The following is a 52,315-nucleotide window of genomic DNA, read 5'->3' on the forward strand; positions in this document are numbered from 1 at the left end:
CCGCAACGCCTGTGGACACCGGCGCGATCTTCGCCCTGACGTACGAGCTGGCCGAATTCGAGGGCCTCACGCACGTATTTGTCGCGACGGAAGACGGTCTGCGCGATGCGATGCGATGCGCTATTCGCGGTGCGCGGCCGGGCGCGACGGTGATGCCGGATTGGCGCGTCGTGCGTCTGACGGGCGATGCGCTCGAACAATTGGCCGCGGCCTCTGCAGCAGGCAACGGCGCCGCCTCGAACTAAGCGACTGAACCAGGCTACAGAACCAGGCCACACTACTGCTCGTCGGAATCCGCGCTCGAGAGCGCATCGCCGAGCACCCCGCTCGCCTCTTCACCCGGCAACGCCTCGACGTCGCGCAGCTTGCGGTTCAGCACACGGGTGCGCGTTTCCGCGGCTTCGATCGAACGCGTGACGGTTTCCAGCTGCGCCTTGGTCCTGGCCAGCACGTCGCCGAATTTGCCGAACTCCGTCTTCACCGCGCCGAGCACTTGCCACACCTCGCTCGAACGCCTCTCGATCGCCAGCGTGCGGAAACCCATCTGCAAACTGTTCAGTAACGCGGTGAGCGTGGTCGGGCCGGCGATCGTCACGCGATAGTCGCGTTGCAGCAGATCCGTCAGCCCCGGTCGCCGCAGGATTTCGGCGTACAGGCCCTCGGTTGGCAGAAACAACAGCGCGAAATCGGTGGTATGCGGCGGCGACACATACTTCTCCGCGATCGTGCGCGCCTCGGCGCGAATCCGCGCTTCGAGCGCGCGCGACGCCTCTTCCACCGCGGCCGGATCGGCGCGCTCCTGCGCTTCGATCAAACGCTCGTAGTCTTCGCGCGGAAACTTGGCGTCGATCGGCAACCAGACCGGCGTGGCGGCACCGCCCGGCTCCATACGGCCAGGCAGCTTGATCGCGAATTCGACGCGGTCGGCGCTCTTCGGCACGGTCGCGACATTCTTCGCGTATTGGTCCGCGGTGAGCAGCTGTTCGAGCAACGCTTCGAGCTGCACCTCGCCCCATGTGCCGCGCGTCTTGACGTTGGTCAGCACCTTCTTCAGATCGCCGACGCCGGCGGCCAGCGTCTGCATTTCACCGAGGCCGCGATGCACCTGCTCAAGCCGGTCGGACACCAGCTTGAACGATTCGCCAAGGCGCTGTTCGAGCGTTGCATGCAGCTTTTCGTCGACGGTGCGGCGCATCTCTTCGAGCTTGGTCGAATTGTTTGCCTCGATGTCTTTCAGACGCTGCTCGATGGTCGCGCGCACTTCGGCGAAGCGGCGATCGTTCGCCTCGGTGAGCTGTCCGAGTTGCAAGCTCAGTGTTTCGCCGAACTGCTTGAGCGTTCGTCCTTGCTCGTCGCGCGCCTGTTGTGCCTGCTGTTGCAGGCTGTGCCGCACCGCGTCGAGCTGCTGCGCGAAGCCGTCGATCTTGCCGCCTTGCACCGTCGTCATACTGCTGAACTGCGAGGCCAGCGTTTGTTGAAAATGCGCAAAGCCGCTGCTCAACTCGGTACGCGACACGCGCGCCGTCTCGGTAATGTCATTGCGCAGTTGCCGTTCGAGCCGCTCGTAGGCAAGCGACTGCGCCGCCGCAGCGGCGTCGATGCGCTCGCCGAGCATCTCGAACTGCTCGCTTTCATCGGCGCGGCTATTGCCGCGCATCAGCAACGCCAACGCGATGACCAATGCGACCGCCAGCACTGCCACGGCCGCCACCAGAATCATTGTCATGAACGCGCCTTGCCGATCACCTCGGGGTTGAGCGGATTCGGCGGACGTCCCGCGCGCGGCCCCTCGCCCAGCGCCGCGATCAGGTTGTCGGCGGCGAGGTTCGCCATGGCGCGGCGCGTCGCTTCGGTTGCACTGGCAATATGCGGCGTCAGCACGACATTCGGCACCGTCAGCAAAGCGGGATTCAGATTCGGCTCGCCTTCAAAGACATCGAGACCGGCGGCAGCGATCTTCCCCGTGCGCAGCGCCTCGACGAGCGCCGCGTCGTCGACGATGCCGCCGCGCGCGATGTTGGTAAGCGTTGCGGTCGGCTTCATCTGCGCGAGTTCGGCCGCGCCGATCGTGTGATGGTTTTCCTTCGTGTACGGCAAGACGAGCACCACGTGATCGGCGCGCCGCAACAGGTCCTGTTTGGACACGTATTGCGCGTTCAACTTCGCTTCGATCTCCGGCGCGACCCGCGAACGGTTGTGATAGATCACCTGCATGTTGAAGCCTTTCGCCCGCCGGGCCAGCGCCTGGCCGATTCGGCCCATGCCGACCACGCCGAGCGTCGAGCCGTACAGATCCGTGCCGAGAAAGCCGTCGTACGCCCACTTCTGCCATTTGCCCGCGCGCAGCCAATGCTCCGATTCGGCGATGCGGCGTGCTGCCGCCATCATCAGCGCCCAGCCGAAGTCGGCGGTCGATTCGTTCAGCACATCGGGAGTATTGGTGCCGAGCACGTTCGCCGCGTTGAACGCGGCCATGTCGAAGTTGTTGTAGCCCACCGCCATGTTCGACACCACCCGCAGACGCGGCGCCGCAGCGAGCACGGCCGGGCCGACCGGATCGCCCGCTGTCAGCGCGCCGTCTTTATCCGCGAGACGGCGCGTCAACTCTTCTGCGGACAGCACCTCGCCCTGGTTCCAGTCGACGTCGAAATACTGCTTGAGCCGCTCGATCACATCGGGAAAGATCGGACGAGCGACGAGAATCTTCTGCATTGCCATTCTCCGTATAGCGTGTCGAGTTCGATTGCCTCGGCGTCAAAGTCAGCCTCAAAAAAACAGCCAGCCGGTGACGAGAAAGAGCGGTATCAACACCGCACCAGACCAGCCAAGATACGCAAAAAAGCTCGGCATGCGAACGCCGCGCGATTCCGCAATCGCTTTCACCATAAAGTTCGGCGCATTGCCGATATAGCTGTTCGCGCCCATGAACACCGCGCCGGCCGAAATCGCCGCGAGCGTCGTGGTGCCGGCGGTCATCAGGGTTTGCGCGTCGCCGCCGGCCAGGTTGAAGAACACCAGGTAGGTCGGCGCATTGTCGAGAAACGACGATAGCAGGCCGGTCGCCCAGAAGTACATCGCGTCGTGCGGCTGGCCGGCGGCGTCGTTGACCAGATGGACGATGCCGGCGAACGCGCCCGCCTCGCCGGCGCGCAAAATCGTGATGACCGGCGCGATCGTCACGAAGATGCCCGCGAACAGTTTGGCGACTTCGTCGATCGGCGCCCAGTTGAAATCATTGCCCGCGCGCGCCGCACGCGGTGTCAACGCCAGCGAGAGCAACGTGACGGCGATCAGCGCGAGATCGCGCACGGCATTCTGCAAGGCGACGTGCGTGCCGAACACGTCGAATACAAGGCCCGGTTTCCAGAGCCCGCTCATCAACACCAGCGCGATCACCGCGGCGAGAAGCAGGAAATTGATCTTGCCGTCGATGCCGAGAGGCGGCGAATCCGGCGTCGGATCGAGAAAGCGCGAGCGTTCTTCCTCGCGATGGTGAAAGTAATACGAGTCGAGCGCGTAGAACGCCGCGAGCAGCACGCAGCAGACGAACAGCATGGGCAGCGCCAGATGCGTGGTGGTCCAGAAGAAGCTGACGCCTTGCAGGAAGCCGAGAAAGAGCGGCGGGTCGCCGAGCGGCGAGAGCGAGCCGCCCGCGTTCGCCACCAGAAAGATGAAGAACACCACCACATGCACGACGTGCTTGCGGTTGTCGTTGGCGCGCAGCAACGGGCGGATCAGCAGCATCGCCGCACCGGTCGTGCCCATGATGCTCGCGAGCACCGTGCCGAGCGCGAGAATCGTCGTGTTCAAACGTGGCGTGCCATGCAGATTGCCGCGCACGCAGATACCTCCCGCCACCGTATAGAGCGCGGTCAGCATCACGATGAACGGCAGATATTCCTCGAGGAGCGCGTGCACCAGCGTGCTGAACGCGGCGCCCGCGCCGAACGTCAGCGCAAACGGCACCAGAAACACCAGCGCCCACGCCGCCGCGATCTTGCCGAAATGGTGATGCCAGAAGGCCGGCGCGATCAGCGGAAACACCGCGATCGACAGCAGCACGCCGGCAAACGGCACACCCCACAGCGCCGATAGCGTCGCGCCGTCGAGCGTAGCCGCCGACGCCAGTTGAGGCCACCCCGCCAGCGCCAGTGCAGCGGCGAGCACCATGCTCGCCCACACGGCATGTCGTTTCATATCTGCAAGTCCTTGTTATTGATGCCGGCCGTGCACATGCAACGCCAGTGAGGCGTGAGACGCCGCCGCTCGCCCCGCTCAGGCGCCACGTACGACGATCGCATGCACCCGGTAAGGCCCGTGCGCGCCAAGCACGATAGTCTGTTCGATATCGCCGGTGCGCGACGGCCCGGAGACGAAATTGACCGCACGCGGGAGTTCGCCGCACTCGCTGCGAATCAGGTTGAACGCCTCTTCATGCCCTGCGACGATCCGCGAAGCCGGCACGATCGCAATGTGCGTTTCGGGCAGCAAACCGGCCGAGGCATAGGTGTGCGGGCCGGACAACAGCACCAGCGTGCCGGTCTCGGCTGTGGCGCAGAAGCAGCCGGTGAGACCGACCACGTCGCCGTCTTCAGGCTTGCGAAATTCGACGGTGAGACCGGCTTCGGCCCAATGCAGGTCTTGCAGCGTTTGCCATGCAATCGCCTGGATGGGCAACGCGTGTTGCGTGAGATAGCGATGTGCGGCGGCAGGCACGTCGCTCAGTGTTTCGACCGTATCGACCGTGGTCGCCATCTTCTGCGCTTCTTCGACGAAGCGCCCTGTCAGATCGGCCGGCATCTCCGGACGCGGGCCGGCAGGATGGCGCGCCAGGTAGTCCGCAACAGCCTCGCGCTCGGAACCGGCCGGTTCGGGTTCGCGCCCTTGCGCCGCGCGGATGCGCGCCAGGATGTTGCGGCGGGCAATCGATGTATCCATATGCGAAATCCTCGTGTCGACAGCCGTGCGAATGGCGAGAATTATACCGGCCGCCCCGCATGCGAACACCCTGGCCGAACGGCCGATTGCCGAGCGCGGCGCACATGTTCTACGCTATTTGCCGGCTTCTTCTTCGGGTTGCGCGATGCCGAACACCTGGCGCAGATACGCGAGATACGCCTTGTCGTCGCACATGTTCTTGCCCGGCGAATCCGAGAGTTTCGCCACCGGCTGACCATTGCAGCGAACCATCTTGATGACGATCTGCAACGGGTTATAACCGAGGTCGTTGGTCAGATTGGTGCCCACGCCGAATGCCAGCTTGCAGCGGCCGCGAAAACGCTCGTACAGTTGCAGCACCTTCGGAATGTCGAGCGCGTCGGAGAACACGAGAATCTTGGTGCGCGGGTCGCAGCGGTTCGCTTCGTAGTGCTTGAGCAGACGCTCGCCCCAGTCGAACGGATCGCCGGAATCGTGGCGCGCGCCGTCGAACAGCTTGCAGAAGTACATGTCGAAGTCGCGCAGAAAAGCCTGCATGCCGTACACGTCGGACAGCGCAATACCAAGGTCGCCGCGATATTCCTTCGCCCACATTTCGAAGCCGAAGATCTGCGAATCGCGCAACCGCGGACCGAGCGCCTGGCACGCCTGCAGGTATTCATGCGCCATGGTGCCGAGCGGCGTGAGGCTGTGCTTCATCGCGTAGAAGACATTGCTGGTGCCGGCGAACTGTTCGCCCAGGCCGTCTTTCAGCGTGAGGATCACTTCTTCGTGCCACTGCTTCGAGAAGCGGCGGCGCGTGCCGTAGTCCGCGATCTTGCAGTCGGCGAATTCCGGACGCGCGCCGAGCAGCTTCATCTTGTCGACGAGGCGCCCGCGCCCTTCGCTGTAGTCCGGCGTCTGCTGGGTGTTGCGGAAATAGACCTCGTTGACGATCGCGAGCATCGGGATCTCGAACAGGATCGTGTGCAGCCACGGCCCTTTGATCTCGATGTCGATCTCGCCATTGCCCTTCGGCGAAGGCTCGATCGAAATGTATTTCTCGTTCAGATGAAACAGCGCGAGAAACTCGATGAAGTCGCCCTTGATAAAGCGCATCCGCCGCAGATAGTCGAGCTCGCCGTCGGTAAAGCGCAGCTCGCAGAGCTTGCGCACCTCATCGCGAATCTCGCCGATATACGGCACGAGATCGACGTTCGGCGTGCGGCAGCGGAACCGATACTCCACATTCGCCGCGGGAAAGTGATGCAACACCACTTGCATCATCGTGAACTTGTACAGATCGGTGTCGAGCAGCGAAGTAATAATCATGATGGTGCGAACTGGACTGCAGGAAAACGAAAAGGCCTGACTCAACCCACGCGCGTGCGGCGCGCCCCGTGCGCACCGAACTGACGCATGTTACCCGAATGCGCCCGGATTCAGCGCGCCGGCAGGCTGTCGCGCCGGACGCCATAAACTAATCACGAAAACATATAAAAGCGTTTGCCCGATGCCGCATCCGCCTCTTGACGTTACGATACAATATCGCTTTTGGCGTTTCCGCCTTCCCTGATTCCGCATGCAGGAGCTGCCTGAATGACTCACGTTGTGACCGAAAGCTGCATCAAGTGCCGCTATACCGACTGCGTCGATGTGTGCCCGGTGGACTGCTTTCGCGAAGGTCCCAACTTCCTCGCGATCGACCCCGATGAATGCATCGACTGCGCTGTGTGCGTCGCCGAATGCCCGGTAAACGCCATTTATGCCGAAGAAGACGTGCCGGGCGACCAGCAGAACTTCATCGAACTGAATGCCGATCTGGCGAAGACCTGGCCGAGCATCACCAAGACCAAGGCGCCGTTGCCGGAAGCCGAGGAATTCAAGGACGTGAAGGAAAAGCTGGCTCTGCTCGCACGCTGAGCATGCGCGGCCGTCACCCGCCGTTGCATTCGAATCAAATCGAGATGAACACAGGGTATTGACAGGCGCTTAAGCTGCTCCTACAATTTCGCTTCTCTGCTGTTGTTGTTCTGTTCCTCGATAGCTCAGTCGGTAGAGCGCCGGACTGTTAATCCGTAGGTCCCTGGTTCGAGCCCAGGTCGAGGAGCCAAAATTTCGAAGGCCCGCATCCGTGCGGGCCTTTTTGTTTTGGTTCGGCGGATCGAGCGTCTCCGGAGGACTGCCACTCGAATCGCGCGGTCGCAAGGCCGGCGAACGGCCTATATCGTTTGCCCTCGCCCCCTGACCGGCACGCCGTTATACGATGCTGTTTCTCCGCGCGCTTCCTGTGTTTAACTCTCGCGCCTAACCCTTGCGTTCATTCCCGGCAATCCGATGAAATCCACCTTGTTGCGTGTCTCGCTCGCGGTCACCGCCTGCGCCCTGTTGCTGCCGCTCGCACACAGTGAAGAGGTCGGCAGCGTCAATACCAACTTCCGCATAACGGGCTCCGACCGCGTGGTCGTCGACGCCTATGACGATCCGCTGGTGCAAGGCGTGACCTGCTATGTGTCGCGGGCGCGTACCGGCGGCATCAAGGGCACGCTCGGCATCGCCGAAGATCCGACCGAGGCGTCGATCGCCTGCCGACAAGTGGGCGCGATTCACTTCACGGGTCCGGTGAAACAGCAATCCGATGTGTTCTCCGTGAGCATGTCGCTGATTTTCAAGTCGCTGCATGTGGTGCGCGTGGTCGATGCGAAGCGCAATACGCTGGTCTACCTGACCTATAGCGATCGCATCGCCACCGGCAGCGCGAAAAACAGCGTAACCGCCGTGCCGATGCCGGCCGGCACCGCGATTCCGGTCAAGTGACGACCGTCCTACGGCAAAACGCACCCGGCGAACCCATTGGCAAAGCGCGCTGCAACTGCCACGGCGCGCTAAACTGACCGGTCCAGCCGGACTTCGACCATGACTGCCCATCGTTTCCAGGATTCCGCCCGCTACTGGCGAACGCCGCTCCTGCCCGGCGCGGACCTGCTCACGGCCGAATATCACGATCACGAGTTCACGCCGCATTGGCACGACGCGTACACGATTCCGGTGATCGTCGCGGGTGCTGAAGGCTATCGGTATCGCGGCGCGGATTATGTCGCCGAAGCGGGCAGCGTGCCGATCATCAATCCCGGCGAGCTGCACACCGGCTCGAAGGCTGTGGAAGCGGGCTGGCGGTATCGCGTGATGTATGCGCCGGTCGACTTCATCCACGCGCTCGCCCATGAAGTTGCCGGCCGGCCGCAAGCGTTGCCATGGTTCGCGCCGGGCGTGATCCGCGATCCCGATCTGGCGCAGCGGCTTGCGCGCGCACATCGTCTGCTGGAGGCCGGCGACGATCCGCTCGCCGCCGAAGCCGCAATGCTCGATGCTTTGTCCACGCTGCTGGTCCGCTACTCGCAGACGCAGCCGGAGCCGTCGCGCGCCGCCGACGACGCCCGCGTAGCAACCATGAAAGAGCGCTTGACGGGCGATCTGGCGGCGCCGGTCACACTGGCCGAAGTCGCGCACGCAGCGGGACTATCGCCATTTCACGCCGCGCGCCTTTTCACCCAAACCACCGGCCTGCCGCCGCATGCGTGGCGCAACCAGGTGCGCCTGCAACGCGCGCTGGCGCCGTTGCGCGCCGGCGTTTCCGTGACGGATGTCGCCGCGGCCAGCGGCTTCACGGACCAGAGCCATTTCACGCGGCATTTCCGGCGCATGTTCGGTGTGCCGCCGGGACGCTGGCAAGGCACCTGAGGCAACACCGTCCCGCGCGACGAGACCTGTCGCCACCGCAAGAACGTACAAGCCCCGCCTCCGGCCTGCCCGCTATGCTTCCCGAATCCAGGAGGCAAGATTGACTCATCCCATCTCAGGCCAGCCCTCGAGCTCAGGCCACTTAAAAGAATTCACCGCCGGCGCGCGCGACATCATTCCGATGATGGTCGGCGCGGCGCCATTCGGCGTGATCTTCGGCACACTGGTCGCGTCCGGCCCGCTGCATCTATGGCATGGCGAGTTGATGTCGCTGGTCGTGTTCGCCGGCTCCGCGCAGTTCATCGCACTCGGCCTGATCGCCGGTCACGCCAGTTTTGCGGTGATCTGGGCGACCACTCTGGTCGTCAATCTGCGCCACGTGCTGTATAGCGCGACACTCGCGCCACACGTTGCGCATCTGCCCGCACGCTGGCGCTGGGCGCTCGGCGCGCTGCTCACCGACGAAGTCTTCGCGGTCGCGTGGGAACACTACCGGCATCGCACGCCCGGCACGGTCGGCCCGCACTATTTCTTCGGCGCGGGTCTGGCCATGTATCTGAACTGGCAGCTCTGGACCGTCGCCGGCCTGCTGTTCGGCGCGGCCTTTCCGGGCCTGCAATCGCTCGGGCTCGATTTCGCGATGGTCGCTACCTTCATCGCGATCGTCGTGCCGCAACTCGTCGCGCTGCGCCATCTCGCCGCCGCCGTCACGGCAGGCGCACTGGCGTTCTTCTGGCAGGCGTGGCCGTACAAGCTCGGGCTGCTCGGCGCGGTGTTCGTGGGCGTCGCGGCCGGGGTCCTGCTGTCGATGTCGGATTCCCGCCAACGGCATCAGCAGAAAACCGCGGAGGCGTCGCGATGAGCTATGTCGTTCTGATCCTCGGCATGGCGGTCATCACGTGGGTGATCCGGGCCGCCGTCTTCGTGCTCGGCGACCGGCTGGTGTTTCCGCCGTTCGTGCGCACCGCGCTCGGCTTCGTGCCCGTCACCGTGTTGACCGCGATCATCGTGCCGATGGCGGTCTCGCCGCACGGCAACGGTGCCGAGCTGACCTGGCGCAATCCGCAACTCGTCGGCGCGCTGGCCGCCGTCGTGGTCAGCGTGCTGACGCGGCGGCCGCTGCTGACCATCGCGGCCGGCCTGACAGTCTTTTTTGTCTGGCAGTGCGTCGTGCTTAAATAAGCGCCAACGGCGGCGTCGAAGGCGGCACAGGCGCCACCCGCCGCAAACAGCGTGCAGCGGGTGGCGCATCCCTCTAAAGCCGCCGCCGATCGTCCGCGCACCCTTAAGTTTTCCCTGAATCCGCCGTTATGGAGTCGAGGTCCGCTCGTCGGGATGCGTCCCGCTGGTTACGCGGCAACAGGCAGGAGTCAACCGCGCCGGCATTGGCGTCGCGTCTCACAGGGTCCGTGTGCGAACGGACGGCATGACGATGCAGCGCGGCAGGACCAAACGGGATAACACATGGGTCAAATCACCCTCACGCTCAAAGACGAAACCATTGCGACGCTGCGCAAGGACTTCGACGCTTTTCTGCGGGTATCGCTGAAGCTCGACCCGCAGTTCGCGACGCCGTCGTTTGAAGATTTTTTGCGCGCCAAGCTGCTCGACAATATGGTGCCGCTGACCGAACACGCGGTGAAGCGGATGTTGCAGGGCGGCCAGTACGCGTGGGCGAAACGCACGCTGGACAAGGAATTCCCGGACGTCGTCGCGATCCTGATGCAACAGGCGGGCGAATTCGGCTTCGGTTTTGCGGCGCGTTCGGAATGGACGCCTGAAGAGCTGGCCAAGCAGTGCCGCGACTGGGCGGCCGCGATCGTCAAGGAAGCGGAAGGCGACGCCGCGCTGATCGATCCGCTGGCAGCGCAGATCAAGGGGGCGGTGCAGGACATTCAGGCGCTCGAGGAAATCATGCAGACGCCGGCCTGGCGGCTGGTGGAATCGCTGCGGCAGCGCGTCTACGAAGCCAAGGTGGCGTGCGAAACGAGCGTGGGCAGCACCGCGCGCGAAAAGCTCGGCGAACTGCGCGGGCTGCTGCGCCTGGGCATTTCGCACGGCTCGTTCCAGAAGCAGGAGGCGCAGCAGATCATGGAGTATCTGCGCTTGCTGAAGCCGGAAATTTTTGTCGAAGAACCGTACGACGTGTTCTCGCGTCTCGCCGCGTGGCTGCGCAACTTCTTCGTGCCGCCGCGCCCGGCGCCGCATCAGCAGCAGCAACGGCAGTCGCGCTAGCGGCGGCAGGGATGGCTAGCTGCAACTGACAGCGGCCGCAGCGGTTACCGGGTGCGGGAGGCCGCGTCAAGACGGCCTTGAATGACACGCGGACCGGGAACCGCCCCCTCAATCCCACATCTTCCTGAGCTTCGCGCCGATTTCGATCTTCGCCTGCGCGGCCGCCGCCAGCCCCGCAGCGGTCGGCGCGCCCGGCACCAGCACGCGCGGCCACGCGTAGGCGTCGAACAGCGGCATCAGATGCGCCGGAATAAAGCGCGTGCGCGATGCCCACACGTGCCGGTCGCCCATATGCGTCTGGTTGTGCACGTAAAAGCGCTGCGGCACGACGATATGCAGGTCTTCCTTCGCCCGCGTCATCGCCACGTAGAGCAGGCGCCGCTCCTCGTCGATTTCCTCTTCGCTGCCAGTGCCGAGATCGGACGGAATGCAGCCGTCGACGCCGTTCAGCACGAACACGTTGCGCCATTCCTGCCCCTTCGCCGAATGGATCGTCGACAGGATCAGGTAGTCCTCGTCGATCAGCGGCACGCCGGATTCGTCGCTGGTGGCGTCGGGCGGATCGAGTGTCAATTCGGTCAGGAAGCGTTCGCGCGACGGGTACGTGCCCGCGATGCTTTCCATCTGCAACACGTCCGCGTGACGGATCGCCGCGTCCTCGTGATTGCGCTCGAGATGCGGCTCGTACCAGCGCCGCACCATTTCGAACTCCGCCGGCCACGGCGTCTGCCGGCCGTACACGCTCGACATGAGCGCCACGAACGGATGCCAGTCTTCCTGCGCGCGGGCGGGCGGCGCGAAGGCGGCCAGCGCACGGCCGGCGGTGTCGGCCGGATTACCGGTGCCTGCGCGGGCGACGACCTCGTCGAGCACCTTCGCCGCGGTGGCCGGTCCGACGCCCGGCAGCAACTGCACGACGCGGAAACCGGCGACGCGGTCGCGCGGATTCTCCGCCCAGCGCAGCACGGCCAGCACATCCTTGACGTGCACCGAATCGAGAAACTTCAGGCCGCCGAACTTCACGAACGGAATGTTGCGCCGGGTCAATTCGATTTCGAGCGCGGCGCTATGGTGCGCGGCGCGAAACAGCACCGCCTGCGACTTGAGCTTCATGCCCTGTTCGCGCGCTTCGAGCACCTGTTCGACGACGTAGCGCGCCTGATCCGCTTCGCCCGCGACCGTCACCAGACGCGGGCGCTGAGCTGAGGCCTTGTCGGTCCACAGATTTTTCGTATAACGCTCGCTGGCGAGTTCGATTACCGCGTTCGACGCAGCCAGGATCGGTCCGGTGGAGCGGTAATTGCGCTCGAGCGTGACCTGCCTCGCCGGCGGATTGAAGTGCGCGGGGAAATCGAGAATGTTGCGTACGGTCGCACCGCGAAACGAATAGATCGACTGGGCGTCGTCGCCGACCACGGTCAGGCCGCGGCCGTCAGGCTTCAAGGCGAGCAGGATCGACGCCTGCAAGCGGTTGGTGTCCTGATACTCGTCGACCAGCACGTGATCGAAGCGCGCCGACAGGTCCGCGGCAAGCGACGGCTCGGCGGCCATGTGCGACCAGTAGAGCAGCAGATCGTCGTAGTCGAGCACGCTCTGCTTCTGCTTGGCTTCGACATACGCGGCGAACAGCATGCGCAGATCGGCTTCCCATTCGCGGCACCAGGGAAACGCGTGATTGAGCACGTCGGCGAGCGACGCGCCGGTGTTCACGACGCGCGAGTAGATCGCGAAGCATGTGCCCTTCGCCGGGAAGCGCCGCTCTTTCGCGGACAGGCCGAGCTCGTGGCGCACGAGATTCATCAGGTCGGCGGAATCCTCGCGGTCGTTGATCGTGAAGGCGGGCGCGAGGCCGATCAGATCCGCGTACTCGCGCAGCAGCCGCGCGCCGACGCTATGGAAGGTGCCCGACCACGTCAGCCCTTGTGCCAGCGCGGCGCGCGCGCCAAGCGCCGCGCCGGCGATGCGCGCGACGCGGCGGGTCATTTCGAGCGCGGCGCGGCGTGAAAACGTCAGCAGCAGGATGCGGCGCGGATCGGCGCCGTTGACCACCAGATTGGAGACCCGGTGCGCCAGCGTATTGGTCTTGCCCGAGCCCGCTCCCGCTATCACCAGCAGCGCGCCCAGCGGCTCGTTGGGCGTCTTGGCGCCGTACTCGACGGCTTCGCGCTGCGCGTCGTTGAGCTTTGCCAGCCAGGCGGCGGTATCGAACGGCGACGAGGATTCGGCAACGGTGGGCACAGTGGATTGGACGCTAGAGAGGATGCGTGGAGTCGGTTAGAGAACGGGCGACGCACACTGTATATCCATACAACCTCAGCCGGCAAGCGACCCTTTTTACGCGGTGGCGCCGCGGTGGCTCGCGCCGCGCCGCGCCGCGCGAAAGCACACGCGCCAGCGAAAAAAATGGCCCGGGCGCACCGGACCATTTTCACCGTGAGACGGCAAGGCGTTCACCATGCCCTGCCTTCGGCTAGCGCCTCATGCTGCTCCGCGTCAGCCGGATTGTCGCCGGCGTTCGCCTTGCCGGCGTCGGCTCGCGCGCCTTGAACCGCGCTATCGACGCCTCAGCACAACGCGCTTAGTGCTTTATTAGTGCTTCACATCAGCGCCGTCATCCTGATCGGCTGCCTGACCTTGCATGTTCATCTTCATTTCGTTGCTGGCGGCCTGCTTGTCCGCCTTCTGGTTGATCCTGGCGTTGCGCACCTGCTGGTTGTATTGCGACTTGGCAGCCTTCTGCTGTTCCTTCAGTTCAGCCTTCGACGACTTCTTCTGCGCCCGGAATTCGGCGTTAGCCTGCGCATCGGCGTCGCGCTTCTGAACCAGCGGGTCGGTCGAGCCCGGCGCCGTCAGACGGGTCGGAGCCGGCGTGACCGGCTGCACGCCCTGCGCGGCAGGCGCTGCGGGTGCTAGATCGGCGCCTTGGGTCTGAACCTGTGCCTGCGCGGAGAGGCCGGCGGCCGGTTGCGCCGCGGTCTGAGCGACAGCGGCGGTCGCGGCAAAGGCAGTAAGGGCGGTACCGATCAGGAGCGTACGAATCTGGGTCATGATTGTTTCCTCTCTAAAGTTGTCAGGACACGGGCGTCGACTCTGGCGTGACGTATCGATGCGTGCCTCGCCCGGTCTGCCGCCTGCTGGAGAATGCGGGAAAAATCCAGCAGGCTTTTCTACAGACCGCCCCTTTCGGAGTGAAGTTCGCGAGAAACACCCAGTGTTACGGAACGTTTCATTTTCTGACAAGTACATAACATCTGCTTGCAAATGCCTATGCACGACGGGAAATCCACGTGGACGCCGATCCAGGGCAAGCTTCTGGCTTATGATGCGAACCCTTTGCCTGAAGGCGCAAACGCCATGCCCAACCTCGATTTCACACTGACCGACGACTACGTCGAACTGCACAATCTCCTGAAGATAACGGGCCTCGCGGACAGCGGCGGCTCGGCGAAAATGATGGTCGCGGACGGCGCCGTGACCGTCGACGGCCAGGTCGAAACGCGTAAGACCTGCAAAATCCGCGCGGGCCAAGTGGTATTGCTCGGCGATACGCGGATCGCGGTGCACGAAGCTTGATGCGCGGGAGGCGCCGTACTCCGAGAATCCGGAGCCCGTACGCGCACCAAATTTGTGCCTGCTCCATCGACATTGCCGCGCCCAGGCAATAAGCTGTTGGTTTCGACAGACAAACAGTCAGCTGACAGCGACCCTGCGCACTCGGCGGCCAAGCCGTGTTTCGCAGCCGCCGCCCTGATCGCTCTGGTTGTCCCAAGTTGTCCCGAGTTGTCCCGCTCGCTCTGGCCGTCGGTCTGTCGCCACTTCCGCCGTTAAGCGCTCAATGACTCAATCCGGCTTCACCAGGGTGGCCGCCCGGCCGCCGACCCTGACCCGCCACGCCGCCGACACCGCCCGCCTCGCCGCCCCGCTCGCCATCGCGCAGCTGTCGCAAATGGCGATGGGCGTCACCGACACGATCCTGCTCGGCTCGCTCGGTCCCGACGCGCTCGCCGCCGGCGGTCTCGGCGCGAATCTGTTCTTTGTCGTGGTCACGCTGCTGCAAGGCGTGCTGACCTCGGTCAGCGTGAGCGTGTCGCACGCGCGCGGCGCCCAGGACGAGGGCCGCGTGCCGCATATCTACTGGACCGGCTTCGTGCTGTCGGTGCTGCTGTCGGTGCCGGCGTTCTTCCTGCTGTCGTTCGCCACACCGGTCCTGCTGGCGTTCGGCGAGCCCGCGCTGCTCGCGCACAACGTCGGCGAATACGCGGCGGTCCTGCGCTGGGGCGCGCTCGGCAGTCTGATCGGCGTGGGGCTGCTGCGTTCGTTCTTGCCGGCGATCGGCGCGGCCAGGCGGCTCCTGTGGGTGTCGCTCGTGAGCGTCGTCGTGAACGGTTTTCTCAACTACGGGCTGATCCACGGCGCCTATGGTCTGCCCCGGCTCGGCTTTCTCGGCTCGGCGGCGGCCACCACGATCACGGTCTGGCTAAGCGCGCTGGTGCTGATGGCGCTGCTGCATCTGCGGCCGCGCTATCGCCATTTCGTTGTCGCGACGCGGCCGAACGTGCCGTTGATGGGCGAGCTGTTCGGCATCGGCTGGCCGGTTGCGATCACCTACGGTGTCGAATCGACGCTGTTCCTCGCCACCGGCCTGATGGTCGGGTTGCTCGGCGAGTCGCAACTGGCTGCGCACCAGATAGCGTTGAACGTCGCCTCGGTGGCCTTCATGGTGCCGCTCGCGATCGGCCAGGCGGCCAACGTGCGGGTCGGCTTCTGGTCCGGTGCGGGGCAGCCGCTCGCTGCGCGCCACGCGGGTTTCGTCGCGCTGGCGCTCGGCGTCGGCTTCATGACGCTGTCGGGCATCGTGCTGATCGCCGCGCCGCACTGGATCGTCGGCCTGTATCTGCATCTCGACGACCCGGCCAATGCGGCGACGATTGCACTCGCCAGTTCGCTGCTCGGCGTGGCGGCGATCTTCCAGATCGTCGACGGCATGCAGACGGTCGGCTCGGGCTGCCTGCGCGGTTTGAAGGACACGCGCGTGCCGATGATCGTCGCGTCGTTCGGTTACTGGGCGATCGGCTTTCCGACCGGCTATACGCTGGCGTTTCACTTCGGCCTCGGCGCACGCGGCCTGTGGTGGGGACTCGCGGCGGGCCTCGCCAGCGTCGCGCTATTGATGACGCTGCGCTTTCACAAGCTGAGCTTGCGGCGCGTGCCGCCCGCATCCTCTGCGCCCACCCGGCCGCCCGCTCAGTCCGCTTGAGCTAGGCAAAGCACGGATGGTTGGTTGGCCGCGCCGGGAATCCGGTTGCACGCGCAACCAACGAATCCCGGCTAAGGCGCCTCGAACTGTAAAATGCGCGCTTTGGCACGCGTTGACACGCGTTTGGCAAATACGCGCGCACCCGCGCGACGCCGCTTGCGCTCCTCACGAAGGCCCGCGCCGCCCAACGGCTCATCATCCGCCGCCAGGGCCTGCCGCTCATCGCGAGCGGGACCCCGAGCACCTGCCGCGACTGACAGCGTGCCGATCGACCGACCCTCGACATTCACCATAAAACCAGAACCAAGGACCACCCGTCATGCTTGCCCGCGTCACCCGTTTATTTCCCCTCTGGGCGGTGCTCATTTCGATTGCCGCATACTCTTCGCCCGCCTCTTTCACCGGCATTGCGCCGCACGTCACCACGCTCCTGACGATCATCATGCTGGCGATGGGCGTCACCTTATCGGTGGCCGATTTTCAGCGCGTCTTCACGCGGCCCGCGCCGGTCATCGCCGGCATCGTGCTGCATTACCTCGTGATGCCGCTGGCCGCGTGGGTGATCGCCAAGGCGCTGCGCATGCCGCCCGATCTGACTGCAGGCATGGTGCTGGTGGGCAGCGTCGCGAGCGGCACGGCGTCGAACGTGATGATCTATCTGGCGCGCGGCGACGTCGCGTTGTCGGTGACGATCAGCGCGTTGTCGACGCTGGTCGGCGTGTTCGCGACGCCGCTCCTCACGCGCCTTTACGTGGATGCGTCGATCGCCGTCGACGTGCACGGCATGCTGATGAGCATTCTGCAGATCGTCGCGCTGCCGATCGTGATCGGCCTCGTCGTCAATCATCTGTTCGGCAAGGCAGTGCGCAAGGTCGAGCCGGTTCTGCCGTTGATCTCGATGGTGGCGATCCTGCTGATCATCGGTGCGGTGGTGGGCGGCACGCAGAAGAGCATTGCGTCGGTCGGCCTCGTGGTGATGCTCGGCGTCGTGCTGCACAACGGCATTGGCCTGCTCGGCGGCTATTGGGGCGGTCGTTTGCTGGGCTTCGACGAAGCCGTTTGCCGGACGCTCGCTATTGAAGTGGGCATGCAGAATTCGGGGCTTGCCGCGACGCTTGGGAAGCTCTACTTCACGCCTATCGCGGCATTGCCCGGTGCTCTGTTTTCGGTGTGGCACAACCTTTCCGGCTCGTTGCTTGCCGGGTACTGGGCGGGACGTCCCGCTAAAGGTTCTACCAATCAGGATGGCCCACAGGGATTGAACGCCGGGCGCGGTTAATTTCACCGATGCCGGGGAGGCGGCACGACGCATTCTGTCTGCACGCCTTCCGGCACATCACCAGATGCCGCCGCCCCAAAGGCAAAAAAGCAAAAACAAGGACCGACGTCGAAGACGGCGCCCGCCGCACGTACCTCTTCGATCCGCAAGCGGGTTTTTACCGGAATGTGCTAACAGGACTATTCTCCCTATTGCCCGTCAACGCACAACTTTGAGAAGCGGAGTTGAACCATGACTGAAGACGTACGAATGGAGCGCGACACGTTCGGTGAAATCGCCGTGCCGAACGCCCGCCTTTGGGGCGCGCAGACGCAGCGCTCGTTGCAGAATTTCCGCATTTCGACCGAGAAGCAATCGCCCGAACTGATCACCGCGCTGACCGTGATCAAGCGCGCCGCCGCCGAAGTGAATCTCGACCTCGGCATGCTCGACGAAAGCAGGGCGAAGGCGATCATGCAGGCGGCCGACGAAATCATCGACGGCAAACATCCGGAAGAATTCCCGCTCGCAGTCTGGCAAACCGGCTCCGGCACGCAGACCAACATGAACCTCAACGAGGTGATCGCAAATCGCGCGAGCGAGCTGCTCGGCGGCGAGCGCGGCGAAGCGCGCAAGGTGCATCCGAACGACGACGTCAATCGCGGCCAGTCGTCGAACGACGTGTTTCCGACAGCGATGCACGTGGCCGCCGCTTACGGCATCGTCAAGCATCTGCTGCCCGCGCTGAACACGCTGCGCGACACGCTCGACGCCAAAGCGAAAGCATTCGCCGACATCGTCAAGATCGGCCGCACGCACTTGCAGGACGCGACGCCGCTCACGCTGGGCCAGGAGTTTTCAGGGTATGTGGCGCAACTCGATCACGGCATCCGTCATGTCGAGTCGGCGCTGCCGCATCTGTACGAACTCGCGCAGGGCGGCACGGCGGTCGGCACCGGTTTGAACGCGCATCCGCAGTTCGCGGCCAAAGTGGCCTCGGCAATCGCGAAGCTGACCGGTGTGCCGTTCGTGTCGGCACCGAACAAATTCGAAGTGATGGCCGCGGCCGACGCGCTGGTGTTCGCGCACGGCGCGCTGAAGACGGTGGCCGCGAGCCTGAACAAGATCGCCAACGATATTCGCTGGCTCGCGAGCGGCCCGCGTTGCGGTCTCGGTGAACTGTCGATTCCGGAGAACGAACCGGGCAGCTCGATCATGCCTGGCAAAGTCAATCCAACCCAGTCCGAAGCCTTGACGATGCTCTGCGCGCAGGTGTTCGGCAACGATGTCGCGGTGAATATCGGCGGCGCGAGCGGCAACTTCGAGTTGAACGTGTTCCGGCCGATGATCGCGCACAACGTGCTGCAATCGATCCGCCTGCTCGCCGACGGCGCGCACAGTTTCAACGACAACTGCGCGGTGGGGATCGAGCCGAATCGCGAGCGCATCGATACGTTGCTCAACGAATCGCTGATGCTGGTGACGGCGCTCAATCCGCACATCGGCTACGACAAGGCCGCGAAGATCGCGAAAAAAGCGCACAAGGAAGGCACGACGCTGAAGGCGGCCGCGCTGGCGCTCGGCTTTGTCACCGAGCAGCAATTCGACGAATGGGTGCGGCCCAACGATATGGTCGGACATTCGGCGGCCTGAGCGCGCCGAATCGCGCTGAGCGCTGAGCGCTTAACGCCTAGCGCTGTCCGGCGGGCGGCGCGCGATCAGGTTTCAGCGCCTGGCCCGCCCGTAATGCCGGTGATGCCCGTGACGCCTGTAACTGCCGGGATACCCGGAAGCGGCGCTTAAACCTTCCCCTGCGCCACTTCTTCCGGCTTCAGCTCGACGATCGCGTCGAGCGCTTCCTTCACGTCCATCGCGTACTTCGCCAGACGTTTCTGTTCGTCTGTCTCCGGCACGAACGCCGGCACCGGCACCGGGTGGCCGTTTTCGTTGACGGCGACCATCACGACGAGGCAATCCGTGGTTTGCAGCAGCTCGCCGCCCTTCGGATCGCCCGCCTGCACCGACACGTGGATATGCATGCTGGTGCGGCCCGTCGCGACGACCCGCGCGCGCAGCTCGACCAGATTGCCGACCAGAATCGGCCGGCGAAAGCGGATGTTGCCGACGCTGACCGTCACGCAATAGCGCCCCGACCACACCGCCGAGCACGCATACGCCGTCTCGTCGATCCACTTCATCAAGGCGCCGCCGTGCACCTTGCCGCCGAAGTTGACTGAGCTGGGCTCGGCGAGAAAGCGGAAAGTGGTTTCGGAACGGTCCAGCGGCGCTAAGGCAGGGGTGCTCATCTTGACTCCGGTCAATCGGATGCATTGAAAGGAGCCGATTATACGAGCGCAATATTGACTTCATCGCGCGCTGTACAGGCGTGGGGCGCCGTCAGACTTTCGTCTAACTTTAGCCTGGCTTGCTTCAACGCCGCTCGCGTGACCGATCAGGCCGCCTCTCAGCCCGCTGCCGAAGCCGCCGTGGGCCGCCGCGCCACCGCCGACGCAAAGCGCTCCCGGTAATCGAGCGGCAGCACGCCGAAGCGCCGCACAAACGCACGCCGCAAATTCTGTTCGCTGCCGAAACCGCAGTCGAGCGCAATCCGCTTGAGCGGCCGGCGCGATTCCGCCAGCGCCCGCGAAGCCGCCTCCAGCCGCAATGCGGACACGGTTTTGGCCGGCGTGCGGCCGACCTCGTCGACGTAGCGCCGCGCGAACGTGCGCGGACTCATCTGCGCGCGCTCGGCCAGCCGCTCGACCGACAGGTCGTCGCGCAAATGCGCCGCCATCCAGCTATGCAGCGCCTCGAACGGCCCGCCCGCCGATGCCTGCGCCGCCAGCGCGGCGCTGAATTGCGACTGGCCGCCGGGCCGCTTCATGAAGACGACGAGACGACGCGCCGCCTGCATCGCGACCGCGTGGCCCACGTCTTCTTCGATCAGCGCGAGGGCCAGGTCGATGCCCGCCGTCACGCCGGCCGACGTCCAGATCACGCCGCCCTCGCCCTCATCCGTGCTCTCGCGTACATCGCGGATAAAGATCGGATCGGCGTCCACCTGCACTTTGGGGAAGCGGCGCGCGAGGTTGGCCGCGTTGCGCCAATGGGTCGTCGCGCGGCGGCCTTCGAGCAGGCCCGCCGCCGCGAGATAGAAGGCGCCCGTGCACACCGAGCACACGCGCCGCACCTGCGGCGCGCGGCGCTTGATCCACGCGACGAGTTCAGGCTGCAAGGTGCAGTGTTCGTCGATCGGGACGCCGGGGACGATCAGCGTGTCGATCGGCTGGTCGTCGAGCGAGTCGAGCCGTTCGGTGACGACCGGCAGGCCGGGAAAGGTTTGCAGCACGCCGCCTTCGATCGACGCGACGGTGGTTCGGTAAGCCACTGGAGCCGGGGGCTTGCCGCCAGATCCGGCGGAGACAGTGGCAGCGACTGTCAATTCGGCGCGGCAGAACGCTTCGAGCGGACCGCTCGCGTCGAGCAGCACGAGGTCGGGGGCGACCGCGAAGACGATGTGGCGAACGGGCATCATGAAAGCACCGCCGCCGAGCGCTTGCGCGACCACGCATAGGCAAGCGTCGCGAGCGCCGCTGCGCCCAGCAGCGGAAAGATCGCCGTATTGATCGTCGCCCAGCCGAAATGCGCGAGCAATTGCCCAGCGGACAACGAACCCAGCGCGGAGAACGCAAAGGTGGTGAATTCGCTGGCCGCCTGCGTCTTGGCGCGCTCGGACGGCCGATACGATTGCGCGAGCAGCGTAGTGCCGCCGACAAACATGAAATTCCAGCCGACGCCGAGGCACGCGAGCGCCGCGTAGAAATACGGCAGATCGGTCGAACGCAACGCGAACACGCCGCACAGCGCCGACAGCGCGATCCCCCCGCCGATCACCGGCAGCACGCCGAAGCGCTTGATCAGCCGCGCGGAAAACAGCGACGGCGCGAACATGCCGACCAGATGCCACTGGATGATCGCCGCGCCGTCGCCGATCGTATGGCCGCAAGCGACCGCGGCAATCGGCGTCGCAGTCATCACGAACATCATGACCGCGTAGCCGAGCGCGTTGTTGGCGAGCGCCGCGGCGAAGATCGGCTGGCGCACAATCTCGCCGAGCGGCCGGGCGGGCTCGTGAGCAATCGCCACGCTCGCGGACGGCGCGGCGTCGCGATACAGCAGCGCCAGCAGTGCAATCGACGCAAGGCCGAAGCCGGTGACGAGCGCATAGGAGCCCGCGAACGCGACCGGCGCGAGCCAGTCCTTGCTCCACGCGGCCAGCAACGGCCCGCAGACGGCGGCCACCACCCCGCCGGTGAGCACCGTCGAAATCGCGCGGCTCTTGCCGTCGATCCCAACGGCATCGGCGGCGGCCAACCGGTAATACTGCGCGAACGCCTGAAACACGCCGACCGTCGCGGTGCCGGCGCAAAACGCCCAGAAACTGTGGTGAAAGATCGCCCACACCGAAACCGCGCCGCCCAGCGCGCCGACGCCCGCGCCGAGCACGAAGCCCGCGCGCCGCCCGATCCGCGCCATCAGGAACGACGCGAAGATCGTGGTCAGCGCGGCAGCGACGGTGATCAGCGAAAACGGCAGCGTTGCGAGCGCCTTGTCGTCGGCGAGCGAATAGCCGACGAGGCCGGTCAAGGTCAGATCGATGGAAACGGACGAGGTGTACAGCGCCTGGCAAACCGCCAGCACGCGCGCGGCGCGCCGGCCGTGCGGGTCGGAATGACGGGAGCCGGCGTTAGCGGCGGCAAGAAAGGGAGCAGCGGATGGCGGCATCGGTCGAGCTCGAGCGGCGGAAGTGGCGATGCCCGAATCGTCACATGGCCGATGATGGCAGAAATGACAATGATGCATCAATTCCAGCCAGCCATTGCCATTCATTGCCATTGCTATTGCCCTTGGCCGCCGCGAACCGTGATCGCGCCACGCGGGCTCATTTATGAAAGGTGATGCCTTCGTCGATGGTGCCGTACATGGTGATGCTGCCCGTGCCCGCACCCGACGACGACCCCGAACCGCCCTGCGCGCACGCACTGAATAGCAGGACCGCGGCGGCGACGGCAAAAAGAAGTTTCATGACGGCGTGTTCCCGCAAAGACAGACTTCGATTCTAGCCTGGCGGCCCGGCGCGGCGCCGCAAGCGCCACTGCCGGCCCGCGCCCACCGTCTTTTCGTAACTGTCGCATTCCATCATTCACGCTAAGCTGAAACATCGAATACCGCAGACAGATACAGTGAGCTGTATGGCGCCATGCACGCGCCGCCCACCGGAGACGCCCGATGCCCGCCCCCCTTGCAGACGAACAGAGTCACTTCCCAGGTTTGAGCCGTATCGGCGCGCTGCTCGCCGACCCGGGCCGCGCCGCGATGCTATGGGCGCTGATGGACGGCAGCGCCCGCCCGGCCGGCGAACTGACGATGATCGCGGGGCTGTCGCCGTCGGCGGCCAGCGCCCATCTCGCGCGCCTGACCGACGGCGGCCTGCTCGCGCTCGAAGTGCGTGGCCGGCATCGCTATTTCCGGATCGCGTCGCCGGATATCGCGGCGTCGATCGAAGCGCTCGCCAACGTCGCGCAAGTCAGCGCGCAGCAGCGGCCGGTACCGCGCCCGGCGCGAACTGTGCCGGTCGACATGCGCTATGCGCGCACCTGCTACGACCACATGGCGGGCGAGTTGTCGGTGCGCGTGTATGAACGGCTGGTCGAGCGCGGCCTGCTGACGCTGCACGGCACTTCGCTCGAAGCCACCGCCGAGGGCGCCGAGCGCTTTGCCGAATGGGGTATCGACATGGCCGTCCAGCACACCCGCCGGCGCCGCTTTGCCTGCACCTGCCCCGACTGGAGCGAGCGGCGTCCGCATCTGGGCGGCGCGCTCGGCGCGGCGCTGCTCGATTCGTGGTCGAGCCGCGGCTGGGTCGAGCGCACCGAGCGGCCGCGCATCCTGCGCATCACGCCGGCCGGTCATCGGCATTTCGATGCGTTTCTGGCCGCATGAGGCTGCATTTCAGACCCGTTTCAATTACAGAAACGCCGCAGTTGCCTTACAGGAAAAGGTGGAATAGAGGCATTGAGACCGGCATTGAGACCTTTTGTTACACGCTGGTGAGGGAGCCTTACAAAACTGGGAGCCTTGAAACAAACCGTGCGGGTAGAGTTGATTCACGGACGCCGCAAAATGCGGCGCCGTCGGAGAAAACTCATGAGAACAGTCGCCAATCACCCAAGTTCGACACGGCGTGTCATCGGCTACACGCTGATCGCTGCCGCCGCCTTCATGTTCGCGGCACAAGCCACCCTCGCGCAGGAAGTCCAGCAGGCGCCGCCGGGCGCCGCCGGGCCGGTGGCCGCGAGCCAGAACACCGATCCGCCCAGCCGCGTCGCGCGGCTGAACTACATGGCCGGCACGGTGACGACCGAACCGGCCGGCGCGACCGACTGGTCGTACGCGCAGCTCAACCGCCCGCTCACCACCGGCGACCAGATGTGGAACGACCAGAACGCGCGCTCCGAATTGCACATCGGCTCGACCGCGGTGCGCCTCGGCCAGTCCACGAGCCTCGACCTGCTGAATCTCGACGACAACAGCGCGCAACTGAAAGTCGCGCAAGGCACGTTGTCGGCGCGGGTGCGCGATCTCGCACCGGGGTCGTCGTATGAAATCGACACGCCGAATCTGGCGCTCGGCCTGAACGGTCCCGGCGACTACCGTGTCGACGTCGCACCGGACGGCAGCAGCACTACCGTCACCGTACGCAGCGGCAGCGCCACCGTGTACGGCGACAACGGCCAGGTGCCGGTCAGCGCGGGCCAGCAGATCAGCTTTGCCGGCACCAACCTGCAACAGGTCGCCGACAACGGCGCGCCGGGCCTCGACGGCTTCGATCAATGGGCCGCGAGCCGCGACGCCGCGGAAGACCGCTCGGTGTCGGCGCGCTACGTATCGCGCGAGATTCCGGGCTACCAGGATCTCGACGCCAACGGCACATGGCGCAGCAGTCCGCAATACGGCGAGGTATGGGTGCCGCGCGCCACACCCGTCGGCTGGGCGCCCTATCACGACGGCCATTGGGTCTGGCAGGCGCCGTGGGGCTGGACCTGGGTCGACGACGAGCCGTGGGGTTTCGCGCCCTACCACTACGGCCGCTGGGCCTATGAAGACGACTCGTGGGCATGGGTGCCGGGCCCGATCGTGGTCAGCGAGCCGCCTGTGTATGCGCCGGCGCTGGTCGCCTTCGTGGGCGGCGGCGGACCCGGAATCGACTGGGGCGTGAGCCTTGCCATCGGCGGCGCGGTCGCGGCCGGTTGCGCATGGTTCCCGCTCGGCCCGGGCGAGCCGTGGCATCCGCACTGGGGCGACCACGATCACTGGAGTCCGCGCTACTACGACCGCGTCAACCAGACGACGATCGTCAACAACTACAACCACAACGTCAATGTGACGAACGTGAACGTGACCAACATTCACAACACGTACGTCAACTATCGTGTGCCGGGCGCCGTGACCGCCGTGCCGGCGACGGCTTTCGTGCACGGTCAGCCGGTTGCGCGCTTTGCGCAGAAGGTCGATCCGCAGCAATGGCGCAATGCCCGGATCAATCCGGGCGCGCCGGGAATCGCGCCGGTGCGGCAAAGTTTCGGCCCGGGGCTGCGCAACGCGAACTACCGGCCGCCTGCTGAAGTGGCAGCGCGCCCGGTGGTTGCGACGCGCAATCCGGGGATGCCGGCGGCGTTCCACGACAGCCTCGCGCAACGTTTTGCGCAAAGCGGCGGCCGGGTGCCGGGCGCGGGGGCGCCGATCGTGCGGACTTCCGTGCCGGCGCACTTCGCGGGTGGCCCGGGCAGCGTGGGTGGCCTTGGTGCAGCAAGTGGGATACCAGCGCAGAACGTGCGGGTCGTGCAGTCGCATATCGCCGGCCGGCCGCCTGGCATGGCGCAGGGCGCGCCGGGAACGCTGGGAACGCCGGGAGCGATGCAACAACAGGCCGGACAGCGACCGGGCGAAGCAGCGCCGCTCAATGGCCAGCCGCCGCAACGTGGCGGAGAAATGCAAGCGCGGCCGGGCATGCCGCCGCAGATGGCCAACGAGCGGCCACAGCCCGGCCAGGTCGGCCAGCCCGGTCATCCGTCCAATGGCGTGCCGCGTCCGCCGCAAGCGGGCGGCGGCAATCTGAACGGCTTTGCGCAGCAACAGCCACAGCAGCACGGAATGCCGGCGCAAGCGAATCTGCAAGCGCCTCAGCAGCCCGGCGCGAACGGGCGGCGCGAGCCGGTATGGACGCAGCCGCATACGCCGATGGCCCAGCAGGCGCAGCAGCATGGCGGCCCGCAGCCGCAGCCGGGACAGGCGGGGTTCGCGCCGCAACCCGGCGCGCAAGCCAACGCGGGGATGCAACAACATGGCGCACCGCGTCCGTCGGAAAACCCCGCCGCGATGGCCCAGCAGCCGCACGGCCAGCCACGCCCGGCGGAGAACCCGGCTGCGACGCAACAGATGCGCCAGCCGCAACAGCAACAGCAACAGCAGCCGCAGCCGCAACAGGTACAGCGTCAGCCCGAACCGCAGGCGCCGCGCCCGCCGGAAGTCCACGCTCAGCCGCAAGCGCCGCGGCAGCAGGAATTCCGTCCGCAGCCGGTTCAACAGGTGCAGCAGCCCCAACCGCGCCAGGAGTTCCATCCGCAGCCAGTGCAGCAACCGCGGCCGCAGCCGATGCCACAGGTGCAGCAGCCGCCGCGCCAGGAGTTTCATCCGCAACCGGCGCCGCAGCCACGGCCGCAGCCGATGCAGCAGGTGCAGCAGCCGCCGCGCCAGGAGTTCCATCCGCAACCGGCACCGCAGCCGCGTCCCGAGCCGCGTCCGCAGCAGGTGCAGCAGCCGCGCCCGCAACCGCAGCCGCAGCCGCAACACGCGGAGCAGCATTCGGGTAGCGGCACCCGGGACGAGCACCACAAGGGCTAATGAAGGTAGAACACCGTCGTTTGACGACGGCATGAAAAAACCCCCGCGATTCGCATCGCGGGGGTTTTTCTTCACATCGGCCGGCAAACGCTCAGATCGCCATCGGCGCGGTCAGCGGCTCGTGATGACGGTAGCCGACCAGCGAGAAATCCGACGGCTCGATTTTCTCAAGCCATTCCGGCTCGTACACGCCGGTTTGCGCGTAGTCGGGCACCCGGTCCGAGATCGCGAAGGCCGGACTTTCGTACGGCTCGCGCGTGAGCTGTTGCTGCAACATATCGAGCTGATTCTCGTAGATGTGCGCATCGCCGATGAAATAAGTGAACCAGCGCGGCTTATAACCCGTCAACCGGCCGACCAGATGCAGCAACGCCGCGCCTTCGGTCAGATTGAACGGCGTGCCGAGCCCGACGTCGTTGCTGCGAATGTACAGACACAACGAAATCTCGCGGCGCGCCACGTTCGGCAGGAATTGATAAAGCAGATGGCAAGCCGGCAACGCGATCTGGTCCAGCACCGCGGGGTTCCATGCATGAAACAGAATGCGCCGGTCGGCGGGGTTCTGCATGATCGTGTCGAGGCACTGGCGCAACTGGTCGATCGCCTTGTACAGCAGCACTTTGCGGCTGCCGTTTTCGTCGAATTCGGTGATCACCTGAAAGCCGCGGGCAGCGGCGTCGGCCAGCTGCGCGCTCGCGGCGGCGTCCAGCACCTTGTAGGCAGGCCATTGGCGCCATTGCACGCCGTATACGTCGCCGAGATCGTCCGGGCCTTCGCGATACGGATTCGCGAGCCATTGCGGATTCTGGTTGGCGTTGGCATCCCACACCTTGCAGCCGAGATCGCGAAAATCCGCCGCGCTGCGCGACGCGCGCAAAAACCCGACCAGTTCGCCCACCGCCGACTTGAACGCCAGCTTTTTCGTGGTGACCGCTGGGAAGCCCTGCTGAAGGTCGAAGCGCAACATCGCGCCCGGCATGCTGATGGTGCGGATGCCGGTGCGGTTCTCCTGCCACGTGCCGGTGTCGAGAATCATGCGGACGAGGTCGAGGTATTGTTTCATGCGGGTTCCTTCGGCCGGCGCGTGCGCGCGCCGCGGAAATTGGAGGAAAACCCGATTTTAACAAGCGTAGCTGCGCGGCGCCCGGCCGCGGCTTGCGAAGTCGAAAATACCGGCGGGGAAGCCGCGGCGAGCAAGACTCGCGCGGTCTGTCAGAGATGCGGCACCGAAGCCGGCAAATCGCTGTGCGGCGTGACCAGCGGCTCGCCTTCCATATGGCGCATGCCGTGCGCGCAAAGCAGGCGGTACAAGGTCACGCGCGAGATGCCCAGCTCCTGCGCGGCATCGCCCAGACGCCCACGATGGCGCAGCAGCGCCAACTCGATCGCCTGGCGCTCGGCCGCTTCGCGCGCCTGCGCGAGCGATACCGGCACGATCTCGACGTACTCGGCCAGCTCCAGATCGCGCGCCGTGATCGCGCGCCCTTCCGACATCACGATCGCGCGCCGCACCCGGTTGATCAGCTCGCGCACATTGCCCGGCCAGCCGTAGTTATGCAGCGCCGCGATCGCGTCGGGTGCGAAGCCGCGCAAACGGCGGCTTGCATCTTTCTTGAAACGTTCCAGCATGTGCCGCGCAAGCAGTTCGATATCCTTACCACGTGCGCGCAACGGCGGTTCATCGATCTGCAGCACGCACAGCCGGTGGTAGAGGTCCGAACGGAACCGCCCTTCGATCATGGCGGCGGTCATATCCACGTGAGTGGCCGAAATGATGCGCACGTCGACGTCGATCGACCCGTGGCCGCCCAGACGCTCCACCTTGCGCTCCTGCAAGAAGCGCAACAGGCTCGCCTGGCTTTCGAGCGGCAGGTCGCCGATTTCGTCGAGAAACAGTGTGCCGCCGTTGGCCGCTTCCACCCGGCCGATCTTGCGCTGATTGGCGCCGGTGAATGCGCCGCGCTCGTAGCCGAATAATTCGGATTGCAGCAGATGCGGCGGAATCGCGCCGCAATTGATCGGCACGAAGGGCGCGTTGCGGCGTGCCGAGCGTTCGTGGATCGCTACCGCAGTCAATTCCTTGCCGGTGCCCGATTCGCCCGAGATGAACACCGGTGCGTCGGTCATCGCCACTTTGCGGATCGAGCGGAACAGCGCGAGCATCGCGTCGCACGAGCCGACCATTTCGCCTTCGGCGCCTTGCGAACCATCGTTCGATGCGGGTTCGCCCAGCGAGATCATGCCGTACGCGTGACCGACCGAATCGACGATCCTGTCGCCCGGCGAAGGCACCGTTACATAGTCGAAACAATAGTCGCGCACGAGCCGGCGCAAGGCGGCGTCCTGCAATTGTCCCGCCATGGTGGCCGCGACCCAGCCGACGTTCGGCATGGTCAGGCAAGACTCGAATGCGGCGATTTCGTGTGGCTGAAAATGGCTGGACAGATCGAGCAGTCCGCCCGCTGCCATTCCGGCGCGAACGGCACGGCGCACATCGCGCGCCGATCCAACGACTTCGACATGCCAGCCGCGCTGATGAAAGCGAGTATTCAGTTCCGCACTCGGATCGCGTGAAACGTAAATCAGTTGCCGCGTTGCGGGTTCCATTATTCAGATCCTCTCGTCAACGAACGTTAAGGATGACGCACGCACCTGAACCCAAGTTCAGACACGCTGACTCATCCGGGATTCGCGAATCGCAAAAACCGAACGGCCATTCCATTCCGTGCGGACAGCTGATCCCCAAGAAGCGGCGTGTGTGTTTGAGACGGCCCGTTAGCGGGCTTTTTTAAATCTGAAGCTGTTTTCGAGAGCTTACTATACGCGCGCCGCTTGGAAAACAATTATGCGAATTTAATCGTTGCCCCCCTTTCCCTACAAGGTTGAGCGGGTAATCGACAGGTATTAAACCTACGAATAAAACCAATGTGGAAGCGCTTTTCATGGCGTTCCCCAAGGTAATTCGTACCGCTGCGATTTAAGGAATCGCGGGTATTTTCTGCCTGCCGTTTCAGCGCTGAAACGTTTTGATCCGATTTTTCAGGTTTTACTCCGCGGTTTGCCGGCCGCATCCAGATGCATCAAAGGATTGCGACTCATGGCACATGTTTCGCTAAATGCCACGCACCAAGGAGACACATCATGCGACTCGCTTTGCGCATCGGCATGGGCGGTTTGGCGCCCTGCGCCGCCTTTTGCGTCGCGCTTTGCGCCGCTGGGGCGCTGATCGCCCTGCCCGCCGGCGTCAATGCCCAGGAATCCGCGCTAGTTCAATCCGCCAAACCATCCGATTCCGCCGACACCGGCTCCGCCACCCTCGCGAGCACGACGCCCGCAGCGGCGGCCTCGCCGGATGCGACGGCGCTTGAAAGCAGCCAGCTTGCCGACGACGTACTGAGCATTCCGGCCGATGCTGCATCCGTGAACGATATTTCGCTCGACGGCCAGGTGTTGTCGCGGCAACGGGGCGGCGCGCTCGGCATGGTGATGGTGGCGACGACGCCGCAGCTGATGCGCGGCGACGGCAGCGGCCACAGCGTAACGCTGTGGGACGAGATCGCTCCACCCTCGCCGCTGCCGATTCCGGTCGACGCCGCGCGCGCTGCGCAAAGCAACGTTGCCAGCTACCAAAGAAAGTAGCCGGCCAAAACCAGCGGCGCAATTCAGCGGCTGCCGCGTTCCCGGCGCACCGCACGCTCACAGGACAGAGCAAGGACCGACATGATCACTTCAACCCGGACTTCGCGCGTACGCAGCCCGGTGGCGGCGCTAGCCGCCCCGGCGGCCGCCGTCGCCCTCTTCACCGCCGGCTTCAGCGTCGATGCCGCCGACCATTCGCCGACCGAAACCAACAGCGTGGCCGCCGCACGGGGTATCGACGCCACGCTCGACAAAACCGACGTGGAGGTGACCGGCCGGATCACGGAACACATCAATACGCAGAAAGCCGGCAATCTGACGGCCACCACCGGCACCGGGGTCGGCAACGGCGTGTCAGGCAACGTCGGCATCGACATCGCGGAAGGCGTCGACAACGCGCAAAGCAACGAAGCATCGCTGGCATCGGTCGATGTCGGCAACGTGTTCGGCAATGCGCAAGTCTTCAACAGCCAGTCGTCGGGCGGTAGCGCCAGGATCAACAACTTCATGGTCAACGCATCGATTGGCGACAACTCGTTGCAAGGCGCGTCGGGCAACATCGGCGTGAACACCGCCGGCGGTGCGGGCAACCTGCAGCACAACGGGTTGGCGATCGCTGCGTTGAACGTGAGTAAATAAGCAGGTGTATCAGGGGCGGGTAGCGCCGGCGGCCGCCAAAGCAAGGCCGCCGGCGCTAATAAGAGCAGGAGACCAGCATGTCCGGGTTCAAGGGGTTCCCGGCGCTACGATTCGCCGTGGCGCTGGCGAGTTGTGCTTTGTGCGCGAGTGACAGCTACGCGCAGGCGAGCGTCGACACGTCCAGGTTGGCAGGCGTTCCGCTGACCAGGACGGTACGTTCGATGAAGGACATCCGTTACAACCACATCGTCAATCAGCAGTTCGACTACAGCTGCGGTGCGGCGGCGCTCGCAACCCTCCTCAAGTACGGCTACGGCATCGATATTCCGGAAACCGAACTGATTCTCCGGATGATGGTGTTCTCCACGCCCGAAATCGTTATCAGGAACGGCTTCTCGATGCTCGACATGAAGAAGTTCGTCGAGACCATCGGCTTGCGCGGCCGCGGCCTCCGGGTCAACGCCGAAGCGCTCCAACACCTTCAAATCCCCGTGATGGTTCTGATGAACATCGACGGGTATGAGCACTTCGTGATCGTCAAGCATGTCCAGGATGGCCGCGTCTTCGTCGCGGATCCGACGCTCGGCAATCGCATCGTGCTCGAAGAGGACTTCGCCAGGACCTGGAACGGTCTTGTGTTCGCAGTCTTCGGCAAATCCTTCAGGGAGGATTCACCGCTGTTGCAGGACAACGAGTCTCTCGCGCTCAAGCTGCGTGCAAGCGCGCTTGCCAACACCACAGCGGCGACTCCTTTTGTCGAATACGGCTTGATCAAGGCAGACCTGTTCTGACCCAACCATGAAGCGCCATCTCTCACAGTTAGGCCTCGCAATCTGCACCACGATGTGCGGCCTGACCGGCAGCGCCTATGCGTCACCAGGCGCCGGCTCGCCACCGGTGCCCGAATTTCTCGCTTCCCGCGACATCGGCTCCGCCGCCATCAAAGTGCAGATGGTGGACGACGATGTCCTCGCCAACCAGACCGGCAAATATGCCGACGCCACGATGATTTCCGGCTTCGTTCTGAATGTGCTTTCGCAATGGCAGTTGCCCAACGGCGCGAACGCCCTCGCCCAGGGCACGCTGAGCGCCGTGCAGAACGCGGCCGGCCAACGGCTCGGTGTCGGTCGGCTTGACGCCCGATGCGCCGAATTTCGTGGTGGGCATGCGGTTTCCCTATACCTTCTGACGTGCCAACGAAACGAGGTCGAACGTGCGTGAATCACCTCATCTGACTAGTGTGGCTCCGGGAGCGGGAGCGGGATCGCATACGACGCTTGCGCTGCCGAAGGAGATGCCGGTGGGCCGTCCCGTCGAAGCCGTGACGAACCGTGCCGCTGTTACGACGATGGCGCCGGTGACCGCGGCTGCCGGCGCGGCAGGCACCCGGGCGCAAACGGAACGCATGCTGCTGTACGTCTCGCGCACGCCGGACGAAACCCTCATCGCGCATCTGCAAAGCCGCGGCTGGCACGTCGCAGTGGCGCGCTCGGCGCACGAACTCGGAAGGCTCGTGAAGACGGACGTGGCGTGCGCCGGCATGGTCGATCTGGCGAGCTTTTCACTACGCGATCTGGGTGGACTCGAAGCGAGTTTGCGCCAGCAGCAGATCGGCTGGATCGCACTCGCCACGAGTGAACGCATCACCGATCCGGAGGTGCGGCGGCTCGTGCGCCACTACTGCTTCGACTATGTGAAGATACCGGTGGCGAACGCGACGATCGACTATCTGGTGAGCCACGCGTTCGGCATGGTGACCTTGTGCGAGCCGGAACTCGCCCCGCCCGTCGACGAGTCCGGCGACGACGAAATGGTCGGCACCTGCGAAGCGATGCAGCAGCTCTTTCGCACCATCCGTAAGGTGGCGAACACCGACGCGAGCGTATTCATCTCCGGCGAGTCGGGCACCGGCAAGGAACTCACCGCGCTGGCGATCCACGAACGCTCGCCGCGCCGCAAAGCGCCGTTCATCGCGATCAACTGCGGCGCGATTCCACACCACTTGCTGCAGTCCGAACTATTCGGCTACGAGCGCGGTGCGTTCACCGGCGCCAGCCAGCGCAAGATCGGCCGGGTCGAAGCGGCCGACGGCGGCACGCTGCTGCTCGACGAAATCGGCGATCTGCCGCTCGAAAGCCAGGCGAGCCTGTTGCGCTTCCTGCAGGAAGGCAAGATAGAGCGGCTCGGCGGCCGCGAGTCGATTCCGGTCGACGTGCGGATCATTTCGGCCACGCACGTCGATCTGGAAAGCGCGATGCGCGAAGGGCATTTCCGCGCCGACCTGTTTCACCGCCTTTGCGTGCTGCGCATCGACGAACCGCCGTTGCGCGCACGCGGCAAAGACATCGAAATCCTCGCGCATCACATTCTGCACAAGTTCAAGATCGACAGTGCGCGCAAGATTCGCGGCTTCACGCCGTCGGCGATCGAGGCCATGTACAACTACAACTGGCCGGGCAACGTGCGCGAGCTGATCAACCGCGTGCGCCGCGCGATCGTGATGGCGGAGAACAAGCTGATTTCCGCCGACGACCTCGATCTCGCCCAGTTCACCGAGCAGCAGACCATGAGCCTGTCGCAAGCACGCGAGGCTGCCGAAAAGCGCGCAATCGTAGCGGCGCTGTTGCGCCATCGGCATCGGCTGAACGAGGCGGCGGCGGATCTGAATATTTCGCGCGTCACGCTGTACCGCCTGATGGGCCACCACGGCTTGCGCGAAATGAGCGCGGCCGACGACAAACCGCCCTTCGGCGCCGACGATCCCGTCCAGGAATGACGCCACGCTGGCCAAGGTTTGCCTGCTGCCGGCGCGGCGTCGCGGCTCGCCGCCAGGCGGCAACGGCGGAGCCGGCTCGCGCGTCAGGTAGAATCAGTCCGGTTACGTTCCCCTTTCCATTCGATGACGACGCTCACCCTGATCGTCGCTCGCGCCAATAACGGCGTGATCGGCCGCGACAACCAGTTGCCCTGGCGACTTCCCGAAGACCTTGCGTTCTTCAAGCGCACCACGATGGGCGCGCCCATCATCATGGGCCGCAAGACGCATGAATCGATCGGCCGGCCGCTGCCGGGACGCCGCAACATTGTCGTGACGCGCGACGCCGCGCGGCGTTTTCAGGGCTGCGATACCGCGACCACGCTGGAAGAAGCGCTCAAGCTGGCCGCGCAGGACCAGGCGCCGGAAGCGTTCCTGATCGGCGGCGCGCAGCTGTATGCAGAGGGCTTGCGTCAGGCGGACAAGCTGATCGTCACCGAGATTTCGGCAGACTTCGAAGGCGACGCCACCTTCCCGAAACTCGATGAAAACGAATGGGAAGAAGTCGCGCACGAAACGCATCGCGCGCATGCACCGAACGATTTCGATTACGCGTTCGTGACGTATCGGCGCAGGGACGTTTGAGGTTTTTGTTCAGCGCTCGAAGCTCAGTCCCTCAGCCCTCTACGCACGCCTATGAAAAAACGCCACGCAATCACTTGCGTGGCGTTTTTGTTTGTAGCGTGGCGCCGAGGCGCGATTAAAACCCGCTTACTGCCCCGCGATCGTCATCCGTTCGATCAGCACCGAGCCGGTCTGCTTGGTGCCGCGCGTGATCGTATCCGCGCCGATCGCGACGATATGGCGGAACATCTCCTGCAGCGTGCTCGCCACCGTGATTTCCTCGACCGGATACTGGATCTTGCCGTTCTCGACCCAGAAGCCCGACGCGCCGCGCGAATAGTCGCCCGTCACGTAGTTCACGCCCTGCCCCATCAGCTCGGTCAGCAGCAGGCCCGTACCGAGCTTACGCAGCATTTCCTCGAAGTCGTCTTCAGGACGCGTGTTCGAACTGCGCAGCGACAGGTTGTGCGAGCCGCCGGCGTTACCGGTGGTCTGCATGCCGAGCTTGCGCGCCGAGTAGGTGGACAGGAAATAGCCTTCCACCACGCCGTCTTTCACGACCGAACGCTGTTTGGTGCGCACGCCTTCTTCGTCGAACGGCGCGCTGCCCATCGCGCGGGCGACGTGCGGGTCTTCGACCACCTGCACGTGCGGCGCGAACACCGGCGTGCCGAGGCTGTCGACAAGGAACGAGGTCTTGCGGTACAACGCGCCGCCGCTGGTCGCCTGCACGAACGCGCCGAGAATGCCGGCGGCGAGCGGCGCTTCGAACAGCACCGGGACCTTGCGGGTGTCGAGGCCGCGCGCGCCGATACGCGCCAGCGCGCGTTGCGCCGCGTAACGGCCGACCGCTTCCGGATCGGCGAGTTCGTCGGCGCTGCGGGTCGACGTGTACCAGTCGTCGCGCTGCATGTTGCGGCCGCTGCCGGCGATCGGCGCGCACGCGATGTAATGGCGCGAATACGGGTAGCCGGCAAGGAAGCCGCGCGAAGTGGCCAGCACGAACTGCGAGTGCTGCGCCGAGACGCTCGCGCCTTCCGAGTTCTTGATCTGCGGATCGGTGGCGAACGCCGCGTCTTCCGCACGGCGGGCGATTTCCACCGCTTCGTCAGCCGAGAGGTTCCACGGGTGATACAGGTCGAGATCGCGCGGCGCGGTTTCGAGCAGCTCGGCTTCGGCGAGGCCCGCGCAGTCGTCTTCAGCAGTGAAGCGGGCGATGTTGTAAGCCGCCGCGACCGTGTCCTTCAAGGCCTGCGACGAAAAGTCCGAGGTGCTCGCGTTGCCGCGCTTGTTGCCGATGAACACCGTCACGCCGACCATCTTGTCGCGGTTGTGTTCGATCGTCTCGACTTCGCCGCGCCGCACGGAGACGGACAGGCCGTCACCCTCCGAAATCTCGGTTGCCGCGTCGGTGCCGCCGAGCGACTTCGCGTGACGAAGGATGTCCGAGGCGATTTCCTTCAGTTCATCCTGGGTATGCGGAAAAAAGCGCTGCTTGACGTCCATGTCTGCTGCCATTGTCGTTGCCGTCCTGTTGGGGCCGAGCGGCCCTGTGTGTTCGCTCATGCATTGCATGTGCGTGCTCATGTGCATGCTCATTTGCATGGTTACGCATCCCGCGATCATAGCAAGGTACGCGGCGCCGTACCTGGCATTCGCCGGGCTCATTTATCGACCTCGTTCATCGACCTCATTCGCCTGACTTGACCGCGCTTCCCTTCGCCTCGGCTTCGCAGGGCGCGCAGCCCTGTGCACAGCAGCACGGCGGGTTCGGCGGGCGCGGCACGCTACAATATCGGTATGACACGCAAAACCCGCATTCAACCGATCGAAGCCGCCGAGCCGGAAGTCGACGAAAACGGCTACGACCGTCCCAGCAAGTCCCAGCTCAAGCGCGACATGCACGCGCTGCAGGAGCTGGGCTCGGCGCTGATCGCGCTGCCGAAAGACGCGCTCAAACGCATGCCGATGCCCGAAAAGCTCGACGACGCCGTGCGCGAAGCGCGCCGCATCACCGACCACGAAGGCAAGCGCCGCCAGGTGCAGTACGTGGGCCGCGTGATGCGCTCGCTGCTGGACGAGGAAACCGCCGCGCTGCGCACGGCGCTCGACACCTACAACGGCGTCAACAAGGCGGAAACGGCCAAGCTCCACTGGATCGAGCGCACCCGCGAGAAACTGCTCGCCGACGACGCCGCGCTGACCGAATTCATCCGCCTGCACCCGAACGCCGACCCGCAGCAAGGCCGCACGCTGATCCGCAACGCCCGCAAGGAAGCGCAGCAGAGCAAGCCACCGCGCTACTTTCGCGAGCTGTTCCAGTGGATCAAGAACGCCGACGGCCCGTCGGCCGACACCGATTCCGGCGCCGAAGACGCCCTGGAAGACGACGATGACGACCGCGACGCCTAAGCCGACACGTCAGCATCCCGACGAAATCGTGATCGGCCTCGTGTCGATCAGCGACCGCGCCTCGACCGGCGTGTACGAAGACAAAGGCATTCCGGCCTTGCAGGAGTGGCTGGGCGCGGCGTTGACCTCGCCGTGGCAGGTCGTCACGCGCCTGATTCAGGACGACGCGCCGACTATCTCCGCGACGCTGGTCGAACTGGTCGATGAAGTGGGCTGCGATCTGGTGCTGACCACCGGCGGCACCGGTCCGTCGCGCCGCGACGTGACGCCCGAAGCGACCCTGGCGGTGGGAACGAAGGAAATGCCGGGGTTCGGCGAGCAGATGCGGCAGATCAGCCTGAATTTCGTGCCGACCGCGATTCTGTCGCGCCAGGTGGCGGTGATCCGCGAGACGCCTTCGCGCGCGGCGCTGATCGTCAACTTGCCGGGTCAGCCGAAGTCGATCAAGGAAACGCTGGAAGGTTTGCGCGACGCAGGCAGCGGCGCGGTCAAGGTGCCGGGCATTTTCGCCGCAGTGCCCTATTGCATCGACCTGATCGGCGGCCCGTATGTGGAAACCAACGCCGACGTGGTGAAGGCGTTCCGGCCCAAGAACGCGGTGCGCGCGCCCCGGCCGGCTTAGCCATGCTCGTTTATTCCGCGGCCGTCGCGTCCGCAGCCGGCGCTTCCGGCGCGGCCGGAATCAGGAAGTGCTCGCGGTAATACTTCAGTTCATCGATCGATTCATGGATGTCGGCCAATGCGGTGTGCATCGCGCGCTTCTGGAAGCCTTTGTAGATGGCCGGCTGCCAGCGGCGGCACAGTTCCTTCAGCGTGCTGACGTCGAGATTGCGGTAGTGGAAGAAATGCTCGAGGTCCGGCATCCAGCGCGCCATGAAACGGCGGTCCTGACAGATCGAGTTGCCGCACATCGGCGATTTGCCCGGCGGCACATACGCGCTCAGGAAATCGCGAATCTGCCCGGTAGCGTCAGCCTCGCTGACCGTCGAGGCCTTCACGCGGTCGATCAGGCCCGAGCGGCCATGTGTGTTCTGGTTCCACTGATCCATCCTGGCGAGCGTCTCGTCGCTCTGATGAATCGCCAGCACCGGACCTTCGACCATCCTGTCGAGCGTCGAATTCGTCACCACCACCGCGATTTCGATGATGCGGTCGGTGTCGGGTTCGAGCCCGGTCATTTCCATGTCCAGCCAGATGAGGTTCATATCGCTACGCACGAGCGGCGGCTGTTCGGTGGAGGTGAGGATGTCAGTCATGAAAGCAACCTTGGTGGCCGGGGCAAAAGGCTCGCTGGGCGCGCTGGCGCCGCGGCGAATGTTCGTTTGAGATTGGTTTGAGCGTGTCCCCGCCTGCCGGCGGGAAGAAACATATAATTCTCGCATAGATACCACGGAATCCCCGGATGCCTACCCTGTACTTCACCGTTCTGTTCGTCGTTGCCGTCGTGGCGATGGTCGGCACCAAATTGTGGCTCGCGTCGCGGCAGATCCGCTTCGTCGCCGGCCATCGCGGGCAGGTGCCGAGCCAGTTCGCCGGCACCATCGCCCTTGCCGCGCACCAGCGCGCTGCCGATTACACCGTCGAGCGCACCCGGCTGACGATGATCGAGATCGTCGTGAGCGCCGCCGTGCTGATCGGCCTGACGCTGCTCGGCGGCGTGCAGGCGCTCGATCTGGCGATCTCCGACTGGCTCGGCCGCGGCTATCTCGGCCAGATCGCGCTGGTCGCCGCGGTGATCGCGATCACCAGCGTGATCGACCTGCCGTTCGAATACTACCGGCAGTTCGTGATCGAGCAACGCTTCGGCTTCAACCGGATGAGCAAGGGCATTTTCTTTCTGGATCGCCTGAAGGGCGTGCTGCTTGGCGCGGCTTTCGGCCTGCCGCTGCTGTTCGTCGTGCTGTGGCTGATGAACCAGGCTGGCAGCTTCTGGTGGCTGTGGACGTGGATCGTCTGGGTCGCGTTCCAGATGCTCGTGCTGGTGCTGTATCCGACCTTTATCGCGCCGCTTTTCAACAAGTTCGAGCCGCTCAAGGACGAAGCGCTGAAAAGCCGCATCGAAGCGCTGATGCAGCGCTGCGGTTTCGCCGCCAAGGGTCTGTTCGTGATGGACGGCAGCCGTCGTTCGGCGCACGGCAACGCGTATTTCACCGGCTTCGGCTCGGCCAAGCGGATCGTATTCTTCGATACGCTGCTCGCGCGCCTGTCGGGCAACGAGATCGAGGCGGTGCTCGCGCACGAACTCGGGCACTTCAAGCGCCGTCACGTGATCAAGCGGATGCTCGTCACCTTCGCGCTCAGCCTCGTGATGCTCGCCCTGCTCGGCTGGCTCAAGGAAAGCGTCTGGTTCTACGAGGGGCTCGGCGTGCGGCCGTCGCTGATCGGCGGCAATAGCGGCCTCGCGCTGGTGCTGTTCTTCCTCGCGTTGCCGGTGTTCATATTCTTCGTGACGCCGCTCGGCAGCCTGAGCTCGCGCAAGCATGAATTCGAGGCTGACGCCTTCGCCGCGACGCAAACCGATGCGCAAGACCTCGTCAACGCGCTCGTCAAGCTGTACGAGGACAACGCGTCGACGCTCACGCCGGATCCGCTCTACACCGCGTTCTATTACTCGCATCCGCCGGCGTCGCAGCGGATCGACCGTCTGCTGCGGCACGCATGAGCAGCCGTCCCCAGAAAGCGGCGCACGCGCCGTCCAGCACGCGCGTAGCAGGCCTCGTGATCGCCGCACACGGCCGCCACTACCTGGTCGCGCCCGAAGACGGCGGCCCGATGTTGCAATGCTTCCCGCGCGGCAAGCGCAGCGAAGTGGCCGTCGGCGATCGCGTGATTTACGAGCCGACCTCGGCGGATCAAGGCGTGATCGTCGAGATCGGCGAACGGCGCAATCTGCTGTATCGCTCGGATCAGTACAAGTCGAAGCTCTTCGCCGCCAATCTCGATCAGTTGCTGATCGTGCTCGCGACCGAACCGCATTTCAGCGAAGACCTGCTCGGCCGCGCGCTGGTGGCCGCCGAAGCGAACCAGCTGAAACCATTGATCGTACTGAACAAGATCGACGTCGTCGCGCAGCTGGAAGGCGCGCGGGCACGGCTCGAACCTTATCGGGCACTGGGTTATACGGTCGTCGAAGTGTCGATCAAGATGCAGCCGGAAGCCGCACGCGCCGCTTTGATCGAGCACCTGCACGGCCACTCGACGCTGCTGCTCGGCCAGTCCGGCATGGGCAAATCGACGCTGGTGAATCTGCTGATTCCGGATGCCGAAGTCGCCACGCGCGAAATCTCGACTGCGTTGAACAGCGGACGTCATACCACGACCTTCACGCGGCTCTACCCGCTGCCGGACGGTCCGGAGGGCGATGGCGGCGCGCTGATCGACTCGCCGGGTTTCCAGGAATTCGGCCTGCACCACTTGACCGAAGGCCGGCTCGAACGTGCATTTCTCGAGTTTCGGCCGCTGCTGCCGAACTGCCGCTTCTACAACTGCCACCACTTGCACGAACCGGGTTGCGCGATTCTCGAAGCGGTCGCCGATGGCCGCATCCGGCGCGAACGGCATGCGCTGTATGCGCAACTCGTGCACGAAGCCAGTCAGATCGTGCGCTAACGCGCGCTGCGCCTTGTATCCCTGGACATGCGATGAAACTGATGCGCGCACCGAACCTGATCACCGGGCAGCATTGGGTCAATGTGCTGGCCGCGGCGGGCATCGCGTGCGAGTTGCACAACCGCTATCTGAACGGCGCGCTCGGCGACATTCCGGCGGACCAGTGCGCGCCGGAGTTGTGGCTGGTCGATGAACGCGATGAGGCGATCGCGCGGCGCTTGATCGAGGCGGCTTCCCATGGACCGGCGGCGGGCTCGCCTGGGTGGCGCTGCCGCCAGTGCGGCGAGACGCTCGAAGCGCAGTTCACCGTGTGCTGGCAGTGCGGGACGGAGCGCGATCCGCTGGATGGGTGAAGCAGTCGTGGCGCACCCAAAAAAAGAGGCCAGGTTTTTGCCCGGCCTCTTTTATACGGCAGCGCTAGCGTTGGCTTGCGCTCAGGCGAGCCACACCGCGATCGTCAGCATTAACAGCAAGATCATCCACAGCACCACCGCGCGCCACACCAGACCGACCGCCGATTGCAGCGTGCGCGGCGTGCAATCGTCGCCGACCTGCATCGGACCGCCGTCGCCGGTGGCGAGCGCGTCCAGACTCGACGGCTCGGCGAGCGGGCCGCTCAAACGCGCGCCCAATGCCCCGCTGCCCGCGGCCAGCAACACGCCGTCGTTCGCGTCCGGCCACTGGCGTGCATGGTTGCGCCACGCATAAATCGCGTCTTCGAAATTACCGACAATCGCAAAGCCGAGCGAAGTCAGCCGCGCAGGCACCCAGTCGATCACGAAGAACGCCCGCTGCGCAAAGCTCGAAAACGCGACCGTACGATCGTCGACCGGCCGTGCCCACGTGCGCGCCAGATATTCGGCGATCCGATACAGCACCGCGCCCGCCGGCCCAACCGGAATCAGAAACCAGAAGAACACGCCGAACACATGCCGATGCGATGCGACCACGGCATGGATCAGTGTATGACGCACGATCTCGCTGACCGGCATGTCGACCGTATCGAGGCCGGTCCATTCATTGAGAATTTCACGCGCGCGCGGCACGTCGTCGTTGTTCAACGCGAGGTGGATATCGGTGAAGTAATGGCTGAACTGCCGGAAGCCGAGCGTGAAGTAAAGGACCGCGACGTTCCACAGGAACGCCAGCGCAAAGTGAATGTGGTACAGCACGTAGTAGACGAGCGCGACGGCCAGCGTCCACGGCACCACCACCACCAGCCACGCGAGCAAGCCATGCTTGGGCTTGCCGGCATCGAACCCGTGCGCCGCCGACTCCGCATGGTATTGAAGCAACGCCGACACCGGATTGTTCGGCGACAGCGCGCGCACCTGTTCAATGATCAGAGCCAGCAATACGGAGAAAAAAGTCATGCGATGCGCCGTGCTTTTCGAGTTTTACAATTGTTTTATAACGATAGCACAGGGTCGGATGCGACTGAGCCCAGACGTTGACAAACACCCGACAACTGCACAGCTCAGGTGGTGGCTCAGGTACGGCTCAAATGTGGATCAAGCCGCGAGGAAGCGATAGAAGTTGCGCAGCATCGCGGCTGTCGCGCCCCAGATGAAATGATGACCGCCTGTCTGAATGTCACGATCCTCGCGACTCTCGCGACTCTCGTGCTGCGCCGACGCCGCACGCGGATAAGGCATTGCGAAAAAGCGGCGCTCGCCGCCCTCCCAACGGAACACGCGCACTTCGTGATGTGCGGGGTCCATCAGAAACCCGAGCGGTACTTCGAAGACTTCAGCCACTTCGAGCGCATCGGCTTTCAAAGTGAACGGCGGATGCACCAAGCCGATCACAGGTGTCACGCGAAAGCCCGTGCCGGTCAGATAGTCCGGCAACGCACCAAGAATCTCGACGCGCGCAGGGTCGAGACCGACCTCTTCCTGTGCTTCGCGCAGCGCGGTGGCGGTCGCGTTGGCATCGAATGGTTCGTGGCGGCCGCCGGGAAAGCTCACCTGGCCGGCGTGGTCGTTCAGATGATCGGCGCGCTGCGTCAGCAACACGGTCAAGCCGTTGTCGCGGACCACCAACGGCACCAGTACCGAGGCGACTCGCGGATCGGCATGGATATCGCGCCAGGGCGCTTCGACAATCGGCTCGGGCGTCCAACTCAGACGCTGCTCGAATCGCGCGCGCAAGCCATCGGGCGTCAGACGCCCAGCAGCAACCGGTGGCAGATCGGCGCCTGTCGCTTCGACAGGCAGAGTTTCGGGCTCAAAGACGGGACGGGTCAACGGGTCTCTCGGAACGAGCGGATAGGGGACATGCCTCTATTTTGACCTGGCAAACAAAAAAGCACCCGCGAGGGGTGCTTTTTCTTACAGCATTTACGCTTGGGAAGCAGCGCGGACTTTCGAGACCAGCTTTTCCTTGATCCGGGCCGACTTGCCCGAACGGTCGCGCAGGTAGTACAGCTTCGCACGACGCACATCGCCGCGACGCTTCACGACGATGCTTGCCAGCAGCGGCGAGTACGTCTGGAACGTACGCTCGACGCCTTCGCCCGACGAGATCTTGCGGACGATGAACGACGAATTCAGACCACGGTTACGCTTGGCGATCACGACGCCTTCGTAAGCCTGAACACGCTTACGCGTACCTTCAACCACATTCACGCTGACGATCACCGTGTCGCCGGGGGCGAATTCGGGGATGGTCTTGTCGCCGAGGGCGCGCGCGATTTCTTCCTGCTCGAGTTTTGCAATCAGATTCATCACTGACTCCTAAGTCCATCTTGTCGGCGTTCGTACCTGCCTTGCGCTGAGTTTGCCTATGCGCTCGGCTACGGCCCCGATAGAGGATGGGTTCACATCTGGCGCCGTACACGCATGTGCGGCACCGCCTATGTCCGCTCGAAAGACCAAGGCTTTACGCCTTCGACGCTTCCTTCGCGAGACTCGCAAGCCATGCCTCGTCGGCACGGCTCAACATCTTGTTCTTTCTGGCCTTCACGATCAGATCGGGCCGTTTGTGCAACGTATTGCGCAATGCTTCGCGCCGGCGCCACGCTTCGATTTCCGCATGATGGCCGCCAAGCAGCACATCGGGCACACGCACACCGTTGTATTCCTCCGGACGCGTGTAATGCGGGCAATCCAGCAGCACGTCGACAAAGCTGTCCTGCACCGCCGACTGCGAGTCGTTCAGCACGCCGGGCAGCTGGCGCACCACGGCATCCATCAACGCCATGGCAGGCAGCTCGCCGCCTGACAGCACGAAGTCGCCGAGACTGACCTCTTCGTCGACGACACGGTCGAGCAGACGCTGGTCGATCGCTTCATAGCGCCCGCACAACAGAATCAGACCGGGCTCGGCAGCAAACCGCATGACGCGTTCGTGATTCAACGTGGCGCCTTGCGGCGACATCATCACGACGCGCGACACACCGATGCCCTGCTCCGCTTGCGCGGCTTTCGCCGCGCTGATCGCGTCTTCCAGCGGCTTGGCCAGCATCACCATGCCGGGGCCACCGCCGTACGGGCGATCGTCGATCGTGCGGTAGTTGTCAGTGGTGAAATCGCGCGGATTCCACGTACGCAACCCGTAGCGCTCCTGCTTCGCCGCACGGCTGGTAATACCCCAGTCGGTCAGCGCACGAAACATTTCAGGAAAGAGCGTCACGACATCGAACTGCATCGCCCTCTCCGTTCAGCGAATTATTTAGTAATCGGCTTCCCAGTCGACGATGATCTGCTTCGCCGCCTGATCCACCGTTTTGACGAAGACGCCGACGAACGGGATCAAACGCTCGCCAGTGACCGGCTTGCCGCTCTTGTCGGTAGCCGGATATTCGATACGCAACACCGAGTGCGCGCCGTTGTCGATCATGTCTGCAACTTTGCCGAGAGCAACCCCGGCAACGTTCACCACCTCCAGGCCGAGCAGGTCGACCCAGTAGAATTCGTCGGTCTCGAGGGCCGGAAATTCGCTGCGGCTGATATAGACGCGGGTGCCCCGCAGTGCCAGCGCTACATCGCGGTCAGTGACGCCGCCCAGATGGGCCACCACACTGTCGCTATGCGTTTTCGCCTGCAACGAGGGCGCCGACTTGCGCTCATGGCCTTTCATCAGCCACCAGCGCTTCGCGCTCAGCAACGCGTCGCCGCCTTGCCCGGCATCCGCATGAGCAGCTACCTTGACCCAGCCTTTGAGGCCGTAAGCGTCAACGATTGCGCCGACCTCGACCGCGTCGGCCGGCCAGCTTTCCGCCGTTTCCGCGTGCATTTCTGCTGCCTTGGAATCGGCGTTTGCTACATTGGCTTTCGCCTCGCCTTCGGTTCGTTCGACCGGCTTGCGGACGAATGCACCGAACGGCGCCTGACCAGACGTCTTCGCGCGCGGGGTTGCCGGGGTTGCCTTTACGCGACCTGAACTGCCGGAATCACGCTCAGACATAGGAGAACCTCGCTGCCGACTTCGACGTCTGCTTCAGCACTAATTGCAACATCAATCGCGCGTCGGACTGCCCACGCAAGCTGCGCGAGCCGCCGGCCGAACCGACGACGATACGCATGCTAGCTACCATTAAGCAGCCGGCTGCGCCTTTTGCGCTTCTTTCACGAGACGCTCGACGGTCGGCGACAGTTGTGCGCCAACGCCTTGCCAGTACGTGAGGCGGTCTTGAGCGATACGCAGCGACTCACCCTTCGTAGCGACCGGGTTGTAGAAGCCAACGCGCTCGATGAAGCGGCCGTCACGACGGTTACGCGAATCGGTTGCGACGATGTTGTAGAACGGGCGCTTCTTGGAGCCGCCACGAGCCAAGCGGATGATGACCATACTAGAATCCTTGAAAACCGGGGTTCGGAACGACTGAAACACGCGATTATAGCGGGAAACCGACGCCATAACAAACACTTACCGGGATAAACTGAGCGACGGGGTTGCGCCGGCCATACAGACGGGCGCGCCAGACAACGTGGAAACGCCCGAATTACCCAACGGAATGCCCGTGAAACTCCTGCTGCCGCCTGCGTTTTTGTTCGTTGCGTTTGCGCTTTGCGCCCTTTTTTCCCTTTTTGCCTTGGCAACGCCTTTTGCCTTGGCAACCTCAATAACCGGCTCCACACGCGCCGCGGGCATTCGAGCCCTGCGCACCGCGGCAGCTTTGTGGTTTGCCGCCGCCCTGCCGGCGCTGGCCGCATTGCCGGTCGAACGCATCAAACTGCCGCCCGGCTTCCAGATCGAGGTGTTGTCGGACACGGTGCCGAGCGCCCGGGCGATGGCGCTCTCGCCGAAGGGCATTCTCTATATAGGCAGCCTCGACGGCCACGTCTACGCGCTCGAATTGCAGAACGGGCGCGCCACGGCTCGCCATGTGATCGCCTCCGGGCTGCAGACGCCGGCGGGCGTTGCGTGGCGCGACGGCGCGCTGTATGTCTCGGCAGTGTCAAAAATTCTACGCCTCGATGCGATCGACACCCACCTGAACGATCCGCCGAAGCCGGCCGTCGTCACCGACAAGCTGCCCACGGAGACCCATCACGGCTGGAAATTCATCGCTTTCGGGCCAGACGGCAAACTGTATGTGCCGCAAGGCGCGCCCTGCAACGTCTGCCTGAAAGACCGCGACCGCTTCGCGATGATCGGACGCATGGACCCGGACGGCAGTCACCATGAGCTAGTGGCGCGCGGCGTACGCAACACGGTCGGCTTCGCGTGGCACCCGGTCACGCACGAGCTGTGGTTCACCGACAACGGTCGCGACCTGATGGGCGACGACATGCCGGACGACAAACTCAACCGCGCGCCACGCGCCGGCATGGATTTCGGTTTTCCGTTCTGCCATGGCGGCGACACGCCCGACCCCGAATTCGGCAAGGACCATTCGTGCAGCTCGTTTACGCCGCCAGTGGTCAAACTCGGCGCCCACGTCGCTTCGCTCGGCATGCGGTTTTACAGCGGCCCGATGTTTCCGGCCGCTTATCGCGACAATATTTTCATCGCCGAACACGGCTCGTGGAACCGTAGCAAGAAAGTCGGTTACAGGGTCGTGCGGGTGATCACCAGCCCCGACGGCAGCAATGCACGTCAGGAAGTATTTGCCGAAGGCTGGCTTCAACCCGGCGAAGCGGTATGGGGCCGCCCCGCTGACGTGCTGCCGATGCCTGACGGGTCGCTGCTGATCAGCGACGATTACGCGGGCGCGGTTTATCGCGTTACGTATGCAACACCCTGACCTACAGCACCCTGACCGCCCTACCGAATACACAAGCGCCGCAGCAGGCAAAAATCAGCGCGCACAAATCACCCGCGCCGAGGATGTGGCCGCACGCCACGTGGCCGCCGGCACACCACGGGCGTAGAATGCGCGTCGGTCCGCGTCCACCGGCGCGCCGCTCGTTTCGACCGCATTGCCACTCTGCTCTCGCCTACATGTCCACCCTTGCCTCGACTTCTCCGCGCTTCAGATCCAAGACGATTACCGCCGCGCTCGCGTTCTTCTTCGGCAGCCTCGGCGCGCATCGCTTCTATCTCTATGGACTGCGCGACATTTACGGCTGGGCACATCTGATCGGCACGCTGATAGGGATTCCCGGCGCAATGCTGGTGGCGGCAAGCGAGCGGACCTCGATGCTCGGCTGGGTGCTCGCATTTCCGGGCGCAGTCTCGCTGCTTGCAGCGTTTCTCGCCGCAATCGTCTACGGTCTGCGTCCTGACGAAAAATGGGACGCCCAGTTCAACGCGCAAACCCAGCGCAAGAGCCGCTCCGGCTGGACGGTCATTTTCGTCGTGATCTTTTCGCTGCTGATCGGCGCGTTCCTGCTGATGACGGGTCTTGCACTCTCGTTTCAGACCTACTTCGAAAGCCAGGTGCAAGCAGCCAAAGCGCTGTCGCAATAACGTGCCGCAATCGCGCCGCCATTGCGCTAAAAAAGATCGAGTTGCGGATCGTCGCGCACAGGCGAAGCCGGGCGCGGCGGCTCGATACGACGAAAGTGCGACATGTCCAGAATTCCGCGATCGCGCTCGTTCAGACCAAGACGGCGTACAGCTTTGTGGAACCGCTGCTTGAGCAGATCCGCCCACAGGCCCTCGCCCTTCATACGATGCGCGAACGATGAGTCGTAGTCCTTCCCGCCCCGCATATCACGCACACGGCTCATGACCCGGTCAGCACGATCGGGGAAGTGTGCGGCGAGCCAATCCTTGAATAGCGGCGCGACTTCCCACGGCAAACGCAGCACGATATAGCTCGCGTTGCTTGCGCCCGCCTCCGCACAGGCTTCCAGCACGCGCTCCATGTCCGGTTCGGTGACGAACGGAATCACCGGGGCGATGCTGACGCCCACCGGAATCCCCGCCTCGCTCAATGTACGGATGGTGCGCAACCGGCGCGACGGCGTGGCCGCTCGCGGTTCGAGCGTGCGGGCGATGTCAGCATCCAGCGTGGTAATCGTAATGGCCGCCATGAACTGCCCGCGCGCAGCCATCGGCGCGAGCAGGTCGAGATCGCGCTCGATCAGCGATGATTTGGTGATCGCCGCGAACGGCTGGCCGCGCTCGCTGAGTACCTCGATTACGCGCCGCGTGAGACGCAAGTCGCGCTCGGCTGGCTGCCACGCGTCGGTATTGACGCCCAGGGCGATCGGCTCCGGCACATAGGACTTCTTCGACAGTTCGCGCGCGAGCAATTCCGGCGCATTGACCTTCGCGTAGATGCGGCTTTCGAAGTCGAGCCCGGGCGACAGGCCCAAATAACTATGAGTAGGCCGCGCGAAACAATAGATACAGCCGTGTTCGCAGCCGCGATACGGATTCAGCGACACGCCAAACGGAATGTCCGGCGACGCATTGCGGGTGAGAATGGTTTTGGCTTGCTCTTCGAATACCTGCGTGCGCAAGACCTTCGGTCCGCCGTCATCCTCGCTGGACGGCAGCCAGCCGTCGTCCACCGCTTCGCGCTGGTCGACTTCATAGCGGCCCTGCAGGTTCGTCACCGCGCCACGCCCTTTGCGAGGCGCTGGCGGAGCGATTGGAAATTCGGTGTCGGGATGGGTCACGGCTCGGGCTGGCGGAAAACAACAACGAACAACAACAGCTAACAACAACGGCGCAGAACACCTGTATAAATATACAGTATTTACGCCTTTTGTCGAGCCCCGTCGTGCCCTCCCGCGCAGCTCAATCACCCACCGCGATGGTCAGCGTTTCCTTGATCTCTTCCATCACGACATAGCTCTTCGACTGCACCGCACCGGGCAACTGCAACAGGATGTCGCCGAGCAGCTTCCGGTAGTCGGCCATTTCGCCGATGCGCGCCTTGATCAGATAGTCGAAATCGCCCGAAACGAGGTGGCACTCCAGCACCTCGGGGATCTTCTGCACCTCGCGGCGGAACTGGTCGAACATGTTGCCGCTTTTGTGATCGAGCGTGATTTCGACGAACACCAGCAGCGCCGCGCCCAATTCCGCCGGATTCACGCGCGCGTGATAGCCGGTGATCACGCCGTCACGCTCCATCCGCTTGACGCGCTCGATGCACGGCGTGACCGACAGCCCGACCTGCTCGGCGAGGTCTTTCATCGCCATGCGGCCCTCCTCCTGCAGCAGCCGCAGGATCTTGTGATCGAGTTTGTCGAGGGTGCGAACCGGGTGACGCTGTGTACGCATGGTGTTTTTGCTGAAAATTCTGAAAATATAATAACAAAACCTACCTGACTGTTAATAGTATAGCGGTTAACACTGGGCGAACCGCGTTACACCTCGTTAATCGAACGAATTCCAACGAATCGACGAGCGCACCGCCCTCCAAACCTTTCCGGAGCAGCTATGCGAGTCGTCGTTTTGGGCAGTGGCGTCGTCGGGGTAACGAGCGCCTATTATCTGGCGCGTGCCGGTCACGAAGTGACCGTGATCGATCGCGAGGCCGGCCCGGCGCTCGAAACCAGTTTTGCCAATGCCGGCCAGATTTCGCCGGGCTATGCGTCGCCCTGGGCAGCGCCTGGCGTGCCGCTGAAAGCGGTCAAGTGGATGTTCCAGAAGCATGCGCCGCTGGCGATCCGCCTCGACGGCACGCAATTCCAGCTGCAATGGATGTGGCAGATGCTGCAGAACTGCACGGAATCGCGCTACGCAGTGAACAAGGGCCGCATGGTCCGCCTCGCCGAATACAGTCGCGATTGTCTGCAAGCGCTGCGCGCCGAAACCGGCATCCAGTATGAAGGCCGTACCGGCGGCACGCTGCAGGTGTTCCGCACCCAGCAACAATTCGACGGCGCCGCGAAAGACATCGCGGTGCTGAAAGACGCCAACGTGCCGTACGAGCTGCTGTCGGCCGCCGAACTGGCTCAGGCCGAACCGGCGCTTGCCGCGGTCTCGCACAAGCTGACGGGCGGTCTGCGTCTGCCGGGCGACGAAACCGGCGATTGCCAGATGTTCACCAGGCGCCTCGCCGCGCTGGCCGAGCAACTGGGCGTCAAATTCCGCTACAACGCGCCGATCGACGCACTCGCGATGGCGGGCGACCGCATCGCCGGCGTGCAGTGCGGTGGGGAACTGGTGCGCGCGGATTCGTTCGTCGTCGCGCTCGGTTCGTATTCGACCCAATTCCTGTCCGGCCTCGTGAAGATTCCGGTCTATCCGCTCAAGGGCTATTCGATCACCGCGCCGATCGTCAACGCGGTAGCCGCGCCGGTGTCGACCGTGCTCGACGAAACCTACAAGATCGCGATCACGCGCTTCGACGACCGGATTCGCGTCGGCGGCATGGCGGAGATCGTCGGCTTCGACAAGTCGTTGCGCCAGGCGCGCCGCGAAACGCTGGAGTTGTGCGTGAACGACCTGTTCCCGGGCGGCGGCGACACGTCGAAGGCGACCTTCTGGACCGGCCTGCGTCCGATGACGCCGGACGGCACGCCGATCGTCGGCCGCACGCCCGTGCCGAACCTGTTCCTGAACACGGGTCACGGCACGCTCGGCTGGACGATGTCGTGCGGCTCGGGTCAGTTGCTGGCCGACGTGATGTCGGGCAAGCAACCGGCGATCAAGGCGGACGACCTGTCGGTGCATCGCTATCTCGGCGAAAGCGCCGAAGCGCATCGCCCGGCTTATGCTTGAGCTTTAACGCTTCGCGAGCGGTTGAGCCGGTTTGCGCAGGTTTGCGCGGGTTTGTTATTGCACGCAGACTGGCCTGACAAAAACAAACGGCGCCCTTCCGGGCGCCGTTTGTTTTTTTACGCACGAGCTTTCGCTACCTTTCGCTACATCGCTCGGGATAAGTGAAGCATCAGAACTGATCTTCCGACAACGCGAGCACCCCCTCACCGCCCTTCGCGCTAACAATCGACGCCTCCAGCGCCGACGCTTGCGGCAACACATGCTCGGCATAAAACTGCGCGGTCGCGATCTTGGCGCCGTAGAACGACGGATCTTCGTCGCGCTTCCCAGCAGCCACGAGCAACGCACGCGCCATCTGCCAGCCGCCCAGCACGATGCCCGCAAGCTTCAGATACGGCACGCCGCCGGCGAACACCGCATTCGGGTCGCTCTTCGTATTAGCAACAACGAAATCGACCGCCGCGCTCAGCGAGCGATGCCCTTGCGCCAGATACTTCTTCATCGATTCGAACGCGGGGCCTTGCTGCGCGCCGAGCGCTCCGAGGGTTTCAGCCACGCCGGCCAGCAGCGACTTCGCCACCGCTCCGCCGTCGCGTACTGTCTTGCGGCCGATCAGATCGTTCGCCTGGATCGCGGTCGTGCCTTCGTAGATCGGCAGGATGCGCGCGTCGCGATAGTACTGCGCCGCACCGGTCTCTTCGATGAAGCCCATGCCGCCATGCACCTGCACGCCGAGGCTGGTCACGTCGATCGACAACTCCGTGCTCCAGCCCTTCACGATCGGCACGAGGAATTCGTAGATCGCCTGATGCCCGGCACGCTCCGCTTCATCGGGATGACGATGCGCGATGTCGCAATGGGCGGCGGCAACATAGGCGAGCGCGCGCGACGCTTCGGTCAACGAACGCATGGTCGACAGCATGCGGCGCACGTCCGGGTGCTGAATGATCGCCACCGACTGCTTCGCGGAGCCATCCACGGGGCGGCTCTGCACGCGGTCTTTCGCGTACGCAACGGCCTTCTGATACGCGCGATCCGACACGGCGACGCCCTGCATGCCCACAGCAAAACGCGCCGCGTTCATCATGATGAACATGTATTCGAGGCCGCGATTCTCTTCGCCGATCAGATGACCGATCGCGCCGCCGTGATCGCCGAATTGCAGCACTGCGGTCGGGCTCGCCTTGATGCCGAGCTTATGTTCGATCGACACGCAATGCACGTCGTTGCGCTCGCCGAGCGAACCGTCTTCGTTGACGAGAAACTTCGGCACGATGAAAAGCGAAATGCCCTTCACGCCTTGCGGCGCGTTCGGCGTGCGGGCCAGCACGAGATGGGCGATGTTCTTCGCCATATCATGCTCGCCCCACGTGATGAAAATCTTCGTGCCGAACAGCTTGAACGAACCGTCGCCTTGCGGCTCGGCGCGCGTGCGCACCAGCGCGAGATCGGAACCGGCCTGCGGCTCGGTCAGGTTCATCGTGCCGGTCCACTCGCCGGAAATCAGCTTCGGCACGTAGGTTTGTTTTTGCGCTTCGGTGCCGGCGGTGAGCAGCGCTTCGATCGCGCCATCGGTCAGGAGCGGACACAGCGCGAACGACAGGTTCGACGCATTGAGCATTTCGACGCACGGCGTGGCGATCAGCTTCGGCAAACCCTGGCCTTCGTAGTCGACAGGGTGTTGCACGCCTTGCCAGCCTCCTTCCGCGAACTGGCGAAACGCTTCCTTGAAACCCGGCGTCGCGGTGACCACGCCGTCCTTCCAGCTGCTCGGATTGCGATCGCCTTCGACGTTTAGCGGCGCCAGCACTTCGCCGCACAGTTTCGCCGACTCTTCGAGCACCGCTTGAGCCGTGTCGAGGTTCGCGTCTTCGAAGCCCGGCAACCTGGCGATGTCGTCGAGACCGGCCAGTTCTTTCATCACGAACAGCATGTCTTTGATGGGCGCCGTGTAGCTCATGTCAGTTCTCCTCCTGCCTTTGATATAAAAAGGGCGCTGGCCTTGGATAGGTCCTGCGCCCTTCGTTTGCTGCCAGACGCCTTTTTCTGGGGCGCCGTGGTGGTTAGCCGAGCTCGTTGACGAGTTCCGGCACGATCGTGAACAGATCGCCCACCAGACCGTAATCGGCGACGCTGAAAATCGGCGCTTCCGGGTCCTTGTTGATCGCCACGATCACCTTCGAGTCCTTCATCC

51 protein-coding genes, 1 tRNA gene and 1 pseudogene (1 of these 53 running past the window's edge) are annotated in these 52,315 nt (G+C 64.3%); 28 read left to right on the forward strand and 25 right to left on the reverse strand.

The genetic code is table 11. From position 1 onward, the window contains the following. Positions 1-245, forward strand: partial view of a hypothetical protein gene (locus AC3WLT_RS05905; RefSeq protein ID WP_492590969.1) — the 3' portion only. The gene continues 19 nt to the left of window position 1, outside the view; the window shows 245 of its 264 coding nt (coding positions 20-264); the start codon falls outside the window, past its left edge; it ends in the stop codon at positions 243-245. A gap of 32 nt (positions 246-277) precedes the next feature. Here the strand turns inward: AC3WLT_RS05905 and AC3WLT_RS05910 are convergent, their stop codons facing one another. From AC3WLT_RS05910 to pncB, 5 genes are all read right to left on the reverse strand, one after another. Beyond that, positions 278-1,726, reverse strand: a complete 1,449-nt coding sequence (locus AC3WLT_RS05910; protein ID WP_492590970.1) for a DNA recombination protein RmuC — start codon at positions 1,724-1,726, stop codon at positions 278-280. Then, the gene (locus AC3WLT_RS05915) at positions 1,723-2,712 is read right to left on the reverse strand and encodes a 2-hydroxyacid dehydrogenase (RefSeq protein WP_492590971.1); all 990 of its coding nucleotides are present in this window, start codon (positions 2,710-2,712) and stop codon (positions 1,723-1,725) included. The genes AC3WLT_RS05910 and AC3WLT_RS05915 overlap by 4 nt, the downstream gene beginning before the upstream one ends. Positions 2,713-2,766: 54 nt before the next feature. Further along, positions 2,767-4,197 carry a sodium:proton antiporter gene (locus tag AC3WLT_RS05920; RefSeq protein WP_492590972.1) on the reverse strand — a complete coding sequence of 477 codons (1,431 nt, stop codon included), beginning with the start codon at positions 4,195-4,197 and terminating at the stop codon, positions 2,767-2,769. A gap of 78 nt (positions 4,198-4,275) precedes the next feature. Then, positions 4,276-4,938: a LutC/YkgG family protein gene (locus AC3WLT_RS05925; protein WP_492590973.1), complete on the reverse strand. Its 663-nt coding sequence runs from the start codon at positions 4,936-4,938 to the stop codon at positions 4,276-4,278. A 114-nt stretch (positions 4,939-5,052) separates the two neighbouring features. After that, complete coding sequence (pncB, locus tag AC3WLT_RS05930; RefSeq protein WP_492590974.1) at positions 5,053-6,249, reverse strand: nicotinate phosphoribosyltransferase; 1,197 nt, start codon at positions 6,247-6,249, stop codon at positions 5,053-5,055. Positions 6,250-6,516: 267 nt separating this feature from the next. Between pncB and fdxA the strand changes: the two genes are divergently transcribed. The 7 genes from fdxA to AC3WLT_RS05965 all read left to right on the forward strand — a co-directional run bounded on the left by fdxA (position 6,517) and on the right by AC3WLT_RS05965 (position 10,893). After that, complete coding sequence (gene fdxA / locus AC3WLT_RS05935; RefSeq protein ID WP_492590975.1) at positions 6,517-6,840, forward strand: ferredoxin FdxA; 324 nt, start codon at positions 6,517-6,519, stop codon at positions 6,838-6,840. A 114-nt stretch (positions 6,841-6,954) separates the two neighbouring features. Further along, a tRNA-Asn gene (locus tag AC3WLT_RS05940) sits at positions 6,955-7,030 on the forward strand. Between the two features lie 224 nt (positions 7,031-7,254). Further along, on the forward strand, positions 7,255-7,734 hold the full coding sequence (locus AC3WLT_RS05945) for a CreA family protein (protein WP_492590976.1): 480 nt from the start codon (positions 7,255-7,257) through the stop codon (positions 7,732-7,734). A 99-nt stretch (positions 7,735-7,833) separates the two neighbouring features. Next, entirely contained in the window at positions 7,834-8,658 is an 825-nt protein-coding gene (locus AC3WLT_RS05950) for a helix-turn-helix transcriptional regulator (RefSeq protein WP_492590977.1), read from the forward strand. Between the two features lie 100 nt (positions 8,659-8,758). After that, positions 8,759-9,520 carry an AzlC family ABC transporter permease gene (locus AC3WLT_RS05955; RefSeq protein ID WP_492590978.1) on the forward strand — a complete coding sequence of 254 codons (762 nt, stop codon included), beginning with the start codon at positions 8,759-8,761 and terminating at the stop codon, positions 9,518-9,520. After that, entirely contained in the window at positions 9,517-9,840 is a 324-nt protein-coding gene (locus AC3WLT_RS05960) for an AzlD domain-containing protein (RefSeq protein ID WP_492590979.1), read from the forward strand. Before AC3WLT_RS05955 ends, AC3WLT_RS05960 begins: the two co-directional genes overlap by 4 nt. Before the next feature lie 282 nt (positions 9,841-10,122). After that, positions 10,123-10,893, forward strand: a complete 771-nt coding sequence (locus AC3WLT_RS05965; protein ID WP_492590980.1) for a DUF4088 family protein — start codon at positions 10,123-10,125, stop codon at positions 10,891-10,893. Positions 10,894-11,001: 108 nt separating this feature from the next. On the opposite strand, the gene AC3WLT_RS05970 is transcribed toward AC3WLT_RS05965, so the two are convergent. Continuing rightward, positions 11,002-13,131, reverse strand: a complete 2,130-nt coding sequence (locus AC3WLT_RS05970) for an ATP-dependent helicase (protein ID WP_492590981.1) — start codon at positions 13,129-13,131, stop codon at positions 11,002-11,004. 351 nt (positions 13,132-13,482) lie between these two features. Next, positions 13,483-13,941, reverse strand: coding sequence for a hypothetical protein (locus tag AC3WLT_RS05975; protein ID WP_492590982.1), 459 nt, complete (start codon positions 13,939-13,941; stop codon positions 13,483-13,485). A gap of 306 nt (positions 13,942-14,247) precedes the next feature. On the opposite strand from AC3WLT_RS05975, the gene AC3WLT_RS05980 reads away from it, so the two are divergent. From AC3WLT_RS05980 to fumC, 4 genes are all read left to right on the forward strand, one after another. After that, a complete protein-coding gene (locus tag AC3WLT_RS05980; protein WP_492590983.1) occupies positions 14,248-14,466 on the forward strand; it encodes an RNA-binding S4 domain-containing protein in 219 nt (72 codons plus the stop codon). 262 nt (positions 14,467-14,728) lie between these two features. Beyond that, positions 14,729-16,150: an MATE family efflux transporter gene (locus AC3WLT_RS05985; protein WP_492590984.1), complete on the forward strand. Its 1,422-nt coding sequence runs from the start codon at positions 14,729-14,731 to the stop codon at positions 16,148-16,150. A gap of 319 nt (positions 16,151-16,469) precedes the next feature. Further along, the gene (gene panS, locus AC3WLT_RS05990) at positions 16,470-17,429 is read left to right on the forward strand and encodes a ketopantoate/pantoate/pantothenate transporter PanS (RefSeq protein ID WP_492590985.1); all 960 of its coding nucleotides are present in this window, start codon (positions 16,470-16,472) and stop codon (positions 17,427-17,429) included. Positions 17,430-17,660: 231 nt separating this feature from the next. Beyond that, positions 17,661-19,061 (forward strand): class II fumarate hydratase, encoded by a 1,401-nt coding sequence (fumC, locus tag AC3WLT_RS05995; RefSeq protein ID WP_492590986.1) that lies wholly within the window; start codon positions 17,661-17,663, stop codon positions 19,059-19,061. Positions 19,062-19,207: 146 nt separating this feature from the next. Here fumC and AC3WLT_RS06000 read toward each other — a convergent pair whose 3' ends face one another. The 4 genes from AC3WLT_RS06000 to AC3WLT_RS06015 form a co-directional block, all read right to left on the reverse strand. After that, positions 19,208-19,714, reverse strand: a complete 507-nt coding sequence (locus AC3WLT_RS06000) for an acyl-CoA thioesterase (protein WP_028199238.1) — start codon at positions 19,712-19,714, stop codon at positions 19,208-19,210. A gap of 158 nt (positions 19,715-19,872) precedes the next feature. Further along, positions 19,873-20,940: a GlxA family transcriptional regulator gene (locus AC3WLT_RS06005; RefSeq protein ID WP_492591018.1), complete on the reverse strand. Its 1,068-nt coding sequence runs from the start codon at positions 20,938-20,940 to the stop codon at positions 19,873-19,875. After that, positions 20,940-22,193 carry an MFS transporter gene (locus tag AC3WLT_RS06010; RefSeq protein ID WP_492590987.1) on the reverse strand — a complete coding sequence of 418 codons (1,254 nt, stop codon included), beginning with the start codon at positions 22,191-22,193 and terminating at the stop codon, positions 20,940-20,942. Before AC3WLT_RS06010 ends, AC3WLT_RS06005 begins: the two co-directional genes overlap by 1 nt. Before the next feature lie 157 nt (positions 22,194-22,350). Next, entirely contained in the window at positions 22,351-22,494 is a 144-nt protein-coding gene (locus tag AC3WLT_RS06015) for a hypothetical protein (RefSeq protein WP_492590988.1), read from the reverse strand. A gap of 203 nt (positions 22,495-22,697) precedes the next feature. On the opposite strand from AC3WLT_RS06015, the gene AC3WLT_RS06020 reads away from it, so the two are divergent. Both AC3WLT_RS06020 and AC3WLT_RS06025 read left to right on the forward strand, forming a co-directional pair. Beyond that, positions 22,698-23,411, forward strand: a complete 714-nt coding sequence (locus AC3WLT_RS06020) for an ArsR/SmtB family transcription factor (protein ID WP_492590989.1) — start codon at positions 22,698-22,700, stop codon at positions 23,409-23,411. 204 nt (positions 23,412-23,615) lie between these two features. After that, the gene (locus AC3WLT_RS06025; protein WP_492590990.1) at positions 23,616-26,372 is read left to right on the forward strand and encodes a DUF6600 domain-containing protein; all 2,757 of its coding nucleotides are present in this window, start codon (positions 23,616-23,618) and stop codon (positions 26,370-26,372) included. A gap of 91 nt (positions 26,373-26,463) precedes the next feature. Here the strand turns inward: AC3WLT_RS06025 and AC3WLT_RS06030 are convergent, their stop codons facing one another. Continuing rightward, the gene (locus tag AC3WLT_RS06030) at positions 26,464-27,435 is read right to left on the reverse strand and encodes a thymidylate synthase (protein ID WP_492590991.1); all 972 of its coding nucleotides are present in this window, start codon (positions 27,433-27,435) and stop codon (positions 26,464-26,466) included. A 149-nt stretch (positions 27,436-27,584) separates the two neighbouring features. Then, positions 27,585-28,979, reverse strand: a complete 1,395-nt coding sequence (locus AC3WLT_RS06035) for a sigma-54 dependent transcriptional regulator (RefSeq protein ID WP_492590992.1) — start codon at positions 28,977-28,979, stop codon at positions 27,585-27,587. Positions 28,980-29,513: 534 nt separating this feature from the next. Here AC3WLT_RS06035 and AC3WLT_RS06040 point away from each other — a divergent pair. From AC3WLT_RS06040 to AC3WLT_RS06065, 6 genes are all read left to right on the forward strand, one after another. Beyond that, complete coding sequence (locus AC3WLT_RS06040) at positions 29,514-30,011, forward strand: hypothetical protein (protein WP_492590993.1); 498 nt, start codon at positions 29,514-29,516, stop codon at positions 30,009-30,011. A gap of 81 nt (positions 30,012-30,092) precedes the next feature. Continuing rightward, positions 30,093-30,650, forward strand: coding sequence for a FapB/FapC family functional amyloid domain-containing protein (locus AC3WLT_RS06045; RefSeq protein ID WP_492590994.1), 558 nt, complete (start codon positions 30,093-30,095; stop codon positions 30,648-30,650). 77 nt (positions 30,651-30,727) lie between these two features. Continuing rightward, on the forward strand, positions 30,728-31,441 hold the full coding sequence (locus tag AC3WLT_RS06050) for a C39 family peptidase (RefSeq protein ID WP_492590995.1): 714 nt from the start codon (positions 30,728-30,730) through the stop codon (positions 31,439-31,441). A gap of 7 nt (positions 31,442-31,448) precedes the next feature. Then, positions 31,449-31,871 carry a hypothetical protein gene (locus tag AC3WLT_RS06055; RefSeq protein ID WP_492590996.1) on the forward strand — a complete coding sequence of 141 codons (423 nt, stop codon included), beginning with the start codon at positions 31,449-31,451 and terminating at the stop codon, positions 31,869-31,871. Positions 31,872-31,998: 127 nt separating this feature from the next. After that, positions 31,999-33,426: a sigma-54 dependent transcriptional regulator gene (locus AC3WLT_RS06060; RefSeq protein WP_492591019.1), complete on the forward strand. Its 1,428-nt coding sequence runs from the start codon at positions 31,999-32,001 to the stop codon at positions 33,424-33,426. Between the two features lie 123 nt (positions 33,427-33,549). Continuing rightward, positions 33,550-34,050 (forward strand): dihydrofolate reductase, encoded by a 501-nt coding sequence (locus AC3WLT_RS06065; RefSeq protein WP_492590997.1) that lies wholly within the window; start codon positions 33,550-33,552, stop codon positions 34,048-34,050. Between the two features lie 126 nt (positions 34,051-34,176). Here AC3WLT_RS06065 and pmbA read toward each other — a convergent pair whose 3' ends face one another. Next, the gene (gene pmbA / locus AC3WLT_RS06070) at positions 34,177-35,547 is read right to left on the reverse strand and encodes a metalloprotease PmbA (protein WP_492591020.1); all 1,371 of its coding nucleotides are present in this window, start codon (positions 35,545-35,547) and stop codon (positions 34,177-34,179) included. 282 nt (positions 35,548-35,829) lie between these two features. Between pmbA and yjgA the strand changes: the two genes are divergently transcribed. Next, positions 35,830-36,441 (forward strand): ribosome biogenesis factor YjgA, encoded by a 612-nt coding sequence (gene yjgA / locus AC3WLT_RS06075; RefSeq protein WP_492590998.1) that lies wholly within the window; start codon positions 35,830-35,832, stop codon positions 36,439-36,441. Next, the gene (gene mog, locus AC3WLT_RS06080) at positions 36,422-37,063 is read left to right on the forward strand and encodes a molybdopterin adenylyltransferase (protein WP_492590999.1); all 642 of its coding nucleotides are present in this window, start codon (positions 36,422-36,424) and stop codon (positions 37,061-37,063) included. The genes yjgA and mog overlap by 20 nt, the downstream gene beginning before the upstream one ends. Positions 37,064-37,073: 10 nt before the next feature. Here mog and orn read toward each other — a convergent pair whose 3' ends face one another. Next, a complete protein-coding gene (gene orn, locus AC3WLT_RS06085) occupies positions 37,074-37,697 on the reverse strand; it encodes an oligoribonuclease (RefSeq protein ID WP_492591000.1) in 624 nt (207 codons plus the stop codon). A 146-nt stretch (positions 37,698-37,843) separates the two neighbouring features. Between orn and AC3WLT_RS06090 the strand changes: the two genes are divergently transcribed. From AC3WLT_RS06090 to AC3WLT_RS06100, 3 genes are read left to right on the forward strand one after another with little or no spacing between them, the layout of a single operon-like run. Next, positions 37,844-39,103, forward strand: coding sequence for a M48 family metallopeptidase (locus tag AC3WLT_RS06090; protein WP_492591001.1), 1,260 nt, complete (start codon positions 37,844-37,846; stop codon positions 39,101-39,103). Then, positions 39,100-40,050, forward strand: coding sequence for a ribosome small subunit-dependent GTPase A (gene rsgA, locus AC3WLT_RS06095; RefSeq protein WP_492591002.1), 951 nt, complete (start codon positions 39,100-39,102; stop codon positions 40,048-40,050). The genes AC3WLT_RS06090 and rsgA overlap by 4 nt, the downstream gene beginning before the upstream one ends. A gap of 32 nt (positions 40,051-40,082) precedes the next feature. After that, positions 40,083-40,403, forward strand: a complete 321-nt coding sequence (locus AC3WLT_RS06100) for a putative signal transducing protein (protein WP_492591003.1) — start codon at positions 40,083-40,085, stop codon at positions 40,401-40,403. Positions 40,404-40,484: 81 nt separating this feature from the next. Here the strand turns inward: AC3WLT_RS06100 and AC3WLT_RS06105 are convergent, their stop codons facing one another. The 6 genes from AC3WLT_RS06105 to rpsP all read right to left on the reverse strand — a co-directional run bounded on the left by AC3WLT_RS06105 (position 40,485) and on the right by rpsP (position 44,841). Beyond that, positions 40,485-41,423, reverse strand: a complete 939-nt coding sequence (locus tag AC3WLT_RS06105) for a CobD/CbiB family protein (protein WP_115102193.1) — start codon at positions 41,421-41,423, stop codon at positions 40,485-40,487. A 138-nt stretch (positions 41,424-41,561) separates the two neighbouring features. Next, positions 41,562-42,296 (reverse strand): NUDIX hydrolase, encoded by a 735-nt coding sequence (locus AC3WLT_RS06110; protein ID WP_492591004.1) that lies wholly within the window; start codon positions 42,294-42,296, stop codon positions 41,562-41,564. A 93-nt stretch (positions 42,297-42,389) separates the two neighbouring features. Continuing rightward, positions 42,390-42,776, reverse strand: a complete 387-nt coding sequence (rplS, locus tag AC3WLT_RS06115) for a 50S ribosomal protein L19 (protein ID WP_492591005.1) — start codon at positions 42,774-42,776, stop codon at positions 42,390-42,392. A 154-nt stretch (positions 42,777-42,930) separates the two neighbouring features. After that, positions 42,931-43,698 carry a tRNA (guanosine(37)-N1)-methyltransferase TrmD gene (trmD, locus tag AC3WLT_RS06120; RefSeq protein ID WP_492591006.1) on the reverse strand — a complete coding sequence of 256 codons (768 nt, stop codon included), beginning with the start codon at positions 43,696-43,698 and terminating at the stop codon, positions 42,931-42,933. A 24-nt stretch (positions 43,699-43,722) separates the two neighbouring features. Beyond that, positions 43,723-44,457 carry a ribosome maturation factor RimM gene (gene rimM / locus AC3WLT_RS06125; protein ID WP_492591007.1) on the reverse strand — a complete coding sequence of 245 codons (735 nt, stop codon included), beginning with the start codon at positions 44,455-44,457 and terminating at the stop codon, positions 43,723-43,725. Between the two features lie 129 nt (positions 44,458-44,586). Further along, positions 44,587-44,841, reverse strand: a complete 255-nt coding sequence (rpsP, locus tag AC3WLT_RS06130) for a 30S ribosomal protein S16 (RefSeq protein ID WP_006050280.1) — start codon at positions 44,839-44,841, stop codon at positions 44,587-44,589. 166 nt (positions 44,842-45,007) lie between these two features. Here rpsP and AC3WLT_RS06135 point away from each other — a divergent pair, with 166 nt between their 5' ends. After that, positions 45,008-46,240 carry a PQQ-dependent sugar dehydrogenase gene (locus tag AC3WLT_RS06135; RefSeq protein ID WP_492591008.1) on the forward strand — a complete coding sequence of 411 codons (1,233 nt, stop codon included), beginning with the start codon at positions 45,008-45,010 and terminating at the stop codon, positions 46,238-46,240. A gap of 197 nt (positions 46,241-46,437) precedes the next feature. Beyond that, entirely contained in the window at positions 46,438-46,905 is a 468-nt protein-coding gene (locus AC3WLT_RS06140; RefSeq protein ID WP_492591009.1) for an NINE protein, read from the forward strand. A gap of 26 nt (positions 46,906-46,931) precedes the next feature. Here the strand turns inward: AC3WLT_RS06140 and AC3WLT_RS06145 are convergent, their stop codons facing one another. Next, a complete protein-coding gene (locus AC3WLT_RS06145; RefSeq protein WP_492591010.1) occupies positions 46,932-48,065 on the reverse strand; it encodes a PA0069 family radical SAM protein in 1,134 nt (377 codons plus the stop codon). Positions 48,066-48,186: 121 nt separating this feature from the next. Further along, positions 48,187-48,675 carry an Lrp/AsnC ligand binding domain-containing protein gene (locus AC3WLT_RS06150; RefSeq protein WP_492591011.1) on the reverse strand — a complete coding sequence of 163 codons (489 nt, stop codon included), beginning with the start codon at positions 48,673-48,675 and terminating at the stop codon, positions 48,187-48,189. 159 nt (positions 48,676-48,834) lie between these two features. Between AC3WLT_RS06150 and AC3WLT_RS06155 the strand changes: the two genes are divergently transcribed. Next, positions 48,835-50,121, forward strand: a complete 1,287-nt coding sequence (locus AC3WLT_RS06155) for a D-amino acid dehydrogenase (protein WP_492591012.1) — start codon at positions 48,835-48,837, stop codon at positions 50,119-50,121. Positions 50,122-50,290: 169 nt separating this feature from the next. On the opposite strand, the gene AC3WLT_RS06160 is transcribed toward AC3WLT_RS06155, so the two are convergent. After that, positions 50,291-52,081: an acyl-CoA dehydrogenase gene (locus AC3WLT_RS06160; protein ID WP_492591013.1), complete on the reverse strand. Its 1,791-nt coding sequence runs from the start codon at positions 52,079-52,081 to the stop codon at positions 50,291-50,293. Positions 52,082-52,184: 103 nt separating this feature from the next. Further along, positions 52,185-52,315: pseudogene (locus AC3WLT_RS06165) on the reverse strand (electron transfer flavoprotein subunit alpha/FixB family protein); the annotation flags it as partial.

It is taken from the genome of Paraburkholderia sp. FW306-2-2C-D06C (assembly GCF_058781505.1).

Coding starts and splice junctions, on each gene's coding strand:
- panS (WP_492590985.1), top strand. CDS start 16,470: ATGCTTGCCCGCGTCACCCGTTTATTTCCCCTCTGGGCGGTGCTCATT.
- rimM (WP_492591007.1), bottom strand. CDS start 44,457: ATGTCTGAGCGTGATTCCGGCAGTTCAGGTCGCGTAAAGGCAACCCCG.
- rpsP (WP_006050280.1), bottom strand. CDS start 44,841: ATGGTCATCATCCGCTTGGCTCGTGGCGGCTCCAAGAAGCGCCCGTTC.
- AC3WLT_RS06065 (WP_492590997.1), top strand. CDS start 33,550: ATGACGACGCTCACCCTGATCGTCGCTCGCGCCAATAACGGCGTGATC.
- pncB (WP_492590974.1), bottom strand. CDS start 6,249: ATGATTATTACTTCGCTGCTCGACACCGATCTGTACAAGTTCACGATG.
- pmbA (WP_492591020.1), bottom strand. CDS start 35,547: ATGGCAGCAGACATGGACGTCAAGCAGCGCTTTTTTCCGCATACCCAG.
- trmD (WP_492591006.1), bottom strand. CDS start 43,698: ATGCAGTTCGATGTCGTGACGCTCTTTCCTGAAATGTTTCGTGCGCTG.
- AC3WLT_RS06060 (WP_492591019.1), top strand. CDS start 31,999: ATGGCGCCGGTGACCGCGGCTGCCGGCGCGGCAGGCACCCGGGCGCAA.
- AC3WLT_RS05960 (WP_492590979.1), top strand. CDS start 9,517: ATGAGCTATGTCGTTCTGATCCTCGGCATGGCGGTCATCACGTGGGTG.
- AC3WLT_RS06010 (WP_492590987.1), bottom strand. CDS start 22,193: ATGCCGCCATCCGCTGCTCCCTTTCTTGCCGCCGCTAACGCCGGCTCC.
- AC3WLT_RS05965 (WP_492590980.1), top strand. CDS start 10,123: ATGGGTCAAATCACCCTCACGCTCAAAGACGAAACCATTGCGACGCTG.
- AC3WLT_RS06015 (WP_492590988.1), bottom strand. CDS start 22,494: ATGAAACTTCTTTTTGCCGTCGCCGCCGCGGTCCTGCTATTCAGTGCG.
- AC3WLT_RS06050 (WP_492590995.1), top strand. CDS start 30,728: ATGTCCGGGTTCAAGGGGTTCCCGGCGCTACGATTCGCCGTGGCGCTG.
- AC3WLT_RS06005 (WP_492591018.1), bottom strand. CDS start 20,940: ATGCCCGTTCGCCACATCGTCTTCGCGGTCGCCCCCGACCTCGTGCTG.
- orn (WP_492591000.1), bottom strand. CDS start 37,697: ATGACTGACATCCTCACCTCCACCGAACAGCCGCCGCTCGTGCGTAGC.
- mog (WP_492590999.1), top strand. CDS start 36,422: ATGACGACCGCGACGCCTAAGCCGACACGTCAGCATCCCGACGAAATC.
- AC3WLT_RS05980 (WP_492590983.1), top strand. CDS start 14,248: ATGCCCAACCTCGATTTCACACTGACCGACGACTACGTCGAACTGCAC.
- AC3WLT_RS05915 (WP_492590971.1), bottom strand. CDS start 2,712: ATGCAGAAGATTCTCGTCGCTCGTCCGATCTTTCCCGATGTGATCGAG.
- AC3WLT_RS06030 (WP_492590991.1), bottom strand. CDS start 27,435: ATGAAACAATACCTCGACCTCGTCCGCATGATTCTCGACACCGGCACG.
- AC3WLT_RS06045 (WP_492590994.1), top strand. CDS start 30,093: ATGATCACTTCAACCCGGACTTCGCGCGTACGCAGCCCGGTGGCGGCG.
- AC3WLT_RS06155 (WP_492591012.1), top strand. CDS start 48,835: ATGCGAGTCGTCGTTTTGGGCAGTGGCGTCGTCGGGGTAACGAGCGCC.
- AC3WLT_RS06055 (WP_492590996.1), top strand. CDS start 31,449: ATGAAGCGCCATCTCTCACAGTTAGGCCTCGCAATCTGCACCACGATG.
- AC3WLT_RS06020 (WP_492590989.1), top strand. CDS start 22,698: ATGCCCGCCCCCCTTGCAGACGAACAGAGTCACTTCCCAGGTTTGAGC.
- rplS (WP_492591005.1), bottom strand. CDS start 42,776: ATGAATCTGATTGCAAAACTCGAGCAGGAAGAAATCGCGCGCGCCCTC.
- AC3WLT_RS06035 (WP_492590992.1), bottom strand. CDS start 28,979: ATGGAACCCGCAACGCGGCAACTGATTTACGTTTCACGCGATCCGAGT.
- AC3WLT_RS05945 (WP_492590976.1), top strand. CDS start 7,255: ATGAAATCCACCTTGTTGCGTGTCTCGCTCGCGGTCACCGCCTGCGCC.
- AC3WLT_RS05910 (WP_492590970.1), bottom strand. CDS start 1,726: ATGACAATGATTCTGGTGGCGGCCGTGGCAGTGCTGGCGGTCGCATTG.
- AC3WLT_RS05985 (WP_492590984.1), top strand. CDS start 14,729: ATGACTCAATCCGGCTTCACCAGGGTGGCCGCCCGGCCGCCGACCCTG.
- AC3WLT_RS05950 (WP_492590977.1), top strand. CDS start 7,834: ATGACTGCCCATCGTTTCCAGGATTCCGCCCGCTACTGGCGAACGCCG.
- AC3WLT_RS05925 (WP_492590973.1), bottom strand. CDS start 4,938: ATGGATACATCGATTGCCCGCCGCAACATCCTGGCGCGCATCCGCGCG.
- AC3WLT_RS06135 (WP_492591008.1), top strand. CDS start 45,008: ATGCCCGTGAAACTCCTGCTGCCGCCTGCGTTTTTGTTCGTTGCGTTT.
- AC3WLT_RS06105 (WP_115102193.1), bottom strand. CDS start 41,423: ATGACTTTTTTCTCCGTATTGCTGGCTCTGATCATTGAACAGGTGCGC.
- AC3WLT_RS06160 (WP_492591013.1), bottom strand. CDS start 52,081: ATGAGCTACACGGCGCCCATCAAAGACATGCTGTTCGTGATGAAAGAA.
- yjgA (WP_492590998.1), top strand. CDS start 35,830: ATGACACGCAAAACCCGCATTCAACCGATCGAAGCCGCCGAGCCGGAA.
- AC3WLT_RS06150 (WP_492591011.1), bottom strand. CDS start 48,675: ATGCGTACACAGCGTCACCCGGTTCGCACCCTCGACAAACTCGATCAC.
- AC3WLT_RS06090 (WP_492591001.1), top strand. CDS start 37,844: ATGCCTACCCTGTACTTCACCGTTCTGTTCGTCGTTGCCGTCGTGGCG.
- fumC (WP_492590986.1), top strand. CDS start 17,661: ATGACTGAAGACGTACGAATGGAGCGCGACACGTTCGGTGAAATCGCC.
- AC3WLT_RS05975 (WP_492590982.1), bottom strand. CDS start 13,941: ATGACCCAGATTCGTACGCTCCTGATCGGTACCGCCCTTACTGCCTTT.
- rsgA (WP_492591002.1), top strand. CDS start 39,100: ATGAGCAGCCGTCCCCAGAAAGCGGCGCACGCGCCGTCCAGCACGCGC.
- AC3WLT_RS06040 (WP_492590993.1), top strand. CDS start 29,514: ATGCGACTCGCTTTGCGCATCGGCATGGGCGGTTTGGCGCCCTGCGCC.
- AC3WLT_RS06000 (WP_028199238.1), bottom strand. CDS start 19,714: ATGAGCACCCCTGCCTTAGCGCCGCTGGACCGTTCCGAAACCACTTTC.
- AC3WLT_RS05920 (WP_492590972.1), bottom strand. CDS start 4,197: ATGAAACGACATGCCGTGTGGGCGAGCATGGTGCTCGCCGCTGCACTG.
- fdxA (WP_492590975.1), top strand. CDS start 6,517: ATGACTCACGTTGTGACCGAAAGCTGCATCAAGTGCCGCTATACCGAC.
- AC3WLT_RS06140 (WP_492591009.1), top strand. CDS start 46,438: ATGTCCACCCTTGCCTCGACTTCTCCGCGCTTCAGATCCAAGACGATT.
- AC3WLT_RS06100 (WP_492591003.1), top strand. CDS start 40,083: ATGAAACTGATGCGCGCACCGAACCTGATCACCGGGCAGCATTGGGTC.
- AC3WLT_RS06025 (WP_492590990.1), top strand. CDS start 23,616: ATGAGAACAGTCGCCAATCACCCAAGTTCGACACGGCGTGTCATCGGC.